At 44.0% G+C, this 57,671-nt stretch carries 59 protein-coding genes (2 of these 59 only partly in view); 27 read left to right on the top strand and 32 right to left on the bottom strand.

The features are described 5' to 3' along the window. On the top strand, positions 1-1,219 hold the 3' portion of the coding sequence (plsB, locus tag PYW33_RS02015; RefSeq protein WP_004645044.1) for a glycerol-3-phosphate 1-O-acyltransferase PlsB. 1,349 nt of this gene lie to the left of the window's left edge; the window shows 1,219 of its 2,568 coding nt (coding positions 1,350-2,568); its start codon lies beyond the left edge, outside the window; the stop codon is at positions 1,217-1,219. 113 nt (positions 1,220-1,332) lie between these two features. Here plsB and PYW33_RS02010 read toward each other — a convergent pair whose 3' ends face one another. Then, entirely contained in the window at positions 1,333-2,145 is an 813-nt protein-coding gene (locus PYW33_RS02010) for an NAD-dependent epimerase/dehydratase family protein (protein WP_004645043.1), read from the bottom strand. Between the two features lie 33 nt (positions 2,146-2,178). Between PYW33_RS02010 and recG the strand changes: the two genes are divergently transcribed. Beyond that, complete coding sequence (gene recG / locus PYW33_RS02005; protein ID WP_004645042.1) at positions 2,179-4,224, top strand: ATP-dependent DNA helicase RecG; 2,046 nt, start codon at positions 2,179-2,181, stop codon at positions 4,222-4,224. Beyond that, the gene (locus tag PYW33_RS02000) at positions 4,211-4,846 is read left to right on the top strand and encodes a ComF family protein (protein ID WP_004645041.1); all 636 of its coding nucleotides are present in this window, start codon (positions 4,211-4,213) and stop codon (positions 4,844-4,846) included. Before recG ends, PYW33_RS02000 begins: the two co-directional genes overlap by 14 nt. Positions 4,847-4,850: 4 nt before the next feature. Here the strand turns inward: PYW33_RS02000 and PYW33_RS01995 are convergent, their stop codons facing one another. Then, positions 4,851-5,252 carry an NUDIX hydrolase gene (locus PYW33_RS01995; protein WP_004645039.1) on the bottom strand — a complete coding sequence of 134 codons (402 nt, stop codon included), beginning with the start codon at positions 5,250-5,252 and terminating at the stop codon, positions 4,851-4,853. Between the two features lie 30 nt (positions 5,253-5,282). After that, positions 5,283-5,873 carry an LOG family protein gene (locus tag PYW33_RS01990; RefSeq protein WP_004645038.1) on the bottom strand — a complete coding sequence of 197 codons (591 nt, stop codon included), beginning with the start codon at positions 5,871-5,873 and terminating at the stop codon, positions 5,283-5,285. A 152-nt stretch (positions 5,874-6,025) separates the two neighbouring features. Between PYW33_RS01990 and PYW33_RS01985 the strand changes: the two genes are divergently transcribed. Next, complete coding sequence (locus PYW33_RS01985; RefSeq protein ID WP_004645037.1) at positions 6,026-7,039, top strand: CorA family divalent cation transporter; 1,014 nt, start codon at positions 6,026-6,028, stop codon at positions 7,037-7,039. 117 nt (positions 7,040-7,156) lie between these two features. Here the strand turns inward: PYW33_RS01985 and PYW33_RS01980 are convergent, their stop codons facing one another. From PYW33_RS01980 to dxs, 8 genes are all read right to left on the bottom strand, one after another. Beyond that, entirely contained in the window at positions 7,157-7,447 is a 291-nt protein-coding gene (locus PYW33_RS01980) for an STAS domain-containing protein (protein ID WP_004645036.1), read from the bottom strand. Between the two features lie 15 nt (positions 7,448-7,462). Next, entirely contained in the window at positions 7,463-8,095 is a 633-nt protein-coding gene (locus tag PYW33_RS01975) for an MlaC/ttg2D family ABC transporter substrate-binding protein (RefSeq protein ID WP_004645035.1), read from the bottom strand. An 18-nt stretch (positions 8,096-8,113) separates the two neighbouring features. Continuing rightward, a complete protein-coding gene (gene mlaD / locus PYW33_RS01970; protein WP_004645034.1) occupies positions 8,114-8,791 on the bottom strand; it encodes an outer membrane lipid asymmetry maintenance protein MlaD in 678 nt (225 codons plus the stop codon). Then, entirely contained in the window at positions 8,791-9,570 is a 780-nt protein-coding gene (gene mlaE, locus PYW33_RS01965) for a lipid asymmetry maintenance ABC transporter permease subunit MlaE (protein WP_004645033.1), read from the bottom strand. Before mlaE ends, mlaD begins: the two co-directional genes overlap by 1 nt. Next, complete coding sequence (locus PYW33_RS01960; protein WP_004645032.1) at positions 9,567-10,385, bottom strand: ABC transporter ATP-binding protein; 819 nt, start codon at positions 10,383-10,385, stop codon at positions 9,567-9,569. The genes mlaE and PYW33_RS01960 overlap by 4 nt, the downstream gene beginning before the upstream one ends. 405 nt (positions 10,386-10,790) lie before the next feature. Further along, positions 10,791-12,665, bottom strand: coding sequence for a DEAD/DEAH box helicase (locus tag PYW33_RS01955; RefSeq protein WP_004732315.1), 1,875 nt, complete (start codon positions 12,663-12,665; stop codon positions 10,791-10,793). Positions 12,666-13,214: 549 nt separating this feature from the next. Further along, positions 13,215-14,045, bottom strand: a complete 831-nt coding sequence (locus tag PYW33_RS01950) for an inositol monophosphatase family protein (RefSeq protein WP_016806782.1) — start codon at positions 14,043-14,045, stop codon at positions 13,215-13,217. A 114-nt stretch (positions 14,046-14,159) separates the two neighbouring features. Then, the gene (gene dxs, locus PYW33_RS01945; RefSeq protein WP_004645028.1) at positions 14,160-16,070 is read right to left on the bottom strand and encodes a 1-deoxy-D-xylulose-5-phosphate synthase; all 1,911 of its coding nucleotides are present in this window, start codon (positions 16,068-16,070) and stop codon (positions 14,160-14,162) included. A 309-nt stretch (positions 16,071-16,379) separates the two neighbouring features. Between dxs and ribA the strand changes: the two genes are divergently transcribed. After that, positions 16,380-16,982: a GTP cyclohydrolase II gene (ribA, locus tag PYW33_RS01940; RefSeq protein ID WP_004645027.1), complete on the top strand. Its 603-nt coding sequence runs from the start codon at positions 16,380-16,382 to the stop codon at positions 16,980-16,982. Positions 16,983-17,120: 138 nt separating this feature from the next. Here the strand turns inward: ribA and hemN are convergent, their stop codons facing one another. Then, on the bottom strand, positions 17,121-18,494 hold the full coding sequence (gene hemN / locus PYW33_RS01935) for an oxygen-independent coproporphyrinogen III oxidase (protein WP_004645026.1): 1,374 nt from the start codon (positions 18,492-18,494) through the stop codon (positions 17,121-17,123). Positions 18,495-18,732: 238 nt separating this feature from the next. On the opposite strand from hemN, the gene hemF reads away from it, so the two are divergent. The 5 genes from hemF to PYW33_RS01910 all read left to right on the top strand — a co-directional run bounded on the left by hemF (position 18,733) and on the right by PYW33_RS01910 (position 23,697). Further along, on the top strand, positions 18,733-19,689 hold the full coding sequence (hemF, locus tag PYW33_RS01930; RefSeq protein WP_004645025.1) for an oxygen-dependent coproporphyrinogen oxidase: 957 nt from the start codon (positions 18,733-18,735) through the stop codon (positions 19,687-19,689). Positions 19,690-19,823: 134 nt separating this feature from the next. Continuing rightward, positions 19,824-20,030, top strand: coding sequence for a hypothetical protein (locus tag PYW33_RS01925; RefSeq protein ID WP_004281539.1), 207 nt, complete (start codon positions 19,824-19,826; stop codon positions 20,028-20,030). Positions 20,031-20,129: 99 nt separating this feature from the next. Then, complete coding sequence (gene aroE, locus PYW33_RS01920) at positions 20,130-20,918, top strand: shikimate dehydrogenase (protein WP_004645024.1); 789 nt, start codon at positions 20,130-20,132, stop codon at positions 20,916-20,918. A gap of 398 nt (positions 20,919-21,316) precedes the next feature. Next, the gene (locus PYW33_RS01915) at positions 21,317-23,140 is read left to right on the top strand and encodes an acyl-CoA dehydrogenase C-terminal domain-containing protein (protein ID WP_004645022.1); all 1,824 of its coding nucleotides are present in this window, start codon (positions 21,317-21,319) and stop codon (positions 23,138-23,140) included. A gap of 347 nt (positions 23,141-23,487) precedes the next feature. Further along, positions 23,488-23,697 (top strand): cold-shock protein, encoded by a 210-nt coding sequence (locus tag PYW33_RS01910; protein ID WP_004281542.1) that lies wholly within the window; start codon positions 23,488-23,490, stop codon positions 23,695-23,697. A 222-nt stretch (positions 23,698-23,919) separates the two neighbouring features. Here PYW33_RS01910 and hemW read toward each other — a convergent pair whose 3' ends face one another. Beyond that, positions 23,920-25,074, bottom strand: coding sequence for a radical SAM family heme chaperone HemW (hemW, locus tag PYW33_RS01905; protein ID WP_004645021.1), 1,155 nt, complete (start codon positions 25,072-25,074; stop codon positions 23,920-23,922). A gap of 126 nt (positions 25,075-25,200) precedes the next feature. On the opposite strand from hemW, the gene PYW33_RS01900 reads away from it, so the two are divergent. Both PYW33_RS01900 and PYW33_RS01895 read left to right on the top strand, forming a co-directional pair. Then, positions 25,201-25,659 carry a DMT family transporter gene (locus PYW33_RS01900; protein ID WP_004645020.1) on the top strand — a complete coding sequence of 153 codons (459 nt, stop codon included), beginning with the start codon at positions 25,201-25,203 and terminating at the stop codon, positions 25,657-25,659. Positions 25,660-25,698: 39 nt separating this feature from the next. Further along, the gene (locus tag PYW33_RS01895) at positions 25,699-27,057 is read left to right on the top strand and encodes an MATE family efflux transporter (protein WP_004645019.1); all 1,359 of its coding nucleotides are present in this window, start codon (positions 25,699-25,701) and stop codon (positions 27,055-27,057) included. Between the two features lie 202 nt (positions 27,058-27,259). On the opposite strand, the gene PYW33_RS01890 is transcribed toward PYW33_RS01895, so the two are convergent. Continuing rightward, entirely contained in the window at positions 27,260-27,472 is a 213-nt protein-coding gene (locus PYW33_RS01890; protein ID WP_004645018.1) for a DUF1737 domain-containing protein, read from the bottom strand. 285 nt (positions 27,473-27,757) lie between these two features. Here PYW33_RS01890 and PYW33_RS01885 point away from each other — a divergent pair, with 285 nt between their 5' ends. Together PYW33_RS01885 and PYW33_RS01880 are read left to right on the top strand one after the other, a co-directional pair. Further along, entirely contained in the window at positions 27,758-29,056 is a 1,299-nt protein-coding gene (locus tag PYW33_RS01885; RefSeq protein ID WP_004645017.1) for an ABC1 kinase family protein, read from the top strand. 96 nt (positions 29,057-29,152) lie between these two features. Then, positions 29,153-29,404: a type B 50S ribosomal protein L31 gene (locus PYW33_RS01880; RefSeq protein ID WP_004645016.1), complete on the top strand. Its 252-nt coding sequence runs from the start codon at positions 29,153-29,155 to the stop codon at positions 29,402-29,404. An 89-nt stretch (positions 29,405-29,493) separates the two neighbouring features. On the opposite strand, the gene crcB is transcribed toward PYW33_RS01880, so the two are convergent. Beyond that, the gene (crcB, locus tag PYW33_RS01875; RefSeq protein WP_004645015.1) at positions 29,494-29,874 is read right to left on the bottom strand and encodes a fluoride efflux transporter CrcB; all 381 of its coding nucleotides are present in this window, start codon (positions 29,872-29,874) and stop codon (positions 29,494-29,496) included. A 174-nt stretch (positions 29,875-30,048) separates the two neighbouring features. Between crcB and PYW33_RS01870 the strand changes: the two genes are divergently transcribed. After that, complete coding sequence (locus tag PYW33_RS01870; protein WP_004645014.1) at positions 30,049-30,381, top strand: HopJ type III effector protein; 333 nt, start codon at positions 30,049-30,051, stop codon at positions 30,379-30,381. Positions 30,382-30,454: 73 nt separating this feature from the next. On the opposite strand, the gene PYW33_RS01865 is transcribed toward PYW33_RS01870, so the two are convergent. Next, positions 30,455-31,018, bottom strand: coding sequence for a hypothetical protein (locus PYW33_RS01865; RefSeq protein WP_004645013.1), 564 nt, complete (start codon positions 31,016-31,018; stop codon positions 30,455-30,457). Between the two features lie 191 nt (positions 31,019-31,209). Between PYW33_RS01865 and PYW33_RS01860 the strand changes: the two genes are divergently transcribed. Further along, positions 31,210-31,833, top strand: coding sequence for a class I SAM-dependent methyltransferase (locus PYW33_RS01860; protein WP_004645011.1), 624 nt, complete (start codon positions 31,210-31,212; stop codon positions 31,831-31,833). 24 nt (positions 31,834-31,857) lie between these two features. Here the strand turns inward: PYW33_RS01860 and PYW33_RS01855 are convergent, their stop codons facing one another. Then, positions 31,858-32,436 (bottom strand): hypothetical protein, encoded by a 579-nt coding sequence (locus PYW33_RS01855; protein ID WP_004645010.1) that lies wholly within the window; start codon positions 32,434-32,436, stop codon positions 31,858-31,860. Between the two features lie 26 nt (positions 32,437-32,462). Then, entirely contained in the window at positions 32,463-32,930 is a 468-nt protein-coding gene (locus tag PYW33_RS01850; RefSeq protein WP_004645008.1) for a Holliday junction resolvase-like protein, read from the bottom strand. A gap of 124 nt (positions 32,931-33,054) precedes the next feature. On the opposite strand from PYW33_RS01850, the gene PYW33_RS01845 reads away from it, so the two are divergent. From PYW33_RS01845 to PYW33_RS01825, 5 genes are all read left to right on the top strand, one after another. After that, positions 33,055-33,699, top strand: coding sequence for a ParA family protein (locus PYW33_RS01845; protein WP_004645007.1), 645 nt, complete (start codon positions 33,055-33,057; stop codon positions 33,697-33,699). Positions 33,700-33,827: 128 nt separating this feature from the next. After that, positions 33,828-34,958, top strand: coding sequence for an AI-2E family transporter (locus PYW33_RS01840; RefSeq protein WP_370940769.1), 1,131 nt, complete (start codon positions 33,828-33,830; stop codon positions 34,956-34,958). A 122-nt stretch (positions 34,959-35,080) separates the two neighbouring features. Continuing rightward, on the top strand, positions 35,081-35,623 hold the full coding sequence (sodC, locus tag PYW33_RS01835; RefSeq protein WP_004645005.1) for a superoxide dismutase family protein: 543 nt from the start codon (positions 35,081-35,083) through the stop codon (positions 35,621-35,623). A gap of 128 nt (positions 35,624-35,751) precedes the next feature. After that, on the top strand, positions 35,752-37,935 hold the full coding sequence (yccS, locus tag PYW33_RS01830; protein ID WP_004645003.1) for a YccS family putative transporter: 2,184 nt from the start codon (positions 35,752-35,754) through the stop codon (positions 37,933-37,935). A 120-nt stretch (positions 37,936-38,055) separates the two neighbouring features. After that, positions 38,056-38,352 (top strand): DUF3817 domain-containing protein, encoded by a 297-nt coding sequence (locus PYW33_RS01825; RefSeq protein ID WP_004645001.1) that lies wholly within the window; start codon positions 38,056-38,058, stop codon positions 38,350-38,352. 179 nt (positions 38,353-38,531) lie between these two features. Here PYW33_RS01825 and craA read toward each other — a convergent pair whose 3' ends face one another. The 4 genes from craA to PYW33_RS01805 form a co-directional block, all read right to left on the bottom strand. Further along, a complete protein-coding gene (gene craA, locus PYW33_RS01820) occupies positions 38,532-39,761 on the bottom strand; it encodes a chloramphenicol efflux MFS transporter CraA (RefSeq protein ID WP_004645000.1) in 1,230 nt (409 codons plus the stop codon). A gap of 192 nt (positions 39,762-39,953) precedes the next feature. Continuing rightward, the gene (locus tag PYW33_RS01815; RefSeq protein WP_004281576.1) at positions 39,954-40,331 is read right to left on the bottom strand and encodes a hypothetical protein; all 378 of its coding nucleotides are present in this window, start codon (positions 40,329-40,331) and stop codon (positions 39,954-39,956) included. 132 nt (positions 40,332-40,463) lie between these two features. Then, the gene (locus PYW33_RS01810; protein ID WP_004282307.1) at positions 40,464-41,768 is read right to left on the bottom strand and encodes an IS4 family transposase; all 1,305 of its coding nucleotides are present in this window, start codon (positions 41,766-41,768) and stop codon (positions 40,464-40,466) included. A 105-nt stretch (positions 41,769-41,873) separates the two neighbouring features. Further along, positions 41,874-43,283: an FAD-binding oxidoreductase gene (locus PYW33_RS01805; RefSeq protein ID WP_004644999.1), complete on the bottom strand. Its 1,410-nt coding sequence runs from the start codon at positions 43,281-43,283 to the stop codon at positions 41,874-41,876. A 355-nt stretch (positions 43,284-43,638) separates the two neighbouring features. Here PYW33_RS01805 and serA point away from each other — a divergent pair, with 355 nt between their 5' ends. From serA to PYW33_RS01790, 3 genes are all read left to right on the top strand, one after another. After that, positions 43,639-44,871: a phosphoglycerate dehydrogenase gene (gene serA / locus PYW33_RS01800; RefSeq protein WP_004644998.1), complete on the top strand. Its 1,233-nt coding sequence runs from the start codon at positions 43,639-43,641 to the stop codon at positions 44,869-44,871. A gap of 124 nt (positions 44,872-44,995) precedes the next feature. Continuing rightward, positions 44,996-45,877 (top strand): EamA family transporter, encoded by an 882-nt coding sequence (locus PYW33_RS01795; RefSeq protein WP_004644997.1) that lies wholly within the window; start codon positions 44,996-44,998, stop codon positions 45,875-45,877. Positions 45,878-46,117: 240 nt separating this feature from the next. Continuing rightward, positions 46,118-46,996 carry an EamA family transporter gene (locus tag PYW33_RS01790; protein WP_004644995.1) on the top strand — a complete coding sequence of 293 codons (879 nt, stop codon included), beginning with the start codon at positions 46,118-46,120 and terminating at the stop codon, positions 46,994-46,996. A gap of 411 nt (positions 46,997-47,407) precedes the next feature. Here PYW33_RS01790 and PYW33_RS01785 read toward each other — a convergent pair whose 3' ends face one another. The 3 genes from PYW33_RS01785 to truB form a co-directional block, all read right to left on the bottom strand. Then, positions 47,408-47,875, bottom strand: coding sequence for a hemerythrin domain-containing protein (locus PYW33_RS01785; protein WP_004644994.1), 468 nt, complete (start codon positions 47,873-47,875; stop codon positions 47,408-47,410). Between the two features lie 100 nt (positions 47,876-47,975). Continuing rightward, the gene (locus PYW33_RS01780) at positions 47,976-48,773 is read right to left on the bottom strand and encodes a sulfite exporter TauE/SafE family protein (RefSeq protein ID WP_004644993.1); all 798 of its coding nucleotides are present in this window, start codon (positions 48,771-48,773) and stop codon (positions 47,976-47,978) included. Between the two features lie 12 nt (positions 48,774-48,785). After that, entirely contained in the window at positions 48,786-49,691 is a 906-nt protein-coding gene (gene truB, locus PYW33_RS01775; RefSeq protein ID WP_004644992.1) for a tRNA pseudouridine(55) synthase TruB, read from the bottom strand. 181 nt (positions 49,692-49,872) lie between these two features. Between truB and PYW33_RS01770 the strand changes: the two genes are divergently transcribed. From PYW33_RS01770 to PYW33_RS01760, 3 genes are all read left to right on the top strand, one after another. Then, positions 49,873-50,901, top strand: a complete 1,029-nt coding sequence (locus PYW33_RS01770) for a lipase secretion chaperone (protein WP_004644991.1) — start codon at positions 49,873-49,875, stop codon at positions 50,899-50,901. 390 nt (positions 50,902-51,291) lie between these two features. Further along, a complete protein-coding gene (locus PYW33_RS01765; protein ID WP_004644990.1) occupies positions 51,292-52,302 on the top strand; it encodes an esterase/lipase family protein in 1,011 nt (336 codons plus the stop codon). Between the two features lie 268 nt (positions 52,303-52,570). After that, positions 52,571-53,539: an esterase/lipase family protein gene (locus PYW33_RS01760; RefSeq protein WP_004644988.1), complete on the top strand. Its 969-nt coding sequence runs from the start codon at positions 52,571-52,573 to the stop codon at positions 53,537-53,539. 512 nt (positions 53,540-54,051) lie between these two features. On the opposite strand, the gene rplS is transcribed toward PYW33_RS01760, so the two are convergent. The 7 genes from rplS to PYW33_RS01725 all read right to left on the bottom strand — a co-directional run. Beyond that, a complete protein-coding gene (gene rplS / locus PYW33_RS01755; RefSeq protein ID WP_004644987.1) occupies positions 54,052-54,426 on the bottom strand; it encodes a 50S ribosomal protein L19 in 375 nt (124 codons plus the stop codon). Positions 54,427-54,612: 186 nt separating this feature from the next. Then, positions 54,613-55,347, bottom strand: a complete 735-nt coding sequence (gene trmD / locus PYW33_RS01750; protein ID WP_004644986.1) for a tRNA (guanosine(37)-N1)-methyltransferase TrmD — start codon at positions 55,345-55,347, stop codon at positions 54,613-54,615. Between the two features lie 27 nt (positions 55,348-55,374). After that, positions 55,375-55,923: a ribosome maturation factor RimM gene (gene rimM, locus PYW33_RS01745; protein ID WP_004644985.1), complete on the bottom strand. Its 549-nt coding sequence runs from the start codon at positions 55,921-55,923 to the stop codon at positions 55,375-55,377. A 30-nt stretch (positions 55,924-55,953) separates the two neighbouring features. Beyond that, positions 55,954-56,211, bottom strand: coding sequence for a 30S ribosomal protein S16 (gene rpsP / locus PYW33_RS01740; RefSeq protein ID WP_004281198.1), 258 nt, complete (start codon positions 56,209-56,211; stop codon positions 55,954-55,956). Between the two features lie 201 nt (positions 56,212-56,412). Then, a complete protein-coding gene (locus PYW33_RS01735) occupies positions 56,413-56,838 on the bottom strand; it encodes a type IV pilin protein (RefSeq protein WP_004644984.1) in 426 nt (141 codons plus the stop codon). Continuing rightward, positions 56,838-57,530, bottom strand: a complete 693-nt coding sequence (locus tag PYW33_RS01730) for a type IV pilin protein (protein ID WP_004644983.1) — start codon at positions 57,528-57,530, stop codon at positions 56,838-56,840. Before PYW33_RS01730 ends, PYW33_RS01735 begins: the two co-directional genes overlap by 1 nt. A 10-nt stretch (positions 57,531-57,540) precedes the next feature. Next, on the bottom strand, positions 57,541-57,671 hold the 3' end of the coding sequence (locus PYW33_RS01725) for a pilus assembly protein (RefSeq protein WP_004644982.1). Its footprint extends 3,457 nt past the window's final position; only the last 131 of its 3,588 coding nucleotides appear in the window; the start codon falls outside the window, past its right edge; it ends in the stop codon at positions 57,541-57,543.

The raw sequence follows: 57,671 nt of genomic DNA, 5'->3' as shown, positions 1-57,671 counted from the left end.
CTATGTCGGTGAGATGAGTGGTAAGCCAAAAGAAGCCGAGTCTATTTTTGGTATTTTGAAAACCCTGCGCAAGATTGAACGTATTTTTGGCAAGGTGCACCTGAACTTTGGTAAACCGGTATTTCTGGATGATATCCTGAAACAGCATGGTGCAGAAAATATCAAGATCGAAAAGAACGATGATCCGGTTCCACAAGCGGTTTCTGACGCGGTGAATAGCTCTGCACAGGCTATTCTGGAAAATATTAACAGTGCAGTCGTGATCAATCCGGTATCGTTATTATCTTTAATCTTGCTGGCCACGCCAAAACATACGCTGGATGAAGAAATCTGTATCAAACAGCTGGATACCTATCGCACCTTGCTCACCGCCCTGCCTTATGATGAACGCATGCAGGTTACACCGCTGTCAGGCAAAGAAATAATTGCCTATGCAATGAAGCTGAAACTGATCAAACGGGTGAAGCATGTACTGGGAGATATTATTGCGATTGAGGATAATCAGGCGGTTCTGCTAACTTACTTCCGTAATAATATTGTGCATACTTTTATATTGCCATCCCTGATTGCAGCCCTGACTGAACATAACGGCACCATCCGCCGTCATGATGTGATCAATATCAGCAGCACCCTATATCCGTTCCTCAAAGCCGAACTGTTCTTAAAATGGCATGAAGACGAGATTCAGGATCAGGTGAATGCGCATATTGATAGCTTAATTGCCTCGAAACTGATTACACAAGATGGTGAAAACCTGATTGCACCTGCACCAAATACAGAAGCACATCATCAGCTTGAGGTTCTAGCTGCACCCGTGACTCAAAGTCTGGAACGCTACTATATGACTTTGGCACTGATTACCCAGCGCGGTTCAGGCAATATCTCGACCCGTCAGGTGGAAGAGCTGAGTTATCTGGTTGGGCAGCGCCTGTCTGTACTGTACGAATTCAACTCACCTGAGTTCTTCGACAAAGCCCTATTCCAAAGCTTTATTAAAGTCTTAACCCAAAAAGGTTATCTGTGTACCAATGAAGACAATGCCATTGTCTTTGATGAACAGCTGACCAATGTGGCGCAGTATGCAGATCTGGTACTGGATGAAGTGAAGTTGCAGATGCTGCATCACATCACCGACTTTACGGATGAAGAACTGAAAGAAGCTTTGGATGCAGTTGCGGCTGAACAAGCCAAGAAACGCGCGAAGCGGAAGAAGAAGTAAGGCTTTTTATTCCCTCTCCTTTCAGGAGAGGGTTAGGGAGAGGTAATTTAAAAAGCCCTTCTCCTGACCTCCCTTCGAGAAAGGGAAGAATATTCCTCTTTTACAAGGAGGAGCTAAGAATTATTTTTCCTCATCAACCCCAAATAATCCTCATAACAATCTGGATGCTCTAACTCAAATCCCATTTTCTGCATTCGGGTCGCATAAAGCTTCTTACCTGTCACCTGCTCACTTTCTACTTTAAGCAAAGGAAGCCCCATCTGCTTTTGGAACCATTGCAATATTTCATGCATTAATTTTGGATCGTTGTTTGTCACAATATAAGAATTTTCAGGATGTTCCACGTGAATCATCTGTGATAAGAAACGTGATAAATCTTCAATGTGAATCCGGTTGGACCAGTGCAGATTCGGATATCTCAACATCGAGGCGGCCATTTTTTGTAGGCGTTCTACCGATGCTCCATAAATCCCACTTGGACGAATGATGGTACATTTCTCAGGATAAGCAGTGAAATAAGCCTGCTCCATCTGCTGCAAGATTTTGCTCTGAGCATCATTCGGGTGAATTTCAGTTTCGTCATCTACGATTTCACCGGCATCTTGCCCATAGACCCGGGTGGATGACACCACCACAATCTGTTTCACCGGATGCTGTTTCAAGGCAGCCACAATAGGCTGAACAGAATCCAGATAGGTTTGCTGATAGCCTTCAACCGTACTTTGTTTTGGACTAAGTAATACATAGACCCAGTCAATCGGTGTAACTGCTGTTAAATCCAGTTTATGCACATCCTGAATCAGATGAGTTGCGAATGAATCTGTTTTGGGACTCTGGCTAATTGTGCTAATTTGATGACCTTGCTCAAATAGTTGTTTAGCCACACGTCGGGATGTTTTACCATAACCGGTAAATAAAATATGCATTGAGCACCGAATCACAAATCTGGTTGAGGGGACATGGCTGCAGTCCATCAGTTACAAGGCGTTGGCAATGCCGCCGCTTCATTACTCGAAAAACTAAATATCTTCAATACTGATGATTTGCTTTTTCATCTACCACGTGACTATGAAGACCGTAGCACGATCATTCCCATGAATCAATTGAGCGTGGGACGCAGTTATCTGCTGGAAGGGATCGTTAAAGGTGTAGATTTTCCACCCGGTAAACGCAAATCTATGGCTGTGCTGCTGGATGATGATTTTGGCAAGGTTACTTTACGTTTTTATCATATCTATAAAGGTATTACTGACCGCTGCAAACTGGGTAACCGTTTAAGAATTTTTGGTGAAGTGCGGGTCGGTGCGCGCGGTCTGGAAATGTATCATCCCGAACTGCAAGTCATTACTGAGGACACACCTTTACCTCAAACCCAGCTCACGGCGATTTACCCTGCGACTGAAGGCCTGACCCAACCCAAAATACGGGATTATATTCAGCAGGCCTTGGCTCAATACAGCGACCATCTGCCTGAACTACTGCCAGCAAAATTTAGCAATGGTTATGCACTGAAACAGGCACTGGAATATATCCATCACCCGCCAGTCAATGCCAATATGCTGCAACTAGCACAAGGCTCACATCCTGCACAGCAGCGCCTGATCTTTGAAGAACTGGTAGCGCATCAGATCAGTTTATTGACACGTCGGGCCTTTATTCAGCAAGTCGAAGCGCCTTCATTTGCGCCCAGTAAAACCTATGCCAAACAGCTCTTAGCCAGTCTGGCTTTTGAAATGACCGGTGCGCAAAAACGTGTATCCAGAGAAATCGTGCAGGATTTAAAAAGCAATAAACCGATGTTGCGTCTGGTGCAAGGCGATGTCGGCGCGGGTAAAACCCTGGTGGCTGGTGTCGCAGCTTGCCATGCACTGGAAGAAGGCTGGCAAGTGGCGTTGATGGCACCGACCGAGATTCTGGCCGAGCAGCATTATCTGAACTTTAAACGCTGGTTTGAGCCTTTGGGCTTAAATGTAGCCTGGCTTTCCGGCAAGCAGAAAGGTAAAGCTCGCGCCGCAGCGGAACAGGTGATTCGGGATGGCAGCGCCCATCTGGTGATCGGAACGCATGCCCTGTTTCAGGAAAATGTCGAGTTTGCCAAACTGGGTCTGGTGATTATTGATGAACAGCACCGCTTTGGTGTGGATCAGCGCCTTGCACTCAGAAATAAAGGGCTAGATGGTATGTCTCCGCATCAACTGGTGATGACTGCGACTCCGATTCCCCGCACACTGGCCATGTCTGCCTATGGTGATCTGGATACCTCGGTGATTGACGAGCTGCCGCCGGGCCGTACCCCGATTCAGACCGTGACCATTCCATTAGATCGACGCGAAGAAGTCTTGCAACGGATTGCCAGCAACTGTGCTGAAGGTAAGCAGGCATATTGGGTGTGTACACTGGTAGAACAGTCCGAAACCCTGGATGCTCAGGCCGCAGAAGCGACCTTTGCCGAAATTCGCGAGCGCTTTCCTGCGCTGAATATCGGACTGGTACATGGCAAGATGAAAGCCGATGAAAAACAGGCGGTAATGCAGCAGTTTAAAAATAATGAATTACAGCTCCTGATTGCCACCACCGTGATCGAAGTCGGGGTAGATGTACCCAATGCTTCCATCATGGTAATTGAAAATGCTGAACGTCTGGGCCTATCTCAATTGCATCAGTTACGGGGCCGGGTCGGTCGTGGCGCCAAAGCCAGTTTCTGTGCCCTACTGTATAAACATCCGCTGTCTCAAAATGGTCAGGAACGCTTAAGAATCATGCGCGAAACTAATGATGGTTTCATGATTGCCGAGAAAGACCTGGAATTGCGTGGCCCAGGTGAGTTGCTCGGGACCAAACAGACTGGCGACATGAATTTCCGTGTGGCCAAACTGGAACGGGATGATCACCTGCTCAATCAGGCACATTACGTGGCTCAGCAGATGCTCAAGGATTATCCAGATCAGGCTGAAGCATTATTGCAACGTTGGCTACCGGAAGCACCACGCTATGCCTATGTTTAAACTACTGGAACATGGAAAACTCTGGCTGACTCGCCTACAACCCTGCCAGCTGTGTCTAACCGATCATCAGGCCATTCATTCAGTCTGTGAAGATTGCTGGCGACAATTACCCTGGACACATCAAACCATTCAACGACAGGAAATGCAGTTCCAGATTGCCTGCAACTATGCCTACCCGATGGATCGTTTAATTCAACTGTTTAAATATGAACAGAAACTGCATTTGCAAAATTTACTGGCAGGTGCACTGTTAAGTTTAGACCTGCCTAAAGTCAGTGCAATAGTACCGATGCCGATCTCGAATGAGCGTCTGGCCGAGCGCGGTTATAATCAATCTTTGGTACTGGCCAAACATGTGGCAAAACAGCTGAATGTACCCATCTGGCAACCGATTACCCGACTAAAACAACATTCACAGAAAGGTCTAAGCCGACTGGAGCGGATTGAAGACATCCAGTCGCAATTCCAGATCAGCACCATTTCCAAGCTGCGGTATCGTCGGGTGCTGATTATTGATGATGTGGTGACAACCGGCAGTTCGATTCGGGCACTGAGCCAAACACTTGAACAACTGGGCTGTCAAAAAATTTATGCAGCCTGTCTGGCAGGCGCGCAAATCTGAAAATTTAAGCTTGGGCAAGTAACTGCGACTTCACCCAAGGAATCACAACTTCAGTGGTCAAGGGTGCGAGTCGTACCTCTTTTTCATCCAGATCTACCCATTTCATTTCGGCAATTTCCGCTTCAATTTTTGGTGCTTGATCCAGACTTACCCAATAGACATAACTCACCAGTTGATGATCTGGTTCATTCGCCGTCTGGGTTTCAAAACGCCCAATGAATTGCTGAATCTCTGCCTGTGTGCCAATTTCTTCCTGAATTTCACGCAACATCGTTGCTTCTGGTGCTTCATTTGGCTCCAGCTTGCCACCAACCTGCATAAAGCAAGACGTCCCTTTTTTGCGAACCACCAGCAGTTGCTGCGCTTCATTTAAAATAATGGCCGCAGCCACCGTAATCACGTTCATTTATTTTCTACAAATCATGCTGTGGACAGCTTATTTTACAAGATCGGTCTGATCGACCATACCCCATTTCGCTTCAGGCGGCTGATAACTTTCAAATTGGCGCAAAATCTCATCCAGATTATCACTCACAATTAGAGCATCGCTAAAGCGCGCTTTGGTAAAACCTTTCTCAGTCGTCATATGGATAAATTTGAGTAAATCATCATAGAAACCATCTACATTTAAAAAAGCACAAGGCTTTTTGTGAATTCCCAACTGTGCCCATGTCCATTGTTCAAAAATTTCTTCCAGCGTTCCTGCACCACCCGGAATGGCAATAAATCCCTGTGCCAGTTCTGACATACGGGTTTTACGCTCATGCATATTATCGACCACAAATAGCTCGGTAATATGCGGATGCGCCAGTTCACGATTGACCAGCTGTCTTGGAATTACGCCAATCACCTTGCCACCAGCAGCCAGAGCACTATCAGCAACAATGCCCATTAAACCGGAGCGACCACCGCCATAGACCAGCGTCTGATGCCTTGCTGCCAAGGTTTGGCCAACTTTTTCGGCAATCTGGGCATAGAGAGGATCGGAGCCCAGTGCTGAACCACAAAAAATTGCGATAGAATTCATCATTTCACTCTCCAATTGACGCTATATTGTACGAAATCGCTGCAAGCGAGTTTTTTCCAAAAATAACTGCTTAATATCAGTGTTTTTATTCAATTCCTTGTCTAAAATACACCCATTCCAATTCACATACTGCGCCAGGGAGAAAAGACAGCATGCTTGAAGCCTTTTACGCCACAGAGCGCGGTAGCTTAGAAGATATCACGATTAACGGTGATTTCGACCTGCATCCAGATTTAGTATGGCTTGATCTGATTGCACCTTCACAAGAAGAGCAGCAATGGATTCTAGATGCCTATGCGCAAAACTTGCCGACCTTAAAATCGCTGGAAGATATTTCCTCTAGTGCCCGATTTTACCGTGATGATGACGGTATTTTGCATATCAGTACCTATTTTTTAACCAAAAATAAAAACTATCAGGTCGAGAACGAAAACGAAGATGAATCCAGCATGCTGGCGACGGTACAAACCGTAGCATTCATTCTGCATAAGGACCGTCTGTTTACCTTGCGTGGCGAAAAGCTGGTGGCCTTTCGTGCCTTCCGTGCCCGTGCGCGCCGCAATGATTATGAAATCGATTATAAAGATCCGACCTGGATTCTATTGGGTCTGCTCGAAGCCAAACTGGATGAACTGGCCGATATTCTGGAAGATGTCCATAAAGATTTAGAGAAATATTCAACTGAAGTGTTGAATAACCGCCATCGTGAGCAAATTCTTGATCTGGATGACATGATTACCCGACTGGCTCAATTGGAAGATATGCTCGGTAAAGCGCAACTCTGTTTGATCGATTTGCGTCGTGTTCTGACTTTCCTGTCTCGTCCACGCGCCTTGGGCAGTCATATTTATGATGCGGATATCCGAGAACTCAGTGAAGATGTGCGCTCGCTGGTTGAACATGATGCCTTCCTGTTCCAGAAAGTGCGCTTCCTGCTCGATACCACGTCCGGATTCATTAACACGGAACAGAACGATACGATTCGTCGATTCTCGATCTTACCAAGTATGCTTGCGCCGCCGATGCTAATTGCCAGTATTTATGGCATGAATACCGAAGTTCTGCCTTTTGCACAAGGCACTATGAGCTTTATTATAGTCAGTATTATTTTAATCGGCTTTTTGATTGGGCCATTGATTTACTTTAGATGGAAGAAGTGGATTTAGAATCCCTCCTAACCTCCCTTTTCAAAAGGGAGGGATTTTCCCTTCTCCTGTCAGGAAAGGGAACCTCATACATTCAGTTCTATAAAAATAAAAAGCACCTTTCGGTGCTTTTTTTATTTACTGAATGATCTGTAAATCATCCTGTAAATGACAGGCCTGAATGATATTCATCATTTTAGCAGGGACAGCTTTAAACTGCAGTCCTTGCGCTTGAGGAGTCTGGCGCAACCAGCGCACCAATACCGCCAAAGCCAAAGTACTGCCACTTTCAAGCCCAGCCAGATTAACCACAAGCGGAAACTTGGTCTGCGACTGAACCACACGCAGACCATCTAAGTAATAGTCCTGCGCATTGGCATAGTCAATCTTGCCTGAAACCTGCAATTCCTGATCCTTGAATACAATCACGGCTCACCTATCTGATTATTTCTTGTCGATTGCAGCTTCTGCATCCGGTTTGAAGTTAGCAATAGCTTTATCTATGTTACCGCCATTACGTTTGACTGTCGCAGCAAACTGGTTACGGAATTGCAAACCTAGATCGATACCCGATACGTTGATGTTGCGGATTTTCCATTGTGAACCTTTGTCCACCAGCTGGAACGCCACCGGAATTTTCTCGCCTTTATTATTAAAGTCGATGGTTACAACAGGGTTTTTGCTATTGCTGGCCTTGTATGGGCGAACGCTATAGGTCTGATTGCTGAACTTGGAAAATGCAGAACCATAATTTTCAATCAGCGTTTCACGGAAATTCTTTTCAAACTGCGCGCGCTGTGCAGCAGTACTATACTGGTTCGTCGCATAAGTCCCCATCACAATACGCGTGAAAGACTGTGAATCAATGTATGGATCCAGATTCTGGCGGACAATCGCTTTTACCAGTGCTGGATTGTTCTGCAATTTTGCATTATCAGCTTTGAGGCGCTCAATCAAACCATCTGCTACTTTTTTAATAAAAACAGGTGGCGCTTCAGACGGTGCAGCAAACACTGTACCAGCAACCATTGTTGAAAGAATGCTTGCTGCAAGCGCTTGTTTTACTAAAGTCTTCACTGAAATCTCCTCAATCTATTATTCAACAAATGCAGGTTCTGCATCAGTCGATTCTGAAACTGTCGCCTGTTCTGGGGCAGTTTCTTGACTATCCGACGATTTACCGGCACCACCAGTAATAAACTTCGTCACTAAATCTTCAATTTCCATGGTGCCTTGGGTATTGGCAATCTGATCACCACGTTTCAAATAGTTCAGACCACCACCTGGAATAATTTTCAGGTATTTTTCACCCAATAACCCATTGGTCGCTACCATAATATAAGCATCTTCATCAATATTGGTGATGGATTTCATGTTAGCTAACAGTTGTTTTTCCATGTCTTTTTGTTGCGCAGGTGTCGCTGCTTCATAGTCCGAGCTGTAGCGTAACTCGTCCAGAGCTTCCTCCTGAACTTGCTTTAATTGTTCAGCATTAAACGAGGTCAATGAGCCATCTAAAGTCATATGTACGGTTGCCAGACGCGTTACAGGATCCAGGGTAATCTCATCGACCTGTCCCACTTTCACCCCGCTTAAAGCGACTTTGGCACGTGGCTTGATGCCATTCACATTTTCAAAAGTTGCCGTCATTTTATAGCTGTCGGAAATATTGCTGCCGACCAGACCACTGACACGCATCGCTAAAAAGAATAAGGCAATACCAAATAAAATAACAAAAACACCAACGGCCAGCTCACTAGTACGTGATTTCATTAAACACCTCCGAACATGACCGCAGTCAACACAAAATCAAAGCCTAAAACGCACAGTGAAGAATACACGACTGTACGCGTTGTAGAAGTTGCAATACCTTCCGATGTCGGGACACAGGCATAGCCTTGGTATACCGCAATCCAGGTACAAATTAATGCGAATACAAAACTTTTAATAATGGTGCCATTCAAGACATCTTTATAGAATTGCACGCTGCTTTCCATGCCGCTCCAATAAGCGCCTTCATCGGCACCCAGAAAATCCACCCCGACCATTTTACCGCCCATAATGCCAACTGCAGCAAAGATGACGGAAAGCATTGGCAAGCTAAAAATCCCTGCCCAAAGACGCGGCGAAATCACCCGTTTTAAGGGATCCACACCGATCATTTCCATACTGGACAATTGCTCAGTGGCTTTCATCAGGCCAATTTCAGCAGTCAAGGCTGAACCGGCACGTCCTGCAAACAGCAAAGCGGCGACCACAGGTGCCAGCTCACGCAGCAAGGTCAGCGCGACCGCTGTTCCTAGCATCGACTCACTACCAAAGGTCGACAAGATGCTAAACATCTGCAAACCAAGCACAGACCCAATAAACAGACCAGAAACCACAATAATCAGCAGGGACAATACCCCAACCCGATACATCTGATAAACAAACAGCTTTACTCCAAGCCAGGTCGGCATGGAAAATAAAATCTGCAACAGCATCAGGGTCGCGACCCCAATCCCCTGTACACGTTCAATAACGCGTCTACCTAATGCGGCAATTGCATTCATGAACGAACCTCATCACTTAAATAAGCTTGATGACTAAACTGATAATCCACTGGACCTTCTACCGAACCAGTCAGAAATTGCTGTACAAAAGCAGACGGATGCGCTTTTAGTTCTGCCGGTGTGCCCTCGCCCTGAATTTTGCCTTCTGCCACCACATAGATGTAGTCCGCAATCGATAAAGTTTCTGCGACATCATGCGAAACAATAATCGTGGTCAAGTCCAGTGCTTCACGTAATGAACGGATCAGACGAGTCAAAACGCCCATCACAATCGGATCCTGTCCGGCAAATGGTTCATCGTACATGATCAGCTCAGGATCCAGCGCAATCGCCCGGGCCAAAGCTACGCGTCGGTTCATACCACCGGATAGTTCAGACGGCATCATCTGTTCTGCACCACGTAAACCGACTGATTCCAGTTTCAATGCCACGATTTCCTTAATCAGATGTTCCGGCAATTTGGTATGTGCTCGAATCGGAAATGCGACATTTTCATACACGCTCATATCGGTAAACAAAGCACCGCTCTGAAACAACATACCCATCCGTGCACGTGCTGAAAAAAGTTCGGAACGTGACATCGTGGCAATATCTTTGCCGTCCAATAAAACCTGACCGTGCTCAGGAACCAGCTGCCCACCAATTAGTCTTAATAAGGTGGTTTTACCAGTACCAGATGGTCCCATAATGGCGGTAATCTGCCCACGACGAATATTTAAACTCACATCGTCATAAATCACGCGCTCACCCCGCTTGAAGCTCAGATTCTTGACTTCAATCAGAGATTGAGTATCTCGCGCTGTTTGATTTTTCATAGCTGAGTTTATTCCTGCATTTTTTCAGCATGCATACTATAAAGGAACGAAGTTCAAAATGTTAGCAGTTGAAAAGGTGGTTTAATATCATTAAAAAATGACAACAATAGATTATTTCGTATTTTTTATAATAAAAATATGTACTTAAGCTTGGGTGAAATACATTGATTAATTAAAAAGACTGTATAAATAATAGATAATATTACATAAAATCAAAGTCAATGCGATATATGGCATATACACCTCTATCAATTGAGATCGAAGAGCTAAGCTTTTCATATTAATAGTTATCATAACCCTGACAAAATATGATTTAGTAGACATTTTACGTTAAAAAGCAAAAAACTCAATGCATAAAAAAACCGGTATTTCTACCGGTTTTTTTATCTTCATCTAGCGACTGAATTAGTCGTTAAATTTACGACGTGGACGATCTTCACCACCGAACGAACGTTCACCACGTGGCTTGTCATCAAAGTTGCGACGTACTGGACGATCACCGAAATCACGCTTTGGACGGTCATCACCGAATGAACGCGCTGGACGATCACCGAAACCGCCTTCACGACGTGGAGCTGAACGATCACCAAAATCACGTTTTGGACGATCACCATAACCGCCTTCACGAGCTGGTTTATAATCTACACGGTTGCCACGGTTGTCATCATTAGAACGAGGACGGTCACCAAAACCACCTTCACGACGTGGAGCTGGACGATCACCGAAGTCACGCTTTGGACGGTCATCAAACGAACGTTGTGGACGATCACCGAAACCGCCTTCACGACGTGGAGCTGGACGATCACCGAAGTCACGCTTTGGACGGTCATCAAACGAACGTTGTGGACGATCACCGAAACCGCCTTCACGACGTGGAGCTGGACGATCACCAAAGTCACGACGTGGACGATCTTCGCCAAATGCTGGACGTTCGCCACGAGGTTTGTCATCGAAGCTACGACGTGGACGATCATCACCGCCTTCACGACGTTTGAAGTTGCTTTCGCCTTCAAAACGACGACCGCCACCGAAACCACCACGACCGCCATCACGACGACCGCCATCACGGCCACGACCGCGACCAGCGCCATCACGGCTACCACGTGCAGGAGGTGGAGATGGCTCAAGACCTTCAATTTCAGATACGTTTAGACGCGCATCAAGGAAGTCTTCCAAAGCACGGATTTTACCGCGTTCACGGTAAGTCGCCAAAGTAATTGCTTTACCAGTACGACCCGCACGACCTGTACGACCAATACGGTGTACATAGTCTTCGTTCTTCATTGGAAGACCGAAGTTGATGACGTGTGAAATTGTTGGTACGTCAAGACCACGCGCTGCAACGTCAGTTGCAACCAAAATCTTCGCACGACCTTCACGGATGCTACGTAAACGACGGTTACGAACAGTTTGTGGCATAGCACCGTGAAGTGCTACAACTGATAGACCTGCTTCAGCAAGTTCTTCAGCCAACATATCTGTGTCTTCTTGAGTTGACGCAAATACAACTGCTTGATCAACGTCTTCTTCGTTCAACCAGTGAGTAAGAAGTTTTTTCTTGTGCTCGAAACCGTCAGTCCAATGCAAAGTCTGAGTAATATCAGTATTTGTAGAGTGACCAGTTTCGATCGAAATACGCATTGGATCATTCATCATGCGTTCTGCAAGTGTAATGATACGTGGTGCAAAAGTCGCAGAGAACATAAGAGTTTGTTTGCGGTTTGCAGCCAACTCACCAATTGCTTCTAAGTCTTCAGAGAAACCTAGGTCAAGCATACGGTCAGCTTCATCGACGATCAACGCGTCAACTTTGTCAAGTTTGATTTGACGACGATTCACCAGGTCAAGTAAACGGCCTGGAGTTGCAACAACAACTTGCGCACCTTTTAACTGTTGAATTTGCTTACCGAAAGGCATACCGCCCATGATTGCAGCAATACGAACACCTTTCATGTGACGTACAAATGCGATTGCGTCTTGACATACCTGTTGTGCCAATTCACGCGTCGGTGAAATCACCAAAATATTCGGTTGAGTAACCGCTTTCATACGGTCTTTAAACGGTACTAATGTATCTTGGTTTGCCAACGCATTTAACGTAGGCAGCAAGAACGCAGCAGTTTTACCAGAACCTGTTTGGCTTGACACAAGAAGGTCTTTGCCTTCAAGCGCAGCAGGAATCGCTTGTTCTTGTACAGGAGTAGGAGTGGTAAAGCCTAAAGCGTCGAGAGCCTGAGTTAGAGATTCGTCGAGGGAAAAATCAGCAAAAGTTTTGCTCATAGAGAGTGTTCACCCTGAAGTGGGTGCTCCATTAAATAAATTACAATATGGACATCGGCAAAAAGCGGCACAGCAAATAGAGCTGAAAAAGTTAGGATTCAGCAGCGATCCGAATAACGACGATGTGGATATAACGCACGTATATGATTACGGCCGCAAACCTGAAGGAATCGCTTAAGCGATTGGGGCGCGAAGGATATGTCCTCTCTATGGACAGAACGCGCATACAATGATTAGAAGATAGTGTTCAGGTAAAGAACGGAAAATTAAGTGCGTGCAGAAATTATAGCAGAATATTCCACAATGTCATTAAGTTTTAAAACTAATTTTCTTTATTCATAAATAATGTATATTTTTCTTACACTTAAAGAAGTATAAAAGTTTAGTTATTGGTCTAAAAAGTCAATTTTCTGCAATTTACCGGACATTTCCGATATCTAGTCAGTGTAAAAAACCTAGACATTACCCGATTAAAAGAAGAGAAGTATATAAAAAAGGCATCCCGAAGGATGCCTTTTAGAATATTAAATCTGCTTCATCTAAACCCGATTATTTTGCTGCTTCACCCCAAGCAGGAACAACTGCTTGCATTAAAGGCTTAAGCATTTTCATTGAACAAGCCAAAACTTGACCATTTTCCATAGAGTCGCTACCACCACGTGCATCAACTACAGTACCGCCTGCTTCTTTCACGATCAATTCACCCGCTGCAATATCCCAAGGTTTCAAACCAAGTTCAAAATAAGCGTCGAAACGACCGGCAGCCACATAAGCCAAATCCAATGCTGCAGAACCTGAACGGCGATATTGCGCACCGGCTTCAGTAACATTTAACAAAGACTGGAAATGATTCTTGGCATAAGACACAACTTCGCCATCACGTTTGGCACGATAAGCGTGACCAACAGCCATAAAGGTATTTTCCAGGCTGTCTTTAACATTCACACGAATACGGCGCTGGTTCATCATGGCACCACGACCACGACTGGCAGAGAATAGCTCATCTTTCACCGGGTCATAAATCACCCCGTGTTGAGTAATGCCTTTGTGCTGAACTGCGATAGAGATACAGAAATGCGGGAAACCGTTAATGAAGTTTAAAGTACCATCTAGCGGATCGATCACCCAACACCAATCGGCGTCATGACCTTTACCTTCCTGATAGCCAAACTCTTCACCAAGGAAACTGTGATTTTTATAGCTTTTACGTAGGGTATCGATGGTCAACTGTTCCAGATAACGATCTACACGCGTTACCGGACCATCAATTCCTTTTTCTTCGACTTGTAGATCGAGTTTATGACGATTCTGATGCGCTTTTAAAAGCTCTTGACCAACTAACTGAGCCGCACGCGCAGCCATCACCACCATAGGTTCCATTGAACACCCACTACAAATTTGAAGACACTGATAAAGAATAATGCATAAAAGCCCCAATATCTTAGCAAATATCAGGGCTTTTTTGGGAAAAATGTGTCTAAAATTTTTAAGATATTATGACAAAACGCTTTGTCCTAAGCTGGACCAAGCTTGATTGATCGATTTTTCAATGCCTTGCGCATCCAAACCCGCTTGTTGCAACATCTGTGCATGAGTCGCTTGCGCCATAAATGTATCATCCAGACCCAGATGCAGCATCGGTTTTACAATCTGCGCTTCTGCCAGATATTCATTCACCGCACTGCCTGCTCCGCCCATGATGGCATGTTCTTCAACCGTCACAAACAGACTGGTACTTAAGGCCAGATCATCGAGCATTTGAGTATCGAGTGGCTTGACAAAACGCATGTTAACCACACGCACGCCAATCTCATGTTTCACGGCAAATGCGTCAGCAGCGTCGACTGCAGCCTGTACCCGGCTACCAAATGCCAGCACAGAAATATATTCATCATACTGCCCATTAAAGCTGGCCACGATTTCCGCCTGACCGATCGGAATCTCAACCATCTTTTTCTGAATCTCGACGCCTAGTCCATTGCCACGTGGATAACGTACGGCTGCAGGACCTGGATATAAATACGCAGTATGCAGCATTTGACGGCATTCATTTTCGTCTTTTGGCGCCATGATCACGATATTCGGGATAGTCCGCATATAGGCATAGTCATATGCACCGGCATGGGTCGGACCATCTTCACCGACCAGACCGGCACGATCAATACCAAAGGTAACATCTAGATTCTGCAAGGCTACATCGTGTACCAGCTGGTCATAACCGCGTTGCAAGAACGTCGAATAAATCGCCACGACCGGCTTTAAGCCTTCACAGGCCATACCAGCAGCCAAGGTAACTGCATGCTGTTCGGCAATCGCCACATCAAAGAAACGTTCCGGATATTCTTTGGCAAATTTGACCATGCCTGAACCTTCGCACATGGCGGGAGTAATCGCGAGTAAGCGTGTGTCTTGTGCCGCTTCATCGCAAAGCCATTGCCCAAATACATCCGAATATTTCGGCGCAGTATTGCTGGCAGCAACGGCATTGAGTTTGCTAATCGCGTGATACTTGATTTGATCCGATTCTGCCGGAGCAAAGCCCTTGCCTTTTTTAGTATAGACATGAATCAGGCGTGGGCCTTTACGCTTTTTCAGCGCATTAAAGACATGCACCAGCTGTTTGACATCATGACCATCGTACGGGCCAAAATAGTCAAAGCCGATGGCTTGGAATAAGTTATCTGCAGCATCGGTTGCTGCACTGTGCAAACGCGAGTTATACAACCATTCTGGATGTGGCTGTACATATGCCTCACCCTGCTCGGTAACATTAACGAACTCACCGCGCTCCCAAATGGCAGCCAGATGTTTGGCAAAACCACCGGTACTGCAAGAAATCGACATATCATTGTCGTTCAGCACCACCATCAGATCAGCACTGTGTGCCACGGCATCATTCAAAGCTTCAAAAGCCATACCTGCCGTCATGGCGCCATCGCCAATAATCGATACCACTTCACACGGCTTGTTCTGATAACGACGTGCCAGCGCCATACCTAGGCCAGCAGAAATCGCCGTCGAAGAATGCCCTACCCCAAAGGTATCAAATTCAGATTCTTCACGAGCCGGAAACGCAGCCAGACCATCTTTGGCACGAATCGTGGTGAGCTGTTCACGACGACCAGTCAACACTTTATGCGGATAGGCCTGATGACCTACATCCCAGATCAGGCGGTCATGCGGTGTATTAAAGCAATAATGTAAAGCCACGGTGAGTTCAATCACACCGAGATTGGCACCAAAATGTCCGCCACTTTGCCCGGCAGCATACAAAATGAATTGACGTAACTCATCCGCCACTTGTTCTAGCTGGCTTTGCTCGAGTGCACGCAGTTGCTCAGGATGATTGATCGCATCAAGCAACGGTGTTACAGGGCGTTGAGTTGGGATTTCTGTATACAGCATATTATGGCAAAGCCTTCTAAAGCCTGGCAAATCTAAAGCTAGGTCAATGGGGAGTACCCGATCATATAGCTGAATTGTAGCAGCTTCAATTCAGCTACGCTTCTAGCGATGCAATATTAAACAATGATCTCGTCGGGGTGAAAAAATTGCAGCCTACGATTATCCTGAATAATCTTACTATTTATCAACTATTATCGTTCGCTTTCTACAAAAAAGAAAATCTATTGCAGAATTTCGACTTTGCAATTCTACCAATGTTCAATCATTACGCTATACTTTAGCCAATTTCAGGATTTAACGGGTTCAGCTGTGCCAATCGAATTTGTCGCAACGTCAAGATTACCTACCGCTCACGGTGAATTTAAAATTACTGTATTTCAAGACCCTAAGACTGGCGAAGAACATGTCGCACTTTCCAAAGGACTTGAAGAAGTATCAGATGAGCCTGTAGTGGTGCGTGTGCATTCTGAATGTTTAACTGGTGATGCCTTTGCTTCACTCAAATGCGACTGTGGCCCGCAATTGCAAGCGACTTTAAAACTGATCAATGAATTAGGCCGCGGAGTCATTCTGTATTTGCGTCAGGAAGGTCGTGGCATTGGCCTGACCAATAAAATTCGCGCTTATGCCCTGCAAGATCAGGGACATGACACCGTAGATGCCAATTTAATGCTGAACCTGCCAGCAGATGCACGTCAGTATGATATGTGTAGCATCATGCTGGATCATTTACAGGTGAAAGCAGTACGTCTCGTGACCAATAATCCTTCTAAAATTGAAGCTTTAAAAGCCCAGGGGATTAATGTGATCGATCGTGTGCCTTTGACTGTGGGTTTAAACCCTTTTAATGAACAATATCTTAAGACCAAGCACGAACGCATGGCACATCTTTATAAAAAGGATGATTTTTAATATTTTTAACCCCCGTCCCACCTTATTTTAACTTAATCCCTCCAAACCTCCCTTTCTTGCGCTTCGACTTAAAGCCATACTTAAGTCTTGCTCAGGGAGGCTTTCCCTCTTTTTCTTAAAAATGGGGTTAGGGGAAGATTAAATCGTCATGGAAAAAATCCGGTTCTCTGGCATCCGTCGCTTTAAACGTAAATCAAAAGCCATACAAATATTGCGTACAAATGGTTTCCCTTTCTCTAGAATCGTGACTGACGAGTCTGAAAATTGAATCAAGCCATCCTGCGCCATTTCCTCAAGCTGTGCCAAAACCTCATCAATTTCAGGAAAAAGTATCTCGGAATTTTCCCATGAGGTACTAAAGCTGCACATCAAATTTAGAATATGTTGCCGAATGATCAGATCTTCATGATTTAATATATGTCCTCTAAATACCGGAATTTCATCCCGCGCCAGGCATTCATAATATTCTTCAATTGTTTTCACATTCTGCGCAAAGCTGTACCAGCTATCGCTGATCGAAGAAATCCCGAGTCCAATCATCACTTGGGTTTTAGAGGCGGTATATCCCATAAAATTGCGGTGCAATGTTCCAGCTTGAAAGGACTGGTACATCGCATCTTTTTCTAAAGCAAAGTGATCCATGCCAATTTCATGATAACCATGCGCGAGTAACTTCTTTTTACCTTCTTCATAGCATTCCCGTTTGATTGCATCTTTGGGCACATCGGCATCTTTAAAACCGCGCTGACCATTGCCTTTAATCCAGGGCACATGTGCATAGCTATATAAAGCCAGACGGTCCGGCAAGAGCGAATTGGTTTGTTCAATAGTATTTAAAACATCTTCCAGACTCTGAAATGGCAGACCAAAGACCAGATCATGGGAAATCGATTCATAGCCAATTTCTCGCGCCCATTCGGTTACCTGTTTAACATTTTCATAAGGCTGAATCCGGTGAATCGCCTTTTGCACGGTTTCATTATAATCCTGTACCCCATAACTGACTCGACGAAAGCCAAGGTCATATAAACCTTGCAAATGCTCACGCATGGTATTATTAGGATGGCCTTCAAAACTGAATTCATGTACAGGCGCTACATCTGCTTTGGCCAGAATGCCTTGAATTAGTTGAGCCAGATGTGCCATTGAAAAAAAGGTCGGCGTTCCTCCACCAAAATGAATCTCTTTAATGATGGGCTTTTCTTGTAATAACTCGCAATATAGATCCCATTCTTTCAGCAGTGCCTGAATATAAGGTTGTTCGACTTCATGGCGTTTGGTCACGCGCTTATGACACCCGCAGAAGGTACACAGGCTTTCGCAAAATGGCAGGTGGATATACAAGCTAATGCCTTCGCTTTGATTGGATTCATCAAAAGACTTTTTTAGCGTTTGCTTCCATTGTTCCAGCGAGAAATTCTGCTCTTCCCAATACGGAACAGTGGGATAACTGGTATAGCGTGGCCCGGGAACATTGTATTTTTGAATCAGGGAATTGACCTGTACCGACATGAGACTCACCTATTACCGTCGAGAAATGCTCAAGCCAATGAGCGCTTGTGAGTTATTGTGCTGAGCTTGAAAAAAGAATTCAACCTAGCCATTTAGTCGGATTTAATGATGCATTCTGCTTATGAATAGTGGAATGTAATGTCTGGGCTGATGAATTGCATCACCAAATTAGACCTTAATCTTTGACTGATTTTATGCTTTGATGTCGTTAGTTTTTTATTTCCCTACGAGGGCTCTGATGCAGCATCCTACATCTACGGATATTCAACGTGTTCGTGAATTTCTCCTCGACTTACAGGCACGGATTTGTGCAGCACTAGAACAGCAGGAACGTGCTGGCGGCGGTACGGCTGAATTTATCATCGATGACTGGGAGCGTCCGGAAGGTGGTGGCGGCCGTTCACGTGTTTTGCAAAATGGTACGGTGATTGAAAAAGGTGGGGTAATGTTCTCCCACATCAACATTTCCAAGCTACCTGCTTCTGCGACCGAACGCCATCCCAATATTGCCGGTGCCAAAGCGCAAGCGATGGGGGTATCACTGGTGATTCATCCGAAAAATCCAAATGTGCCCACCTCACATGCCAACGTGCGTTTATTTGTCGCAGAAAAAGAAGGCCAGGATCCGATTTGGTGGTTTGGTGGCGGTTTTGACCTGACCCCGTTTTATCCGAATGATGAAGATGTACTGTCTTGGCATCAAACGGCGCATGATCTATGTGCGCCATTCGGCGAAGAGGTTTATCCTGAACATAAACAATGGTGTGATGATTATTTTTATCTGAAACATCGTGATGAACAGCGTGGCGTTGGCGGCTTGTTTTTTGACGACCTGAATCAATGGGATTTTGAAACCTGTTTCCAGTATATGCAGGCTGTAGGCAATGGATATCTAGAAGCCATTCTGCCGATTTTCCAGCGCAATCAGGATAAGCCTTATACCGAAGCACAACGCGAGTTTCAGTTATACCGTCGCGGCCGTTATGTGGAATACAATCTGGTTTATGACCGCGGCACCCTGTTTGGCTTGCAGACTGGTGGCCGGATTGAATCGATTCTGGTCAGCCTGCCCCCGCTTACCGGATGGTCATATCGCCCTGAATGGGATGAGGGCTCACCGGAAAAACGTTTAACAGATTACTACCTGAAACCACATAACTGGTTAACAGAATTAAAATCCAACGCAATGAAATGATACAAACGGCCCTCAAATAGAGGGCTGTTTTAATAGATATATCCTCTATACTGCTGCATAGAAATACCTGATTTGATCGCGGCACCCTATCGCTACATCGATCATATTCCATTTGATGTCTAGTGAGAATAACAATGCATAATCTTCAATTAAATCTACCTGTGTTGGCCTTTTGGCTTTTTCTGGCTCTCGCCATCAGCGCGATGAGTACCGCAATTTTGAGTCACAACCTGATTCTGGATGGCGCCGCTATTCTGGTGAGTATCCTGACTGGGTTTGGGGTTGTTCTCAGTATGGCGCTGATGTTTGCGGAACATATTATGGATATTTGCAGTTCCTAAAACCCGGATCACTTAACAGCAATTTAAAATCGCGCAGGCTTTAGTCTCTGCGCTTTTTCACGTATATTGATGGCCATTTCCGCACATGGACATTGTGAAATGAGCAAACAATTTTCCGTGATTGGTAACCCGATTGAACAATCACGTTCTCCAGAATTGCATCACGCCTTTGCTGCTAAAACTGGTGTCGACCTGAGTTACACCAAGCGTCTGGCGCCACTGGATGGCTTCGTAGCCAACATTCAGGAATTCTTTAGCAATGGCGGTAGTGGTATGAATGTCACCGTACCCTTTAAAGAACAGGCTTTTGCCCACTGTCAGGTGCTGAGTGAACGGGCCAAAATTGCCAAAGCCGTGAATACGCTATGGATGGAAAATGGTGTGCTGCATGGCGACAATACCGATGGTCAGGGACTGGTTGAAGCAATTCGAGCACTAGATTGGCCACTGGAAAATACAGATATTTTAATTATTGGTGCAGGCGGTGCCACGCGTGGTGTAATCTATCCCCTAGCCCAGGCAGGTGCGAAAAAAATCGTGATCGCCAATCGTACCTTGGCACGGGCGGAACAACTGGTCGCTGATCTTCAGAATGCCGTACCGCAAGTCGAATTACAGGCGATTTCACTAGACACTTTAGCCGGTGAATTTGATTTGATGATTAATGCCACTTCTGCCAGTCTCAGCGGTGATGCCCTGGTTTTACCGGAAACGCTACAGTTTAAACGGGCCTATGAAATGGCCTATGGCAAATCTTCTTCCTTTCTGGATCAAGCCAAGGCACGCGGTGTACCGACATCTGAAGGTTTTGGCATGCTGGTCGGTCAAGCAATTGAATCTTTTTACATCTGGAATGGTATCAAACCGGATTTAAAAGAGTTTCTTTAAAACCCCTATCTCTCTAATGAGTTCAGTTCGGGTTGCAACTGCAACCCTTTACTTCCCTCCTACTACTTTTTATAAGCTGAAAAACCATGGATTGGTTTTAATGACATTTTAAAATGAGTTATTTTGCCACCTGAATCCGAGCACAATTCATACAAAAATATACTGGACAAATCACCTTTTAACTCATTAAATTCCATTGATATAACAAGTTTTTAATCTTCCTGTAATGTAAACACCTAATGATGAAATTCGATGATTTCATTCATTAGCCTTAAAAATCGATTCGCTTTTCTGACATTTTTATTCACTGAATTCATCAATGTTTTTTTATCCCGAATGTGAATAATCAAAGAATCGATACAGATAATCCAAAACTAATTTCAATCAGGATTAAACGCATGCCAGCATATAAAGCCCCTTTACACGACATTCGCTTCCTTATGAATGAAGTGCTTGACTACCCTGCGCACTACCAGAATTTGTCGAATGGTGAATATGCCGATGCCGACACGGTAGATATGATCTTAGAAGGCGCTGCAGATTTCTGTGAAAATGTACTGTCGCCGTTGAATCAAAGCGGTGATGAAGAAGGCTGTCATTTTGAAAATGGCGAAGTAAAAACACCGAAAGGCTTTAAAGAAGCTTACGACCAGTTCGTACAAGGTGGCTGGCAAGGTCTGTCTTATCCTGAAGAATTTGGTGGCCAAAACCTGCCAATGTCTTTAAACCTGATCAAATCGGAAATGATGGGGACTGCAAACTGGTCATTCCAGATGTATCCGGGTTTAAGTGTGGGTTGTATCAACACTATCATGCAATATGGTACCGATGAGCAGAAAAACACGTATCTGCCTCACTTAGTTGCAGGAACTTGGGCGGGCACCATGTGTCTGACTGAGCCGCAATGTGGTACTGACTTGGGTCAAGTTAAGACCAAAGCAGAGCCGAAAGAAGATGGCAGCTATGCCATTTCAGGCACCAAAATCTTTATTTCCGCAGGTGAGCACGACCTGACTGAAAATATCGTACATATCGTACTGGCACGCCTTCCAGATGCGCCGCAAGGTACCAAAGGGATTTCTTTGTTTATCGTACCGAAATTTATTGCTGCTGCAGATGGCGGGATCGGCGAGCGTAATCCAGTGAACTGCGGTTCGATTGAACACAAAATGGGGATTCGCGCTTCAGCAACGGCTGTACTGAATTTTGACAATGCGACTGGCTACCTGATTGGCGAACCGAATAAAGGCTTGCACGCTATGTTCACCTTTATGAACACGGCGCGTATTGGTACTGCGATTCAGGGTATTTGTCATGCTGAATTGTCATTCCAGGGTGCTTTACCGTATGCCAAAGAGCGTATGTCAATGCGCGCCCTGTCTGGCAAAAAAGATCCGGAAAAAGTAGCGGATGCGATCATTCACCATGCTGATGTCCGCCGTATGCTATTGACGCAAAAAGCCATTGCTGAAGGTGGCCGTGCCATGATTTATCATGCAGCAAAAATTGCCGACAACATGAATGATGCTTTGCTGCGTGGCGATACTACAGCATTTGAACAGCATGATGACCATCTTGGGTTCTATACTCCAATCCTGAAAGGCTTCCTGACCGAAATGGGTTATGAGGCATCAAATCACGGTATGCAAGTCTTCGGTGGACATGGCTATATCAAAGAATGGGGCATGGAACAGATCGTACGTGACTCACGTATCTCTACCCTGTATGAAGGCACAACAGGTGTTCAGGCACTGGATCTGATTGGCCGTAAAGTGCTGTTGACATCAAAAGGTAAAGTTATTCGTGATTACACTGCTGAAATCCTGAAATTCTGCGGTCAGCATGCACGTAATAAATATATGCGCCGCTTTGCCTGGGATTTAACCAAGCTCTGTGCACAGTGGAATGCACTAACTGTGCGTATCATGCTGGCTGCACGTAAGGACCGCGACATCGTTTCTTCTGCATCAGTCGATTTCCTGATGTTCTCCGGTTATGTGATGATGGCGTACTTCTGGGCACAACAAGCCGCAGTCGCTTCAGCCAAACTGGCATCTGGCGAAGGTGCTGAAGTACCAGAGTTCTATAAAGCGAAAATCAAAACCGCTGATTTTTATTTCGAACGTATCCTGCCACGCACCCAAGGTCATGCTGAAGCAATGGTGAATCCATCTAAAACCATGACGGCACTCGCGCCAGAACACTTTAGCTTCGATTACTAAGCTGTAAACTGACTTGAAAAGAGCGCTTCGGCGCTCTTTTTATTGACACAGATGCTCTTGTTTAACTTTAAAAACCCTTTTGGATAGAAAATATACAAATTTAATTTTATATTTTTCAACATCCTAATAAATTAGCCAAATAAAACGCTTGTATATCTCAAAATAAGCGGTATGATAATCCCAACTAGAAAAATTCTTGTTTTGGTTAGTCTTCTTTTAAGTATCGCAGTTTTAGTCATAAACCTTCGTATTACAGATCAAAAAGCTCCATCCTTTTTATTTTTCAAAGTTACAGTTAGTCATCTGAAATTTTGGCTATAAATTCATACGATTCAATAGGTTATATTATGTCTAATACAGTTAACGGTACAGTAAAATGGTTCAACGAAACTAAAGGTTTCGGTTTCATTCAACAAGAATCAGGTCCAGACGTTTTTGCTCACTTCAGCGAAATCACTGGTTCAGGTTTCAAAACTTTAGTTGAAGGCCAAAAGGTTTCTTTCAGCGTAGCTCAAGGTCAAAAAGGCCCTACAGCTGTAAATATCGTTGCTCTATAATTTAGAAGCAAGATATTGAAAAAAAGCACTCTAAGAGTGCTTTTTTTGTGCCTGAGATTTTTAAAGTTTGCTGTTTTCTTTTCAAAGATTACATCGAAGATCTGAAAACAGATAACCTCTAGGCTATAAAAAATTCCTGACCTAGGGAAATCTGCACAATAAAAAAACCCTCATATAGATTTACGAGAGTTTTTCCAAAAATGAGCAGCGAATTAAAATCAATTAAAGAAATTCTTCTAATACCGAATTTAAAAAGATATGCCCTTGCTCGGTACATGAAAGCCGGTCTTGATCATCGACCATTAATTTTCTGTCACGTAAAGAGCTGAGTAACTCATGTAAAGTATCCAGATTCAAACCGGTACGTTCGGCATAGAGTTTGGCTTCCACGCCCTGATTTAAACGTAACGCATTCATCATAAATTCAAAAGGCAAGTCGGCATCTTCAATGCGCTTAAACTGCACATGTTCGGCAGGTATTTTGGCTAAGTAGTCCTTAGGTAAACGAGTTTTCTGGAACCGATACACGCCATCCGGTTGAGTGACTTTGCCATGTGCTCCGGCACCAATTGCCAGATAATCACCAAACTGCCAGTAATTCAGATTATGCGCTGAAGGCAATTCTTTACGCCAAGCCGAAACTTCATAGTTGATAAAACCCTGAGCTTTTAAGTAGAGCTCACCCTGCTCCTGAATATCTTCCAATATTTCATCGACAGGCAACATCGGTTGAGTCCGGAAAAATACCGTATTTGGTTCAATCGTCAGCTGATACCAGGAAATATGCGTAGCGCCCTGTTCTACCGCCAGTTTTAAATCATGTAAAGCCTGATCCAAGGTCTGTTCAGGCAAACCATGCATCAAGTCAACATTAATCCGCTGAAAACCGGCTTCACGTGCCAGCCCAATCGCAGAAATCGCATCTTCATTGCTGTGAATCCGTCCCAAACGCTTGAGATGAGCGGTATTAAAACTCTGCACCCCAATCGACAGACGGTTAATTCCGGCCTGCAAATAACCGGCAAACGGATCATGTTCGACCGTACCGGGATTGGCTTCCAGCGTAATCTCACAGCCTTCGGCAAAGGGAATAACGGCTTTGAGCTGATCAAATAACCATTGATAGCCTGGGGCAGAAATCAGTGACGGCGTCCCCCCACCAATAAAGACACTGTGAATCTGCCGGCCTTGGGCAAAATCGACCTGAGTTTTAAAGTCTTCCACCAGTGCTCGTAAATATTCCTGTTCCAATTCCAGTGATAGCTGACCATCCGGAACCGCATGCGAATTGAAGTCACAATAAGGACATTTGCGCACACACCAAGGCATATGAATATATAAGGACAAAGGGACAGCAGCAGGATTCAATTCAGCCAAAGAACTACTCAAAAACGATTACAAGATATAGCGGAATTTTAACATGACTCGGCGGCAACACTGCTAAAATTAAATTTGATCGTGTGATATACCTAAAAATTTAAATAGAATTAGTCAGTTAAAATTATGAAAATATCTTCTCAACTTATTATTTTACTTCCTTTAGTTTTTGCAATCGGTGTTTTATTGACACTCCAGACCGCAATTAACACACAACTAAAAGAATATTTATATTCTCCTATTCAAGCTGCATTTTTTTCCTTTTTGATTGGTACAATAGTGCTCGCCGTAATCGTACTTTTTCAGTCCAATCCCAAACCCGGTTTACAGGAACTGATGAGTGTTCCCTGGTATTTATGGCTCGGGGGAATCGTGGGTGTATATGCGATTAGTATGAGCATTTATGCAGCGCCCAAACTTGGCTTTCTGGTTCTTAGCAGTCTCATTATTTTTGGTCAGATGATGATGTCGATGCTGGTCGATCATCTGGGATTATTGGGTAATGAAAAAATGCCGATTAATTGGCAACGTCTTTTAGGCGGCGTGGTAATTTTTATTGGTGTGCTTCTCACTTTACAACGCTAAACCTTCTATTTAAGCACATGATCACGATGAGTAATTTTTGTGTCGAATGTTTCACCAGTCACAACCTTTGGTTTTGAATTAAAAAAACTTTTTCATCTGATGCTGCCTATTCTGGTGACCCAATTTTCTCAGGCTGGTCTGGGCCTGATTGATACCATTATGGCCGGTCACCTGTCTGCTACCGATCTTGCCGCGATTGCCGTCGGAGTAGGACTCTGGATTCCGGTGATGCTGCTGTTTAGTGGCATTATGATTGCCACGACGCCTTTGGTTGCCGAAGCTAACGGCGCACGCACACCTGAAAAAATTGCCACCATTGCACGTCAATCACTTTGGGTCGCCTTGATCCTTGGAGTAATTGCCGGCCTGATTTTGCAACTCCTGCCCGCCACTTTGCCACTCTTGGGTGTACCGGAAAGCTTACAGCCTAAAGCCAGTTTATTTCTGCATGCCATTGGTTTTGGTATGCCTGCGGTAACCATGTATGCAGCCTTACGCGGCTACTCAGAAGCGATTGGAAATCCGCGTCCGGTTACCGTCATTAGTTTATTGGCCCTGGTTTTGCTGGTTCCGCTGAACTATATCTTTATGTATGGTATTGGCCCTGTTCCGGCCCTAGGCAGTGCAGGCTGTGGGTTTGCCACAGCGATTTTGCAGTGGTTAATGCTCATGACTCTGGCATTGTATATCTTTAAAAACAGAGCCTATCAACGTACCCAGCCTTTTACTCACTGGGAAAAAATCAACCCGGAATGGGTGAAGCGTATTCTGCAACTGGGTTTTCCGATTGGATTGGCGATCTTCTTTGAGGTCAGTATTTTCAGTACAGCGGCAATTGTGCTGAGTCCTTTGGGAGAGACCATTGTCGCTGCCCATCAGATTGCTATTTCTGTCACTTCACAACTGTTCATGATTCCCATGTCACTGGCAATTGCCCTGACCATTCGGGTCGGCACCTACTATGGTGAACAGAACTGGCAAGCCATGCGTAAAGTACAATATCTCGGCCTGATTACTGCCACTATTCTGGCGATCCTGACCATGATTCTGCTTTGGGTTTTCCGCAATGAAATCGTGGCACTCTACACCTCAGATATGATCGTGACCCAAATTGCGGTCTATCTGATTCTGTTTGCCATTGCCTATCAACTGATGGATGCCTGGCAGATCAGTGCAGCAGGTTGTCTGCGCGGCATGCAGGATACCAAGGGGCCGATGTGGATTACCATGCTGGCTTACTGGGTCATCGCCTTCCCGGTCGGGGTATATCTGTCCCGCTTTACAGAGATGGGTGCAGCTGGTGTTTGGGTTGGCCTGATTGTAGGTCTAAGTGTTGCCTGTGTTTTATTGCTGGCACGACTCTATGGCAATAACAGACGTTTAAGCTTAAAGGTGTAAAAACTTAGTGACTTTCAAGCAATCTTAAATATTGAGTAGGTGGCATGGATGTCACCGTTGAGCTGTAATACAGGGAAGTATCATCAGATCAACGAAACGGTTTTTTACTTTTGCCATGACAAAAGTAAGAACTGCCTACGCGACAGCATAAAAATAAAAAGATGAGGCTATGACACTTATAATTCTTATTTTAATGTAGAAATTAAGAATCAGCTTCTAAAGCATCCTTCAATCTTTCTGGAAGTTTCGATTCATCCGCCACATCTTTAATCACTACCTGCCCCACAATCACATCCGTACCATTAAAAGTCATGGTGGGTGAACCATATAACTCATAACCTTCATTTAAGGCACGGGTCACCCGCGCACAAAAATGTACATCATCCTTACCGGTAAAATATCGATAGACTTTCATTGAATTTTCTTCATTACTACACTCTGTTTATTCTAAGCTTTTAGCCATAAAACAACATTCAGAATTAATACTCAGCCTTATCTAAAACGATGATGGATTCCGGCATATTTTTTAGTTTAGCCAAGGAGATAAAGATAAATCTTTTATCAAATCAAAGATGATGCATTAAACATGGAGAAGCTGAAGGAAATCACAACACAACCTCTACAATTAAATCTAGGCAATTGAAACTTTGTCACCTATGATCAAATACATCCATTCATAGTTGGTTTCAAGGAATCTCGCATGGCAAAAACGGCTAGCACACCCGGTCGTCGCTTTATGAAACTTGCCGGAATGACCGCAAGTATTGCAGGTAAAACCCTCTCCAATTCCATTAAAAATTTAACTGCCGATGACGAGCAGAAAAATACTGCGCGCAGTAAATTATTTCAGGATATTGGTGTGCAGATTGCGGATACCTTGGGGGAAATGAAAGGCGCAGTCATGAAAGTTGGCCAGATTGCCTCGCAATATAAAGATGTTTTCCCGCCCGAAGTCGCCAAAGCCATTGCTAAGTTACAGCGTCAGGCGCCACCGATGCCGTTTAAAGAAATTAAGGCACAAGTGGAAAAAGAATTGGGTAAACCTCTGCAGCAGCTTTTCCAGCAGTTTGATGAGCAGCCATTTGCCGCGGCCTCGATTGGTCAGGTGCATAAAGCCAGCCTGCCGGATGGCCAGCAAGTTGTGGTCAAGGTGCAATATCCTGGTGTGGATGAAGCCTGCGAAAGCGACCTGAAACAGGTGCGTCTGGCACTGCGTATGATGGGCGTATTAAAGATTGATCGTAAACTTCAAGATCAATTATTTAAAGAAATTCAGCACAGTCTGGACAATGAGCTGAACTATGAAATCGAAGCGCAGAATCTGGAAATCGCTCGTGCCTTCCATGAATCTCTGGACAATAAAATTGTGATTCCGAAAGTGTTTCATGAGTACTCATCCCGGCATATTTTGACCTTAAGCCAGGAACTTGGTGAAAGTATCGAAACTGCCAGCACCTGGCCACTCGAAACCCGAAATGCTTTGGGACGTCGTCTGTTTCGTGCCATTGGCCAGGAAATTTTTTATCTGAAACGCTTTCACTGTGATCCACATCCGGGCAACTTTGCTTTCCGTGAAGATGGCTCTGTGATTGTTTATGATTATGGTGGCGTTAAAACACTGTCGACTGAAGTGATTGGACATTTCAGAGAACTGATCCATGCTGCACGCGAGAAGAATATTCCCGTGATCGAGCAACAGCTGGATGCGCTGCATTCCTTGACTGAAACTGGAAAATTCCCGAAAGAATTATATGAACAATGGCTGGAAGTACTCATGCGTCCTCTGGTCACTCACTATGATTTCGCCGAAAACTCAGCGCATCATGATGGGATGGAGCTACTGAAACCTTCGTTGAAATATTGGGATGTATTTAAGCCCTCTCCTGATACCTTGATGGTGAACCGGACAATTTCAGGACAATACTGGAACCTGATTCATCTCAAAGTACATGATGATTTAAGTGATGTATTTGAAGAACTGGTACCGAGTCGAAGCTAAGTTGAGACGATAGGCTTACACGCTGTAACCCTAGATTACTTGAAATATCAAATGTTACATTATAACATTTAATCAAGAATCATGAGGAAGTTAGATATGCGTTCAGATATCCATCCCGAGTATCGTGAAGTGTTATTCCATGATACCAATGCCGATGCCTATTTCGTGATTGGCAGCACAATGAACTCGAATCAAACCAAAGAATATCAAGGTAAAACTTATCCTTACGTGACATTAGATATTTCGAGTGCATCACATCCTTTCTATACAGGTGAGCAGCGTCAGACCAGCAATGAAGGACGTGTGGCAAGCTTTAACAAACGTTTTGGCCGCTTTAAACGTGGTTAAAATCGAAAACCTTCGATTATCTTAAGATTTAAATCGTGGTTTATGTCAGGAAATGACCTCCAATTTCCTGACTTTTTTATGCGCTGATTTTAACTCTGTGCCAACAGGAGTGAAGTTAAATAAAAGCCCAGCGCCAGAACAATAATGCCGACAATTAAGCTGGATAATGCATATAACAGCGCTAGGCCCATAGCACCTTGCTTGAATAACAAAAAGCTTTCCAGACCGAAACTGGAAAATGTGGTAAAGCCACCGAGAATCCCCACCATTAAAAACAGACGAGCTTCTTGTTGGAGTGCTGGATATTTTTGGCTACAGGCAAAAAAAATCCCGGCACATAAACAGCCTAAAATATTGATCCACCAGGTGGGCCAGGGAAATTGCATTTGTGGTTTAAACAGCCAAAGTCCTGCTGCATAACGCAGACTGGCACCGATTGCCCCACCCATTGCCACCCAAAGCCAGCCCATATTTTTTCCTGTTCTATTTATTGATCAAGTTTATTTTATCCAAAGTTTCGTATTGAGCATGGATAAATTTCACTGTTATCTTGAACTGAAAATCAATGAAATACCATGGAACTTCGCAAGAAAATTGCTATATTTATCGCATCGAATTTTCATGAATGACACAGGAAAAACAGCATGGCGCAGGATTTATTGGCCCAGTTGGCGGCAGGCGAAGCAAAATTTGCAGATGTGATTGCTTATATCGAATCCCGTTATACGCATACACCGACTGCATTTAAAAATGGCCAGCAGAATAATGCGGCTACAGAAAATCAGGGCAGCGCCAAAGTCTTTTCTTTTGCACAATTGAATGGTCTGGATCAGGCACAAACGTTAAGCCTGTTTGCTGAACATTATACTTGTGTACTGGCGACGCCAGAGGCGACTGATCATCAGAATATCCGCCAGTTTATGCTCAATGGCTGGGATGGAATTGCCTTTGAAGGTCAGGCTTTAACTGCGAAGTAAGTCCTAAGCAGATAAAAAAACCGCTCAAAGGAGCGGTTTTTTATACAACTTAGAAGCGTGCATGAAGTCTGTTTTAGCTCTTACCGACTTTTTCAATCCACTTAATAGAACTGACGCGGAAAACCTCACAAGCACCATCACCCGTATCGGTCGGAGTTAAAGACGATGTCCAGACCAGATCTTTATCACGCACTTCAACCAGTTCCCCTTGCATACGCACCAGATCACCACGTTTCACTTTTTTAATTGCCTTGGCAATTTCAGGATTGGCAGGAATGATGTGCATATTGGACACCATCTGCTTGGCTTGTTCTACCGGCACTGGCACCCGATCCATTTTCCAGTTCAGATAACGATCAAATTGATTGACCGTGATATGTCGGGCAATTTCAGGTTCAGCAAACAGCCCCCAGCTGACGGCATAATCAATTGGAGAGAATTTGGCTTGCGGGTCAGAACTATAAACCTTGGAACCCAGAATACGAAAATCACCTTTAAAAGGCTGTAAGACCGAAATTGACTGGCCTTTAACGACGGGAGGCAAACCTTTGGCAATATTGTGGTCGACCGAGCTATAGCCCGAAATAGGCAGCAACAGGCTGGCCAGCAAAGCATAATTTTTAAAGTATTTGAACATAATTTTTAATCTAATCCTAATCAAGTTGATCAAACGTTTTAAGGATATCTTCCTTGATCTTACGGATTTTTTAATGAATAAACAGTTGAACTTGGTAACAAACTGCACGTATTTAGTCAGCTCGAGATATGCCCGTCATTTTATTTTTCAGTTAAGCTAGAACGTATTTCCATCATATTAAAATAACTCAAATGCTGTATAAACTTTATCAACAACATATCTTTCCGCATCTGCTGAATCAGGTGATGCAAACACCATCCCTGATGGACTTGCGTCGTGAACTACTTTTGGACATTTCCGGGGAAGTGCTGGAAATTGGTTTTGGTACCGGCCTGAATCTGCCTTTTTATCAATCGGTTGATAAGGTCTATGCACTAGAACCAAATCCGGCGATCTTCAAACTGGCAGAAGCGCGAATTCAACAGGCAGGGTTTCAGGTCGAGCATATTCAGGCCAGCGCAGAAACTTTGCCTTTTGCTGAAAATAATTTGGAAAATATTGTGTCTACCTGGACGCTTTGTAGTATTGCAGAGCTGGAACAGAGCATGCAGGAAATTTACCGTGTGCTACAACCGGGTGGGACTTTACATGTGGTCGAACATGTTCTGAATCGACAAAATTTAAATATTCAGCGTCTGCAACATTTACTCACTCCCATTCAAAAGAAAGTCGCAGATGGCTGTCATCTGAATCGGGATATTGAAACCGCCTTACTGGAAACCGGTTTTGAAATAGAAACCTTGAATTACATTGATGCCGAAGGTATTCCGAAGATTGGCCAACGCATGTTGTTAGCACGGGTTCGTAAACCATAGAGCGAATTCACTACTATTTTGTATTTAGTGCTGCTGGACGTGGGTTACTCGCAACAACTGACAATGAGCACGATATTCAGAGCCTGTCCCAACCCGGAACTCTTGTCCAGTCGTACCTGAATGAACTGTTACCAGATCACCAGTGAGCGTGATTTTCTGTCCCGATTTTAGCCGGCGAATCTGATCGGCAATTTTTTCAGTGGCAGCAATCAGACTAAAATGCTGCACATGCGTATTGACGAAGTCATGCTCCGCTTTGCTAATTTGTCCTTCAATCTGATAGCAGCGCTTTGCTTCATCAAACTCCAGTTTTGCCTGCATGGCGGGCAGCGGTTGAGTCAGCAACAGCACATCAATATTACTCAGATAGGCCAGATCATTAAAATGCCCCACCACAGGGCTGGCCTGATGCAGCACCCGACGATCAGGTTTCACAAAGCGGTGATCATGCATAATATAAGTCGCTGAAATGCGCTTGACTGGTTTTACCTGAAAGTTTTTGAGTACGCCTTTTTCTTGCAGATGCGGAATGGCACGAAAAAACTCATTCCAGACCCAGAGTCCAAGCATAAACAGCAGCGCAGTGATTAGTAATTTTTGCATAATTTTTATTCTTCACTGGATTTTGGTCAATCCTGAAAATCAATCCGAATGGTTTCAAAACGTACCCGCCCTTCCTGAACCGCTCGGGCAATGGCTTGCTGGCCTTTGGTCAGGCGTGCTCCGCCACTTTTAATGTCAATCAAAACCACTTCAATATCTTCAGCGTCGCCTTCGCCATCACGAAAATCGGTATAGCCATCAAAGACCACATAATCGACTGGATCGCCCAGAAACTTGGCATCACTCGGCAAATATTGAAATTCTGGCATGATCGGTGCGAGCTGTTCCGCCATTTTGCCTTTGAGAACTGCACGGCTGGTGTTCACGCTGCGTTTTTGCGCGGCAATGAGGGACTGCTGATGCTCCAGTTCCAGTTCGGCAATATACTGCTCATATTCGGCCTTGATCCGTCCATTACGCGTCTGACTTAAAATAATAGTGGTCAATACCACCCCGATACATGCGCCAATCAGCATGGCCATCCATATGGACATTCAATCTTCCTAATTTGCCTGATTTTTATAGCATCGCATTCGACTGAAGTTGAGGACTTCGGCCATTTGCATACTTAAAAAGAATGATATGCTAGGCCGGAACAGAATAAAATCACCTTGAGTCATGAAAACAATTTTAGTTGCGAATCAGAAAGGCGGTTGTGGTAAAACCATGACAGCTATTAGTTTGGCGTCAGCACTCGCACAAAAGGGTTATAAGGTGGCATTGGCCGATGCCGACAACCAGAAATCAACATTGCAATGGCTTAAGCATCGTCCGGCACAGGCAGCACAGATCCAAAGTCTGGACTGGCGCAATAGCAAATCTATTGGTGATGCGCCGAAGCAGATCGAATACCTGATTATTGATGCACCGGGTGCCTTGACCGACGATCATGCCGAACAGCTGATCAGTGAAGCACATGCGATTATCATCCCGATCCAGCCTTCTTTTTTTGATATCGATTCGACCCGCCGTTTTCTCAAACATTTGCAGGACATTAAACGCATCCGTAAGGGCAAGGTTGAAATTTTACTTTTGGCCAACCGAACCAAACCGAATGCCGCCAGCAATCAAGACATACAGCAGTTTTTTGACAAGATCGACCAGCAGCCAGTGGCCTGGATTTCGGAACGTGCCCCTTATAGCCGACTGGCTATGGAAGGCCTGTCAGTCTTTGATAAACCTCAGAAAATCTACCGGGAACTGCAGACTCAATGGCAACCGGTACTAAATGCCATTATTGATGATCCGAGTCAGTGGTTTTGAGTCAATCGTCTGAATCGTGGTATAGCTTTGGGAAAATAATCTTGCTACTTGGCTAGCTATCATTTTCGATCGCTTTTTTTTCAGTTAATATGCCTGAACACGACCTAAAAAATGAGTCATTAAATTCAGTGCAACAGTACGCGCCTACATTACAAAAAGTCTTATTATTTGGATTGTTCTTTATCCTGATTTTTTTGAGTTTTCATATACTCAAGTATTTCATCATTCCTGTAGTTTGGGCTGCCATTATTGCCTATATGACTTGGCCCTTGTATCAGTCGGTGTTACGCCTGTGCGGTAATCGACCGACATTGAGCGCAACCGTAATGATCTTGGCCGTGATTCTGGTCTTTGGTCTGCCGTTTATTTTCGCCATTTTCATGCTGCAGCACGAAGGTCGTAACCTGTATTTTGAATTGCAGCGGCAGGTTTTTTCCGGTCACCTGAATGTCCCTGATTTTATTCGTGGGCTTCCAATTGTCGGCAAGGAAATTACCCGAACCTTAAATGAAATCAATACGGATCCGCAAAGTATTGCACTGTCGGTATCGACCTGGATTCAAGGTCATCTGAATTACGGCAAAGTGGTGTTGAATGAAGTCAGCAAAAATATCTTTAAATTATGTTTTGCGGTGCTTTCGCTGTTTTTCTTTTACCGTGATGGTCAGACCATTTTAAATCAAGTGCGTAAAGCCTTTGAAATGGTGGTTGGTCCACGTGTACATCATTATTTTTCTACCATCTCTGCAACTACACGTGCCGTGGTCTATGGGGTTGGTTTGACTGCGATTGCACAGTCCTTATTGGCAGGCTTGAGCTATTTTGTCGCAGGTGTGCCGAATCCGATGGTTTTAACCATTGTGACCTTTATTTTTGCCTTGATTCCCTTTGGCCCACCCCTCGCCTATAGTGCGGTGGCGCTATGGCTGTTTTCACAAGGACAAACCATTGAAGCCATTGGGGTCATGGTCTGGGGTGTCTGTATTGTCAGCACCGCCGACAACGTCATTCGTCCATTGGTGATTTCTGGCGCAACCCAGATTCCTTTCCTGCTGATCATGTTTGGAGTCTTGGGTGGTATTGCCAGTTTTGGTCTGGTCGGGGTATTTATTGGCCCGGTGATTCTGGCTGTATTGCTTGCAATCTGGCGTGAATGGTTACATGAAAGTAATCTGAATGAACCTTTAATGATGCCTAAAGCCACCATGGCACATGAGATTGATCCAGAAACCAAGGACACACCGCCCGAAGCCCCTTAAAGCATAAATAGAATCGACTTAAACAAAACAAAACATTTAAGTACTGATTCTATATAGAGCTTCTGATTTTGCTCTGTTTAAATGAACCCACAAAACAGAATAAAGATCAGGATGCCAAAATCATGTCTTCATTGTTTAAAATTACGACACTTTGCGCGTTAAGCGCCGCACTTTTTACTGGTTGCGCCTCAACCTCTCCATCAAATGAAGTGGTCAGAGCAGTGACTGTGAATACTGTAACTGCTCAAGGTGTGGGCCAAGAGATTGGGACCGTCTTACTCAGTGACAGCCCAGCCGGTCTGGTCATTCGTACCAACCTGAAACAACTTCCTTCGGGTGAGCGCGGTTTCCATATTCATGAAAATGGTTCATGCGCGCCTGCCATGAAAGACGGCAAGATGGGCGCAGCACTGGCTGCAGGTAGCCATTACAATCCAAATCAGGCACCGCATCACGGTACGCCAGCAACCGGTCACTTAGGTGATTTACCCGCATTGAAAGTCAATACAGATGGAACTGCACGTGTCACCCTGCTTGCACCACGCCTGAAACTGGCTGATATTCAGGGTCGTGCGATTATGGTCCATGCCGGTGGCGACAATTATTCCGACAACCCATTACCATTGGGTGGCGGCGGTGAACGTATTGCCTGTGGTGTGATCTAAATACCCTCATGCCAATGACTGAATAGAAAAAACGGGCACTATGCTCGTTTTTTTATGGATTTTTCTTTTATTTTGGCGTCTAAATTGCATTCAGAACTTTGCATTTTTACTTCCCGGATCCTGTCCTTGTGAATGCTGCCCAACCTGCGACTGTTACTCTTGTTAAAATTATAAAACCTGTCCTGCTGCCCTTTCAGTCCAGTGCGCTGATGACTTATTGCCTGCAGATCCTGCTGGTGTTTTTAGGTACCACTTTCGGTCTGAAATTTCTGGGTTATGACTTCTTGATCGTTCCAGTAACTTTAGGGGCAATTGCCACGGCACTGACTGATTTTGATGACCGGCTAAGCCTGCGTTTGCGCAACCTGTTACTGGTCATCATTCTGTTTTTTAGTGTCAGCAGCATTCTGGAATTTCTTGCTCCACATAAATTCTGGTTTGCACTGTGGCTATCCCTGTCGAGTGCGCTGTTTATTCTAATGGGTGCCTTAGGCCAACGTTATGCCATGATTTCATTTGGCACCATTTTACTGTCAATCTATACCATGTTCGGCCTGGGCGAATATCAGCACTGGTATGAACAGCCGCTTTATTTTGTCATTGGGGCGCTATGGTACGGCCTGACGTCTATTCTATTTTTTCTGCTGCGTCCTACTTTGCAGGTTCAGGAAAATCTCGCACAAAGCTTGCAGCACATGTCGGATTTACTGCTGAGTAAAGCCAAACTGTTTGATCCAGACCAGCATCCAAATGTTGAAACCCTGCTCTATGAGTTGTCACTTAAAAATACTTTAGTCATTCAGAGTTTTAACCGTAGCAAAGATTCGCTATTGACCCGACTCAAAGCTTCGCGTGCCAATCGTAATACCATTTACTGGCTGAATCTGTATTTTTTGATGCAGGATATTCATGAACAGGCCACCGCGAATTATCTGCATTATGAACAGATCGAACAGCATTTTAGCCGCACTGACCTGATTTTCCGGATTCAGAAAAATATCCGTCTGCAAGCCCTTGCCTGTCAGCATTTGGCAGAATGTGTACTGCGCAATGAGAAATTTTATCTGTCTACAGATGATGAACTGGCATTAAAACATTTACAGGAGTCGATGCAGGACTGGATTGCTCAACACCCACAAAATATTGAAGTTAAAAATTTACAGCTTATTCTGGCCAATCTGCTCAGTGTACATGAGCAGTTACAACACCTGCATGATCAACAGGCGCTGTATAAGCCACGCTATCAGCAGCATTTTGATGACCTGAGTCTGTTTGATGATGATATTCGCGATAGCACAGATCTCTGGCTGAAACTCAAACCGCACTTAAGTCCACAATCGGCACTCTTTCGGCATGCGGTGCGGATTGCGATTGTGTTTTTAGTTGGCTATGCCATTTCATTATTACCTTTTGCGAAAAATGGCTACTGGATTTTACTGACCAGCCTGTTTGTCTGTCAGATCAGTTATTTTGCCACCAAAAGCCGGCTCAAATTGCGGACTCTGGGAACATTATTGGGGGTCATGCTAGGTGTTCCCATTCTGTATTTTGTGCCAAGTGTCGAAGGTCAGTTACTCCTGACAGTAATTTTTGGTGTCGGTTTCTTCTATCTACGTTCCAAAAAATATGCCATGGCCACCCTCATGGCGACCTTGATGGTACTCCTGATTTTTAACCTGAAAGGTGCCGGTTATGCGATCATTTTGCCACGTATTATTGATACCCTGTTGGGCTGTCTGATTGCCTGGATGGCAGTAAGCTGGATCTGGCCTGACTGGAATTTTCGCAATATTTCCAGCAATATTAAAAAATCATCGCTTGCTACACTGGACTATTTTGCTGCAGTGGTCGAGCAATATCAAAACGGTAAAGATAACAGTATTGCTTACAGGACTGCACGGCGTCTGGCCCACAATGCACAGATTGATTTATCCAGCATGATTTCAAGCCTGAGTACCGAACCGAATCCAGATCCGCAACTAGTCAAAAGTGCCTTTCGCTATCTGGTTTATAGCCATAGCCAGCTCAGCTATATTGCAGCATTGGGGAGTCACCGTGAGCAGGTTACTGATGCACAAATTCTGGTTTTAATGCGCTGGTGTCAGCAAACCTTAACTGGGGTATTGCTGCAACAACAGTCTTTAGCTACCTACGACATCGATCATAAACTGGCAGAAATTCAACGCTTAAGTACCCAGGAAAACCAGTCAGCACATCTGCTTTTGGTGCTGAAACAGATCAGTTTATTGCTGGAAACCTTAGCGGAATTACTAAAATTACGTCATGAATTACTAGGTGCCGAGATTAAATAACCAACTGCCTTACTTGGTTATAACTTATTAAAAATATTGAATATATTTTTATTATTAAGATTCAATATTCAGGTGATATTCGGTACACTCAAAACCAATTCGGTTAAATCAATATGTATTATGAACATCAAAACTTTGCGTCTGGTCGGTTTGCTTGAAGGGATTTCATTCCTGCTGCTGTTATTTATCGCGATGCCAGTGAAATATATGATGGATAATCCGATTCTGGTCAAATATGTCGGTATGGGTCATGGGGTACTGTTTGTGCTGTTTCTGGTGGTGTTATTCGCAGTATGTGAAAAACAGAAATGGTCTCTCAGCATGTTTGTGATGGGTTTAATCGCTTCGATTCTGCCTTTCGGTCCATTCCTGTTTGATATGAAATTGAAGAAGCTGGAACAGCCCGCTGAAGCTTAATTGTAGAATCCTAATATAATTAGATCAGTCAAAAGAAAATTTTCTCTCCCTTTGGGAGAGAGTTAGAGAGAGGGAACTTATTAAATACTTAACCTCACCCTAGCCCTCTCCTAAAAGGAGAGGGAAATTCAATACTGAACATATGATTTCAATAATTTATAAGTTCCCTCGATAAGGAATCAAAACTCCCCACGCTCCTGTCTTTCCAGCATTAACTGTTTGAGCTGCATGCGCGGCAAAGTAAACCAGAGTGCAATCAGAATCAAAGAGGCAGCACAGTAGGCCCAGATATCGTAGGCTTCATACGCCATCCTTACTGCTTCAATCACCACAAAAAAGCTGAGCATCAGGATAATAGAAACCGTCGCAGCCACCGTGCCTTTGGACACTTCAGAAGACATTAATGCAAAACGATACAGCACCGAAAAACTCACACCCTCACCCAGACTGATACAAGTGGTGCCGATAATCAGACAATGAATAAAATATTCTGGAATCAATAAGCCCATCATCAATAAACCGGTACCCAGCAACATCAGTGGCAGACCCAATAATACGGTTTTGCCCAGCGGTATTTTATCGATAATTTTTAGCAGAATCAGATTACCTGCAATCAGGCCGCCCAAGACCGGAAACTGCGCCAGACCATATTGCACGCTACTGAATCCAAATTGCTCGACCAGAATCACGGGTGACAGGGCAATCCATAACATCAAGGGCAGACTCACCAAAGGCAAGGCTACAGTCATAATCACAAAGCGCTTATTTTTTACAACCTGTTTAAAGTCATCCAGAATATAGCTGACCGGCTGTCTGGGAATACTGACGTTCAGATTTGGCATTTTGGCTTTTAGGCCGAACCAGCTCAGAAATGACAGAAATGCAATGCCGATAAAACCCCAATGCCAAGAGATATGATCAATCATAAAGGCACCCAGCACTGGTCCTAGCAAGGGTGCCAGCAAAGACACATTGGCCATCAGTGCCATGACTTTGATGGCATCACGTTCTTCAAAGCTTTCCTGAATGGCGGCATAACCTACGGCGGTAATGAAGGACAGGCCAAAGCCCTGTAAAAAGCGCAGGAATAGGAAACTTTCGATATTGGGTGTTAATAAAATAGCCAGACAGCTAATCGTGAAAAATGCTACACCGCCAAGCAATACCGTTTTACGCCCGAGACGATCGGACAATGGCCCCAGGATCGCTGCGACAAATGCCCCGCCCAACAGGAAAAAGGACATGGAGGATGGTGCCCATGAACTACTCACGCCAAAATCACGGGTAATCGCCAGCATGGCGGGTTGAATCAGGTCATTACAGATATAGACTGAGAATTCAAACAGGACCAGTGCCAGCGGGAACATGAGTGTGGCACGGGTCAGTTTTTGGGTTTGGATGTTTTGCATGGGAGTTTTTATTGTCAGTCTGCCAGATGAAACAGAATGAGCTTTATCTAAAATAGAAAGAAATAATTTTAGCAGATGAGATATTCAAACGCTCTGAATAAATATAACTGATCGTAGAGATAATCTTCCAAATAAAAAAGCGCATCCTCTAGATACGCTTTTAACCAAAATCTGTCTAAAGATCAAACACTATTATGGACAGACTGCTTTCTGGAAAGTCTTGGTATTTGAACCTCGTGCACAACGATACAACTTCTCGGTATTTTCCAGCATCCAGCTGTTATCTTCCCGTTTAAAATAATAAATGGTCTGTACTGAACGTACCGAATCATCCATTAACCCAGTTTCAGTGACTTTGACCTGTCCAATCGTGGGCGACTCTACCTTGTCAAAGAACTGGCGCAACTCAACTGTTGCCAGTTCCTTACGCAAGTCCGGTCTTAATTGTAAAACCTGTTCCAAAGGCGTATCCGAAGATGACTGTACCTTTGCAATGACCTGTTGAGCAGTTGCACAGCCTGAACCCAATATACCAAAAGCGAGAGTTGCGACTGCCAATATCCGGAACATATTATTTAACCCTTTATCGTCATTCTTATTCCAACCTATCATGCCGAGCTTCTTAGTACAAAACCATTTAGACTCTGTAACTGTCTTTACACAGCAATAAAAAAGCGCACCTTTCGATGTAATGCCAGTCAGTTAAGAAATTGACTGGCATTTTCTTGGATATTTTTGTGCTTTAATTTTCACTACTCGCGGACATTGCCTTTGCCTTTTTTCAGGTAATACAAATATTTTAGATTGTTCAAATAATTGCGCTAAATGTTTGGGTAGGTTTCCTGCTGATTCTAAAGGTGTGTGCCTTAAGATATTGATAATACTCATAGATGCAATATGGAAACTGATCCTTAAAGGACTCACCTTTGCATGTTCAGCGATAAACCTCATCTGTCTTCTTAAGATATTATATGCAATAAATACCCCCCACAATTCTTGATAGACCAAATCAGGTTGTTTGCTTCTTAAAATCCTTGCATCCTGTAAATCACTTTTAATTTCCCGATAACACATTTCTATTTCCCAACGCTGGATATAAAGCATTGCAAGGTCTTTGAATGGATAAACTTTAGAATCTGTTAATGATGTAATGTAACGTCTTATTTTTCCTGCATATTCAACTTCAATTAAACGTGCTTCCCAATAGTCACCCAATGACGGATTTATCTTTTTTGCTCTTGCTGAAACAGGCATTTTGATCTGAAAGTCATGGGCCGCATTATGATGAATCACTTCATAACGCAGGTTGTCCTTTGCTCGCATCAACCAATGACTCTCTTCTGCCTGAGATTGCCAGCTCACTAAAAAATCAGCAGAGAAGTAAGCACGATCAAATAGGGTAATACTGCGAACTGGTGCTTTTAATTGACTGGCTAAGGTTAATTCACCTTGATCCATACTACCCATTTGGGCATCAATCATTTCATGGGTATTGGTATTCACCAGGCAAGTCGCTCTAACTTGTGGGTAAGGTGCAGCTGCTGTTTTGCCTTTGGATGAACCAAAGTGCTTAAAGTTTTCTTCTGTATGAGGCATAGACCAAACCACACCATCTACAGCACAAACGCATAGACCGTGAAAGTTGCTATATTGTTGTTGTGAGTCTTTAAACCATGCCTGACTTAATGTCGAAAATAAAGCACTCATGGGTTCTAAGCCTAAGCGTTGTCTTGCTTGTACGGATGCACTCGGTACACAGTATTCTGCCGTACCGAAAACAAGTTGCAATTGTTGAACCACATACCAAATCGGTTGATTTCGAAATAGAGCAAGTCCGATTACCAGCCAAACAACATGTTCAGCAGGCAGTTTTCTTTTTCGAATTGATGCTTTACCTGTTTGGTCTAAGCAATCTTCAATCCAGTTTAAATCAATCAATTCACTGAATTGTGAAAGTGAAGGTAGGGTTTGTTTTAATGTTAAATCTAGATTCTGAGATAAATTCATAAAAAAAGAGCGTATTTACATACGCTCTTTTTACAGCATTTTAACTTTTTTTGCTTAACTGACTGGCATTACACCTTTCGATGCGCTTTTTTCAATTCCGACCGATTAAAGATCGAAAAGTTTACCCGGATTCATGATGCCATTTGGATCAAACACTTTTTTCAGAGCTTTCATATATTCAATTTCTTCCGCCGAACGCGAATATTCAAGATATGGCTTCTTGGTCATGCCCACACCATGTTCCGCAGAAATTGAACCGTCATATTTTTTCACGGTATCAAAGACATACTTGTTCACCACCTGACATTTGGCAAAGAATTCATCTTTAGACAAATCAGCAGGTTTTAAGATATTTAAGTGCAAGTTACCGTCACCGATATGACCGAACCAGCAGATTTCAAAGTCTGGGTAATTCGTCGATACAATCGCATCAATTTCTTTAATGAATGCAGGAACGTGCGTGATCAGAACGGAAATGTCATTTTTGTATGGAATAAATGGCGCGATAGATTCAGAAATATCTTCACGTAAACGCCATAAACTTTCTACCTGATCCAGGCTTTGGCTCATTACGCCGTCCAGTACCCAACCTTGTTCCATGCAATGCTCGAAGATTTCCATCGCCTTGTCCATAATCGGCTCAAACGGCGCTTCAAACTCAAGCAATACATAGAATGGGCATTCAGTTTCAAATGGACGTTGCACGTGACCATGGGCCAAGACTTTCTGCATCGCCAGTTCACCAAAGAACTCAAATGCAGTCAGGTCAATTTTCGCCTGGAAGGCATGCAATAACGGCATGATCGCATCAAAGTCAGGTACACCCAGTACCATCACTTGCAGGTCTTGCGGTTGACGTTCAAGCTTGATTTCCGCTTCCGTCACCAGACCCAGCGTGCCTTCACCACCAATAAATAAATGTTGTAGCGCATAACCGGTTGCATTCTTGATCATACCTTTGTTCAGACGCAATACATCGCCCTTACCCGTCACAACGGTCAGGCCAAGTACCCAGTTACGGGTCATGCCGTATTTAATCACTTTGATGCCGCCAGCATTGGTGCCGATGTTACCGCCAATTTGCGATGAACCTGCCGAAGCAAAGTCAACTGGGTAATACATGCCCTGCTCTTCAGCATAGTTCTGTAACTGTTCAGTCACCACACCTGCCTGTACGCGCACCATACGATCTGCCGGGAAAAACTCCAGAATCTGGTTCATCTTGTCCATGCTGACCACGATCTCGCCATTGGCTGCGACTGCACCTGCAGAAAGACCGGTACGACCACCCGATGGAGTCACTGCAACATTAAATTGGTTCGCCAGTTTTACGATGTCTTGAACTTGCTCAGTTGACGACGGAAAAACGACGACTGACGGGTTTGGATCAAAGTGCTTCGTATGATCGCGACCCCAATTCTGGAGGCTGTCCGTATCGGTTTTAATACGGTTTTCACCCACAATTGCAGTCAATTGGGTCAATAACTCAGGGGTTAAAGCGACTGGAGCATTCATCGTTTGCAGACCTAGCATGATTTAAACAAGAGAGACTTCGCTGGTTCATTTGCACATTTTTTATGCATAAAAACATGGATACAAATCAGGCGAAACATGGTTATTAAAGCACCGGATCACGCTGCTTTAATAACCATGGCGCAATATTATAAGCTATTTTTTGGTGTTTCCCGCGAAAAATGACAATTTTGATAATATACCTTTGAAAATGCAGATTTAAATCAAACACCATGATCATTATTATCAATATATCTTGCCAGAATAGCTGATGTGAGCGTCATTAAGGAAATGTATAACCGCCCCATTCCTGTGCTATCATACCGCGACTAAATTTGGCCTTTGTAGCGGAGCCGTAATGAGCCAACATCTTTCTCTACCTAAAGATAAAATCCGTTTTCTATTACTAGAAGGCGTTCACCAGAACGCAATCGATACATTGAATGCAGCTGGATATACCAACATTGACTATCGCAAAACAGCGCTTGAGGGTGAAGCACTGAAAGAAGCGATTAAAGATGCACACTTTGTCGGTATTCGTTCCCGTACTCAATTGACTGAAGAGGTATTTGAAGCCGCGAACAAACTGATTGCAGTAGGCTGCTTCTGTATCGGTACCAATCAGGTCAATCTTGATGCTGCAATGCGTCGCGGTATTCCGGTATTTAATGCACCATATTCAAATACACGTTCAGTTGCTGAACTGGTATTGGCAGAAACTATTCTTCTTCTGCGCCGTGTACCTGAAAAATCAACAGATACACATGCAGGTGGCTGGAATAAATCGGCTGTCGGTTCATTCGAAACACGTGGTAAAACTTTAGGTATCGTAGGTTACGGTTCGATCGGTTCACAACTTTCTGTACTGGCTGAAAGTCTGGGTATGAAAGTAATCTATTTCGATACAGTGACTAAATTACCTTTAGGTAATGCACGTCAAGTCGGCTCTATGGGCGAATTACTTGCCAATGCAGACGTGGTTACTCTACACGTTCCGGATCTGCCATCTACCCGTAATTTCTTTGGCAAAGAACAGTTTGCGCAAATGAAAGAAGGTTCAATCTTCCTGAATGCGGCACGTGGTACATGTGTCGTAATTGAAGATCTGGCAGATGCGATCAAGTCTGGTCACATTGCTGGTGCTGCGGTTGACGTATTCCCGAAAGAGCCTAAAGCAAACGGTGAAGAATTTGTTTCTCCACTGCGTAACCTGCCAAACGTAATTCTGACTCCACACGTAGGCGGTTCTACGATGGAAGCGCAAGCGAACATCGGTCTGGAAGTAGCTGAGAAATTCGTGGCTTATTCTGACAAGGGTATGACGCTTTCTGCGGTGAACTTCCCAGAAATCGCATTGCCGTTGACTGAAGGCAAACACCGTTTACTGCACATCCACCAAAATATTCCGGGCGTGTTGTCTAAAATCAACAACCTGTTTGCTGAACAAGGCATCAACATCTCTGGCCAGTCACTGATGACTAAAGGCGATGTCGGTTACCTGGTGATGGATGTCGATGCTGCTGCATCTCATGAAGCACTCGATATGCTTTCGAATGTTGAAGGTACAATCCGCGCACGCGTATTGTTCTAATTCAATATTGTAGAAAAACCACAGCTCTCGGGCTGTGGTTTTTTGTTTTTAAGGTTTGTATTTTTAAACCTTTTTCAGCTTATGCTGCTCTTCCGCTATTCGAGCAATCGAAACCTATTTAGTCATGCTGAATTTTAAAATTGCACCTATTGTGCAAGCGCCACTAATTCTGTTGATCGCCATGATCAGTATGCAAAGTAGTGGTTCCTTTGCCAAATATCTGTTCGGTCAGTTTCCGATCCTGACTGTTTCCGCAATGCGTCTGCTTTTGGGCGCTGTGATTTTGGCACTAATTTTTAAAATTTGGCAAATTCATTTCAGACAAATCAAATGGCCGGCCATTATCAGTTATGGCCTTGCTCTGGCCGGCATGAACCTCTTGTTTTACCTATCGATTGATCGCCTACCGCTGGGAATTGCCGTCTCTTTTGAATTCATTGGCCCCTTAAGTGTTGCCCTGTTTTATGCACGGCAAAAATTCGACTTTGTCTGGGTCGGACTGGCGATTCTGGGCTTGGTTCTGCTATTTCCTTTTGATCAGGCTGCCCAGCCGCTTGACCCGATCGGGATTGCATTCGCCTTGGGTGCCGGTGCTTGCTGGGCCTTATATATCGTTGCCGGCCAAAGACCTTCAGGCGTTTCTGGCAATCATACTGTATGCTTGGGCATGTTTGTCGGCATGCTGGTGCTGATGCCGATTGCGCTCTTGGCAGGCATGCCGGCACATACTTTTGAACCGATGAGTTTGTTGTATTTTGTGGCTTTGGCTGTGTTGGCCAGTGCCCTGCCTTTCACTCTGGAAATGATCGCACTGCGTAATTTAAGCGCACTCAGTTTCGGCACTTTGATGAGTCTGGAACCCGCCATTGCCGCACTCTCGGGGCTGGTCTTTCTAGGTGAAACCTTGTTGTGGACACAATGGCTGGCATTGGCCACGATTATCAGTGCTTCAGTGGGTTGTACGGTGACCAGTCAAAGAAGAAAAAATACAGTTGAGCACTTTTAAATTTAAAATTCGTTATAAGAAATACTACTCACTTTGAATTTAAAAAAATATTAGCTGGAAAAGCCTACTCAAAGTCGATAAATTCAGTCTAATACTCTTCTAAGATCAAAATTTTCTCTTTTTAAAAGTAACTTTAAATTTAAAATTATTTCCACCCCTACTCATTAAAAATTAACCGTTTTGCTATAATCCCGCTTTCTTCCATGTCCTGATTACACCTTTCTGGTGTAAGTAACTCCCATGCCAAACGCCCAACTCCTTGCTGTGTTGTACATGGTTTTATCCATGATGTCGTACCAGATCAGTGCATCCTTCGCCAAGCAACTTTTTCTGGTCCTTGACCCTATCACAGTGACCATTTTAAGACTCTGTTTTGCAGCGATCATTGTCGGCGTGATGTTTCGTTCCTGGAAAATCATTCAGCGTTTGCCTTTTTTGAAATGGCGGGATTTACTCTGCTATAGCGCCGCTTTAGGGGTCATGAATATTTTATTCTATTTGTCTCTAGGAAGATTACCGCAGGGAATTGCAGTCGGTCTGGAGTTTATTGGTCCTTTAGGTCTGGCCCTGCTCTCGATCAAACATCGTAGTGATTATATTTGGGTATTGATGGCCATTTTAGGCATTGCGTTAATGGTGCCATGGGGACAGGCCAATAGTAGTAATTTCGACCTTCTGGGCGCCGCCTGTGCTTTAGGTGCGGGTTTATGTTGGGCACTGTATATTTTCTTCGGGCAACGCGTAGTTCAGCAGAATATCGGCATGCATGCGCTGACCATTGCCATCAGTATGTCGGCTTTGTGTCTGCTACCTATCGGTCTCTACAACAACACGCCCGCATTGATTGATACGCAACATTGGGGCAAGGCAATTAGCATTGCTGTACTGGCAACAGCCATTCCTTATGCTCTGGATTTAAAGGCACTTCAGCATTTGAATAAAACCAGCTATGGTACCCTGTCCAGCCTGTCTCCGGCTTTGGCTGCACTGGCCGGTTTTGTACTATTAGGCGAAAAAATTACGCTTCTTCAGACCGTGGCACTGATCTGTATCATGCTGGCATCAGTCGGCGTGACTGTACGTGCCGCCCGTCAAGGATCGGGAGAAAAGAATACCTAAAAGGCTTATTGGAATTTGAACAACTAAATATATCTCATCATTAATCTCTTCACTTTATCCATTTGATATAACTAAAAAAAATAGATGAATGGATAAAAATCTCATATCTCCAGATAAAAAGATGATCAGATGCCCTAGTTGCAATAAAGAGATTTTTGATACGCGAGTGTGGCAAGGATGCCACATGTTACCCATCACGACAGGACGTCGTGTATGGGTAACAAAAGACTTTTGCCTACTTTGGGTCTTTCCAAAGTATGGAGATTGCCTACACAAAAGCATTTAAATTTTTAAGAAATGAGGCTGTACAATCATCTTCTTAAGCTAAACATGCATAACGATTAACTCAAACATCTAATTTGAGTTATAAGTTATGGAAAAGTAGCTAATCAAATGTCATCTTTTCGATGTTTAGTTTTGTACCAGCATATCTTTTTTCATTTCTTTATAACGCTGGTATTCATTCTTGTACTGCACTGCTAAAGCGGTCTTCTGCTCTTCACCCAGAATTTTACCGGCCTGCTGGAAGAAACCATGTTCCTCTTCTTTTAAGTGATGATGCACTTTTTCGGAAAGTTTTTTAGCAATGGCAATCCAGCCTGGATTACTCAATTCAGTTGCAGTTAATTCCTCGATCATTTCATCCATTTCATGATGTTCCGCCAAGGCATGGCGGGTAATATTCAGGCCCGAATCGGTCATCATCAAGGGAATATAAAAATAACGGTCTTCCGCAGCTTCATGGGCAAATAATTCATTTTTGAGTTGCTTGAACAGCTCGCGGCGTTCTGGTGTATCCCCGGAAGTCTGTAATAATTTTTCTGCAAGATCACGCTGAATCTCATGACTCTCTCTTAATGCTTCAAAAATAGTCGTCATTCCGATATTTCTCCGATTGTTTTATTTTTCATATCATTGATTCTAGAAGATTTTCAGAACAGGTTCAGACGCAGTTTATACAGTGATTTGTTAAGAAATTTTAATATCGAGAATGATTTACATCGGGTTTAGATCTAAAAAACATCTGGTATGCCATCCGGCAAATCAGCAGACTGACCAGAATCAGGAATAAAATCCGGATAAAGCCACTGCCATATTTAAATGCCAAGCGCACCCCGACCAAGGAACCACAAATATTGGCTACCGCCATCATTGCCCCAACCATAAACAGCACATTACCACTGGGAATAAAAAAGCTTAAGGCGGCCAGGTTGGTGGTGAAATTGGCAATTTTCGATAAAGCCGATGCATGCAGGAAGTCGACGCTTAAATAGCGAATAAAAAAGAAAATAAAGAAACTGCCGGTGCCCGGACCAAAGATACCATCATAAAAGCCTATCGCCAGACTGCCCAAAGCGGCCAGAATCAGCATTTTCCGATTCAGTTTTTGTTCGGTATGCACCTGGCCAAACTGTTTTTTCATTAAGGTATAGATTGCGATCACGATCAACATGACCAGCACAAAAGGCTTAAGGATCTCGACTGGAATTAGCGTAACGCTGGCTGCACCCATAAAAGAACTGACAAAACTGCACAGTGCAATCACGCCCAAGAGCAGCCACGGCAGTTTTACCTGACGCAGATAGGAAAATGCCGCAGAAGCGGTGCCACAAATGGACGCGAGTTTATTGGTGCCAAAGACCGTAGCAGGCTGTAAATGCGGTAAACTCCCCATAATTGCCGGGATCTGGATCAGACCACCACCACCCACGGCAGCATCAATCGCCCCTGCAAAAAATGCAAAGACAACCAGACTGATGATGATCTCTATTTCCATATCTTGACTCGATTAGAGGTTCAGGACGCGTTTGGGTACCAGACGTTTTTTGTCGGTAATTTCTGCCAGCCCCAGACATTTCTCGCCATCAAAAACCAGCACCTGTTCAGCTGCTTCATGTTCGATATTGCTTTCCATGCCGCGGCTAAAATATTCTGCGCGACCTTCGGGTACCTGCACTTTTGGAAAATGATCAACCGGTGCATAGGCCGGCAACAACAGTGCATCACGCTCTGCTTCGCTCAGGCTTTCCAGATATTCAATGGTATAACTCGGGATCAAATCAAAATGACCGGTTTTGATGCGGTGCAGATAAGTCAGATGGCCATAAGTTCCCAGTGCTTTGGCAATATCTTCACCCAATACCCGGATATAAGTGCCTTTAGAACAGGTAATATCCAGCGTAATACTGTTTTCGGTAAAGGATAAAAGCTCAATCGCTAAAATTGTAATCGGACGTGCTTCACGCTCAATCTCGATACCTTTGCGCGCCAGTTCGTATAAAGGACGGCCTTCTTTTTTCAAGGCAGAATACATCGGCGGCACTTGCTGGATATCACCCACAAATTGCGCCAGTGTTTTTTGAATCAAAGACTCGGATAATTCAGGAACCGCTTTTTCCAGAAGCACCTCGCCTTCCACATCTCCCGTGGTGGTGCTATGCCCCAAAAATACGGTCGTCTGATAACGCTTGACCGAATCTAATAAATAATGCGAAAACTTGGTCGCCTCCCCCAAACACACGGGCAATAAACCGGATGCCAGCGGATCCAGCGCACCGGTATGGCCGGCTTTTTGTGCCCGATACAACCAGCGGACTCTTTGCAATGCAGCATTGGAACTGATGCCCAAAGGCTTATTAAGCAGGAAGACACCACTAAGATGACGACGCTGAATTTTAGGAGATGATGCTTTCATGGCAAAAAATCAGACATTTTATAAATTGGCGCCATGGTAAAACCCTGCGAGAGGATTTACAACTTTTCTATAGTATCTGATGATTTTTATGGCATATTGAGCCGGTTTGAACAACTCAACGCTTTTAAAAAGCTTAAACCTCTAAAAATAATGAAATAACGAGAAAATAGGTGCATAGGATATGCAGAAATATAAAATATGGATCATTCTGGCGTTGCTGGTGCTGTGCATTCTCACGCTGATCTTATGGCTGTCCCCAAAAGAAAATACTCAAACAGATACCGGGACAAAAACGCCTTTAACTGAAACTCAGGCAGAGCAAACCGTACGCTTGGTCAATGGCCCTGCCAATGCTTCCTTCCCCAGTGCCAGCCAACAAGATACCGAAATTAATTGTCAAATGCAGTTAGATGTCAGCAATCGTCTGATCGTGAATGAACAGACCCGCAACTGTTTTGAATATTTTATTACCCAATTTGGTGAAAAAAATCTGCAGCAGATCCAGCAGGATTTTAAAGCCTATATTCGCCAGAATCATAAAGAACCGGGACTCTCGCAAATTCTGGATTTATGGGATCGTTATATCCAGTACCGTCAGGGTTTGGGCCAGCTCGCTGCACCGGCTGGGTTGAATCAGGAAGATCCTGCCTATTACCGCAGTATCTATAACACTACCCAGAATTTGCGCCAGCAGTACTTTTCCAAGTATGAAATTGAGGGCTTGTTTGGCACAGAAGATGCCTATCATGAATATACCCTGGACCGGATGAGCGTATTGGCAGACAAAAGCTTGACTGAGACTGAAAAAGCTCAAAAGCTCAAAGCACTGTTTCAGCAACTCCCGCAGGACTGGCAGGAAAATCTGGAACAACTGAATAAACTGGAAGATCTGCGCAAACTCACCGCTGATATTAAAGCCCGGGGCGGTTCCCGTGATGAAATCCGGCAGATGCGGATAAATCTGGTCGGTCCTGAAGCCACACAACGACTGGAACAACTGGATGTACAACGCAGCGACTGGAAAAACCGGGTGACGGGCTATTTAGATGAACGGGATCAGATTACCCAATCCAGCATGTCCGATACTGCCAAACAGCAAGCCATTGCCCAGCTGCGTAGCAAGCATTTCAATACACCGCAAGAACAGCTGCGGGTAGAAACCTTTGAACAGGTGCATGATCAAGGAGGTAAGCTACCCTTTGCTGACTAAGCCTAAAAGCCATCACCTGTTGATGGCTTTTTTATCGCCACAATTTAGATAATTTTCTACTTTATCTTAACGTGACATCCCTATTGTTGTTTCAAAATATTTCCATTTACATAAGTTAACTTAAGAAAATCACAAATATTTCAAGGACTTTTTATTTAAATACATTTGTATATAAACCATATATTTACACTTAAAAATCCTTTTACTCGACATGTCCCCAAATGACATGGTTTTAGATAGCTGAAATGAAAAAATACTGCTGCTTACAAAGAAAAATGGCTCAGCCACTCAAAGCCAAGACTGTATTTTAAAACGTCTGATTGTATGGCCTATAGCACTCTAGAAAAGCAATGATTGCTTTAATAATGATAAAATTAAAAAGGGACGGTTATGCGTACTTTCAACAAGACAATACAGTTACTGACTGTGACTTTAGCAGCGGCTTTGGGCTTAAGCTTTGCTGCACACACCCAGGCAGCGGCAAGTGCCACACAAGTCATCGAAAAGACCAAGTCCGATTATGCCAAAACCAAATATCCGATCTTGATGGTACATGGCTGGCTAGGCTGGTCACGCATTGGTACCGATAGCATCGGACTGGATTACTGGTATCAGATTCTGCCGGATATGGCACGTAACGGCTCCACCGTCTTTGCTGCACAACTGTCTCCGGCAAATACAACGGCACATCGCGGTGAACAACTGATTCATCAGATTGAAGATGTTTTGGCCATTACCGGTAAGAAAAAATTGAATCTGATTGGTCATTCCCATGGTGGGCCGACGGTACTCTATGTTGCAGCAACCCAACCGCAGTATATCGCTTCGATTACCGGCGTTGCAGGCACCTACCACGGTTCCAAAGTGGCAGATGATATTCAGAATAATAGCCTGACCCGTACCGCCTTCAATATTTTAGGTGATTATATTATCGGACCATTGATCGCACTGGGTCAGCTTAAGCCTGAACTGGAAATTGATTTTGATGCTTCCATGAAATCCCTGACCCAGATCGGTTCAAATACCTTTAATGCCACAGTGGCACAGCAGGTGGTGAAAGATGGTGTATTAGCTCCTACAGAAGACTGCAATAAAAATTTAAAACAGAGAGACAGCAAAGGCATTCATTATTATTCATGGACGGGTGTGGCCCAAGCCACCAATGCCCTGGATATTGATACGATCCTAATGCAGCTCGGCCCCTTATCGTATGGCAGTAAAGACAATGATGGCATGGTGTCACGCTGTAGCGCGTTCATGGGCAAGGTCATTAATGACCAATACAAACTCAATCATACTGACCTAGCCAATATGATGTTTGGTCTGAAAGGTATGTTTGCACCCGATCCGGTCGCCCTCTACCGCCAGCATGCCAACCGACTCAAATTAGAGGGTTTATAACCCCAGAGCGCCTATATTTCAGCTGAAATATAGGCTTTTTTCTAAGTACTTATTTGATCTATCAGTGATCCGGAAGTTGCAATGAAAACTCCAAGTTACTCCCTTGAATTTTTTGCTACGGTTTGCCCTATGGGCTGACCTTTATTTTTGGTCATGTCTCATCATTTTAATTACAGAAGCGTAGAAAAGTGAATCCTTGCTGCATCGGGGACTTTGCAAAACCAGATGAGGATCATCCGGTTAAAACAACAAAACTGAGGAAAATATCATGAAATTCGGAGCATTAATCACGGGTCTGCTGCTGGCATCTACAGGCCTCAGCACTCAGGCCTCCACCCAAGCCAGTCAGGTCACAGCTAAAGCCAGTTCACAATATGCCAAGACCCAATACCCGATTGTATTTGCTCATGGTATGGCAGGCTTTATCCGGGTCGGTACCGACCAGTTTGGACTGGATTACTGGTATCAGATTTTACCGGATCTGGCACGGAATGGCGGCAATGTCTGGGCCACACGGGTATCACCATTTAACTCATCGGAAATTCGTGGTGAACAGCTTTTACAGCAAGTAAAAGAAATTCGGGCGATTACCGGGGCATCCAAGGTTAATCTGATTGGTCATTCACATGGCGGCCCGACCATTCGTTATGTGGCAGGCGTGGAACCTAGCATGGTTGCTTCCCTGACTTCAGTCGGTGCACCGCATAAAGGCTCGCCAGTGGCAGACCTGATTCTTCAGGCAGAAGGCACGCCAATACAAGGTCCTTTGGTAGGTGGCATCAACCTGGTGTCAAAAGCTATTACTTGGGCGCAAGGTCTGGATCCAAACAGTTTTCCGCATGATTCACTCGCAGGTGGTAGCAGCCTGACTATGGCACGATCTGCTAAATTCAATCAGAAATATCCACTGGGTATGCCGACCACGGCCTGTGGTGAAGGCATTTATCAGCAAAAAGGGATTTATAGCTATTCATTCACAGGTGTAGGTCAAGTCACCAACCCGCTCGATCCTGACTCAGCCCTCAAAGTTACAGCTCTACTCATTGACGGCGGCAAGGACAATGATGGTCTGGTTTCCCGCTGTAGTGCCAGATTCGGTAAAACCATTCGGGATAACTACAACTGGAACCATCTGGATGAAGTCAATATGGTTCTTGGACTGAAAAATATCTTTGCACCTGATCCGGTCGATGTGTATCGTCAACATGCTAACCGCTTAAAATTACAAGGTTTATAAAGCTATACGAGCCTCTATTCATCTAGAGGCTTTTCTCCCTTATTTTTCCTAAATTTTTTCTAAAAATTTAATTGTTAATCATGATCAAACTGCATATAAAATATTCATCAAATATAAAAAGAACTGTGAAATAAAATAAATGCAGAGATGTTCTATAGAAATCAAAAACAAATTTAAAAGAGCCTGTCCCTGCTGCAAACAAAAAGTCATTGATCCTTTTCAATTTAAAAAATATGAGCTTTATTCTTGTCATCGACATATTGTCGTAAATGCATGGATCAGTATTTTACTTATTATCACTCAATGCTTTATTTGCGTTCAACTTTTTAATGCAGGATTCCAGTCTTGGGGATATTTTGTATTATTGCTGATGTTTATTCATAAAATTTTCTTGGATATTTTGGATGCAATGATCTTGCCTTTGCAGGAATATTTCACATAAATCTGAAAAAAAATCAGGCATAAAAAAATGCGCCCAAAGGCGCATTTTTTTACTCGTATAAAACTTAAAATTAAGCTTTAACTTTACGAGCTGGTAATTTTTCACGGATACGTGCAGCTTTACCAGACAATTCGCGTAGGTAGTAAAGTTTAGCGCGACGAACGTCACCACGACGTTTCACTTCAACTTTAGCAACGATTGGAGAGTGAGTTTGGAATACACGCTCAACACCAACACCGCTAGAAATTTTACGTACTGTGAACGCAGAGTTCAAACCACGGTTTTTCTTAGCAATTACAACACCTTCAAAAGCCTGAAGACGCTCACGGTCGCCCTCTTTAACTTTTACAGAAACAATTACTGTATCCCCTGGTGCAAATGCAGGGATGTCTTGTTTCAATTGTGCATTTTCAATTACTTGAACTAAAGGATGCTTACCGCTCATGGGGTATCTCCAATAATGCGAGTCAGAAGAGGTCTGATCATCGCGGGGGCTAGAGGCTAAAGCGCATAGACCCGATTATCTTTCCCTTTAAAGTTGACCATCTCAACTTTAAAGAGCCTATTAAAGAATACTTAAACTCAATTTAAGTACCGTTTTCGAAGACAGCACCAATTTCTCAGCAATGTCTTACAAATCTTTCAGCCATTTTTTTTGCTGCTTGGTCAATTCTACTTGTTCGACCAGTTCAGGTCGACGTTCAAGTGTTCGCTGATAACGCTGCAAAAACCGCCATTTTTCAATGTTTGCATGATGACCTGATTTAAGTACCTCAGGCACATCCAAACCTTCAAACTGGTCAGGCTTGGTATATTGTGGGCAGTCTAACAGACCATCCACAAAGGAGTCTTGCACATGGGATTGTTCATCAGACATCGCCCCCGGAAGCCTCCGGATAATACTGTCTAATAAAACCATCGCTGGCAGTTCACCACCCGACAAAACATAATCACCAATTGACCATTCCTGATCAACATATTGCTGGATCAAACGTTCATCGACCCCCTCATAACGCCCACACAGTACAATCAATCCGTCATATTGAACGAAGTCTTGTACTGCAGTTTCGTTTAAGGTTTTTCCTTGCGGTGACATATACACCACAGGAACCTGAACTGCGCCTGCTTCATTTGCAAGCTCTTTGGCACGGTGGATTGCTTGTGCCAAAGGCTCCGCCATCATCACCATACCCGGACCACCACCGAATGGACGTTCATCCACCCGTTTGTAGTTGCCCGTCGCAAAATCGCGAGGATTAATGCAATGAATTTGCATCAAATCACGTTTTGCTGCGCGCCCGCTAATACCGTAGGCTGTAATCGCTTCAAACATTTCAGGAAAAAGCGTAATGACTGCAAAAAACATCGCAGACTCCCTTATTTCCAAAAAGTGTTAGTAGTCTACGCCCCAATTGACGTAAATACGACCAGCTTCAAGATCAACGCGTTGTACCACATCTTTATGCCATGGAATCATGCGCTCTTCGCCATCGATACTGTCGGCAGTTGCGCGAACCACCATCACATCATTGGCACCTGTTTCAAACAGTTCAAAAATTTGACCGAGATTCACTTCTTGATCCTCATCATTCAGACCTAACACTGTTAGACCCTTTAAATCAGACCAATAATATTCATCTACACCCGCTTGAGGCAGTTGAGCTTTTGAAATCCAGATATTTGCGCCAACCAATTCATCCGCGCCAGTGCGATCACTCACACCTTTCAGCGAAACAACCAAGCCTTTGCCATGTGGTTTCCAACGTTTTACATCGACAATTTGCCAACCTGCTTTGGTCTCAATGTACCAAGGCAGATAGTCAAATATGTTGCTCATAGGTTCTGTATTGGAATAGACCCAGAGCCACCCATTTAATCCATATGCTGAACGCAACTGTCCAATCTGAATACGATCTTCGGGAACATTCTGTGTTGGTGTCATGGGCAAGCTACTACCTAATTTATATAAAAATTATGCAGCAACTGCAGCTTTTTTAGCTTGAGCAGCTAAAGAAGCAACACGATCAGAAGGTTGAGCACCTTGAGAAACCCAGTGAGCAAAACGGTCAGCATCTAAACGAAGCTTTTCTGCTTTACCTTGAGCTGTCGGGTTGAAGAAACCGATACGTTCGATGAAACGACCGTCACGTGCATTACGGCTATCAGTCACAATGATTTGATAGAACGGACGTTTTTTAGCACCACCGCGTGCAAGACGAATAACAACCATGATAGAACCTTATAGTTTTTACGGATTATCCTTGTACCGACCATCGATACACCTCAAACCCCTTTCATAGAGGGCAGTATTTTACGTTAATTTTATGCTGAAAGAAAGAATAATTTAGATTTATCCACAGTTTTGAATTTGGATTTTTTACAAAAAAGAGCATCTAGGAATGCTCTTTTAAGAGACTTCATCAAACGAGAATTAACGACTTTCCCAATTTGAAGAAGTAGAAACACTGCATGTCGTTCCTTTCTCCCAACATTTTTGTCCTTGGCTATTTAGCACCACTGCTCCATTACCATCTTGAACTGTATTCGGGGTTGGGACTGCCGTAAGCGTCCAAGTTTGATCGAGTGGCGCAAGGGTGATGGTATATACACTTCCTGAAGCAGGATAGGCTTTACTCACTGTGCCATTGTCCAATCTTGCGTTGGTATAATTATGATTGATGACATAATAACTCTGTAACCGTTGGGCTATTTGCATCATTTCACTTTGCACATCTGCCCGATTGGTACGGATTTTGTACTGTGTGTAAGATGGATAAGCAATTGCTGCCAAGATGCCAATAATTGCGACAACAATCATTAATTCAATTAAAGTAAATGCTAAAGAGTATTTTTTCATTACCATGACTCGCTATAACTGCCGCAATTTGCATAACCTGTCACTACATCTTTGACTTTTGTCATACAACGTATACCTGTATTGCTTAAAAGCAGATCGTAATTACGTGGCTGTTTTGGCTCACCATCACTATCCTTAGCCCGCTCTAGCGACATTACCCAGCTCAAACCGTTCACACTCGCCGAATCTGCTGTTTCTTGACCATCAGGTCCTTTAACAATCGTTAAGGGCTTATGTCCTGTTCCTCCATTCGCCAATGTCAACGTATATTTCGCAGTGGAACTCGTTGAGCCTAGTGGCAACAACAATTGACCCGTCGTTTTATTATAATAACTGGCAGTTGTAGGATTTCCATCAGCATCCGTCTCTGTATATACATACAAATAACTAGCATCAAAACCTTTATAACCAAAATTCCTTGATTTAAACCGTTCAAGCTCTGCAGCAATACGCAAGGCTTCTTGTCTCGCGATTGCCAAATCTCGTCTTTCCATGTATTGCGTATAATTAGGATAAGCGATGGCAGCAAGAACTGCCATAATCACGATAACAATCATCAGTTCAATAAGTGTAAATCCAGCATTGCGGTTGAGGCGGGCGAATCCCTGCTTGCAAGTTTTTAACTCACAAGCAGAGTTCGCAACTATATTCGACCTGTGCAAAAAAACCACCCTAGCGAAGTATTTTTTCATGCTTTACCCCTTAACGAGTTTCATACCAACGTAACTGTCTAAGTTTCGCTGTGGTGGTAAACTCCTGACATTCAGGTAAATTTGGGCTAGTGGTACAATTGAGCGTGTTAGGGCGGTTTACAATCAACCCAGTATTATTGG

Source organism: Acinetobacter lwoffii, assembly GCF_029024105.1.
GTDB classification, from domain to species: domain Bacteria; phylum Pseudomonadota; class Gammaproteobacteria; order Pseudomonadales; family Moraxellaceae; genus Acinetobacter; species Acinetobacter lwoffii.
The sequence above is the reverse complement of the archived record's forward strand: the minus strand, read 5'-3'. Positions and strand labels throughout refer to the sequence as shown.

What these genes read in the sequence shown, in the direction of transcription:
- PYW33_RS02010 (WP_004645043.1), bottom strand. Translation starts at nt 2,145, where the DNA reads ATGCATATTTTATTTACCGGTTATGGTAAAACATCCCGACGTGTGGCT.
- recG (WP_004645042.1), top strand. Translation starts at nt 2,179, where the DNA reads ATGGCTGCAGTCCATCAGTTACAAGGCGTTGGCAATGCCGCCGCTTCA.
- PYW33_RS02000 (WP_004645041.1), top strand. Translation starts at nt 4,211, where the DNA reads ATGCCTATGTTTAAACTACTGGAACATGGAAAACTCTGGCTGACTCGC.
- PYW33_RS01995 (WP_004645039.1), bottom strand. Translation starts at nt 5,252, where the DNA reads ATGAACGTGATTACGGTGGCTGCGGCCATTATTTTAAATGAAGCGCAG.
- PYW33_RS01990 (WP_004645038.1), bottom strand. Translation starts at nt 5,873, where the DNA reads ATGAATTCTATCGCAATTTTTTGTGGTTCAGCACTGGGCTCCGATCCT.
- PYW33_RS01985 (WP_004645037.1), top strand. Translation starts at nt 6,026, where the DNA reads ATGCTTGAAGCCTTTTACGCCACAGAGCGCGGTAGCTTAGAAGATATC.
- mlaD (WP_004645034.1), bottom strand. Translation starts at nt 8,791, where the DNA reads ATGAAATCACGTACTAGTGAGCTGGCCGTTGGTGTTTTTGTTATTTTA.
- mlaE (WP_004645033.1), bottom strand. Translation starts at nt 9,570, where the DNA reads ATGAATGCAATTGCCGCATTAGGTAGACGCGTTATTGAACGTGTACAG.
- PYW33_RS01960 (WP_004645032.1), bottom strand. Translation starts at nt 10,385, where the DNA reads ATGAAAAATCAAACAGCGCGAGATACTCAATCTCTGATTGAAGTCAAG.
- PYW33_RS01955 (WP_004732315.1), bottom strand. Translation starts at nt 12,665, where the DNA reads ATGAGCAAAACTTTTGCTGATTTTTCCCTCGACGAATCTCTAACTCAG.
- PYW33_RS01950 (WP_016806782.1), bottom strand. Translation starts at nt 14,045, where the DNA reads ATGGAACCTATGGTGGTGATGGCTGCGCGTGCGGCTCAGTTAGTTGGT.
- dxs (WP_004645028.1), bottom strand. Translation starts at nt 16,070, where the DNA reads ATGCTGTATACAGAAATCCCAACTCAACGCCCTGTAACACCGTTGCTT.
- hemN (WP_004645026.1), bottom strand. Translation starts at nt 18,494, where the DNA reads ATGTCGGTACAGGTCAATTCCCTGATTCAAAAATACAATGTTCCCGGG.
- hemF (WP_004645025.1), top strand. Translation starts at nt 18,733, where the DNA reads ATGCAGCATCCTACATCTACGGATATTCAACGTGTTCGTGAATTTCTC.
- PYW33_RS01925 (WP_004281539.1), top strand. Translation starts at nt 19,824, where the DNA reads ATGCATAATCTTCAATTAAATCTACCTGTGTTGGCCTTTTGGCTTTTT.
- aroE (WP_004645024.1), top strand. Translation starts at nt 20,130, where the DNA reads ATGAGCAAACAATTTTCCGTGATTGGTAACCCGATTGAACAATCACGT.
- PYW33_RS01915 (WP_004645022.1), top strand. Translation starts at nt 21,317, where the DNA reads ATGCCAGCATATAAAGCCCCTTTACACGACATTCGCTTCCTTATGAAT.
- PYW33_RS01910 (WP_004281542.1), top strand. Translation starts at nt 23,488, where the DNA reads ATGTCTAATACAGTTAACGGTACAGTAAAATGGTTCAACGAAACTAAA.
- PYW33_RS01900 (WP_004645020.1), top strand. Translation starts at nt 25,201, where the DNA reads ATGAAAATATCTTCTCAACTTATTATTTTACTTCCTTTAGTTTTTGCA.
- PYW33_RS01890 (WP_004645018.1), bottom strand. Translation starts at nt 27,472, where the DNA reads ATGAAAGTCTATCGATATTTTACCGGTAAGGATGATGTACATTTTTGT.
- PYW33_RS01885 (WP_004645017.1), top strand. Translation starts at nt 27,758, where the DNA reads ATGGCAAAAACGGCTAGCACACCCGGTCGTCGCTTTATGAAACTTGCC.
- PYW33_RS01880 (WP_004645016.1), top strand. Translation starts at nt 29,153, where the DNA reads ATGCGTTCAGATATCCATCCCGAGTATCGTGAAGTGTTATTCCATGAT.
- crcB (WP_004645015.1), bottom strand. Translation starts at nt 29,874, where the DNA reads ATGGGCTGGCTTTGGGTGGCAATGGGTGGGGCAATCGGTGCCAGTCTG.
- PYW33_RS01870 (WP_004645014.1), top strand. Translation starts at nt 30,049, where the DNA reads ATGGCGCAGGATTTATTGGCCCAGTTGGCGGCAGGCGAAGCAAAATTT.
- PYW33_RS01865 (WP_004645013.1), bottom strand. Translation starts at nt 31,018, where the DNA reads ATGTTCAAATACTTTAAAAATTATGCTTTGCTGGCCAGCCTGTTGCTG.
- PYW33_RS01860 (WP_004645011.1), top strand. Translation starts at nt 31,210, where the DNA reads ATGCTGTATAAACTTTATCAACAACATATCTTTCCGCATCTGCTGAAT.
- PYW33_RS01855 (WP_004645010.1), bottom strand. Translation starts at nt 32,436, where the DNA reads ATGCAAAAATTACTAATCACTGCGCTGCTGTTTATGCTTGGACTCTGG.
- PYW33_RS01850 (WP_004645008.1), bottom strand. Translation starts at nt 32,930, where the DNA reads ATGTCCATATGGATGGCCATGCTGATTGGCGCATGTATCGGGGTGGTA.
- PYW33_RS01845 (WP_004645007.1), top strand. Translation starts at nt 33,055, where the DNA reads ATGAAAACAATTTTAGTTGCGAATCAGAAAGGCGGTTGTGGTAAAACC.
- sodC (WP_004645005.1), top strand. Translation starts at nt 35,081, where the DNA reads ATGTCTTCATTGTTTAAAATTACGACACTTTGCGCGTTAAGCGCCGCA.
- PYW33_RS01825 (WP_004645001.1), top strand. Translation starts at nt 38,056, where the DNA reads ATGAACATCAAAACTTTGCGTCTGGTCGGTTTGCTTGAAGGGATTTCA.
- craA (WP_004645000.1), bottom strand. Translation starts at nt 39,761, where the DNA reads ATGCAAAACATCCAAACCCAAAAACTGACCCGTGCCACACTCATGTTC.
- PYW33_RS01815 (WP_004281576.1), bottom strand. Translation starts at nt 40,331, where the DNA reads ATGTTCCGGATATTGGCAGTCGCAACTCTCGCTTTTGGTATATTGGGT.
- PYW33_RS01810 (WP_004282307.1), bottom strand. Translation starts at nt 41,768, where the DNA reads ATGAATTTATCTCAGAATCTAGATTTAACATTAAAACAAACCCTACCT.
- PYW33_RS01805 (WP_004644999.1), bottom strand. Translation starts at nt 43,283, where the DNA reads ATGAATGCTCCAGTCGCTTTAACCCCTGAGTTATTGACCCAATTGACT.
- serA (WP_004644998.1), top strand. Translation starts at nt 43,639, where the DNA reads ATGAGCCAACATCTTTCTCTACCTAAAGATAAAATCCGTTTTCTATTA.
- PYW33_RS01795 (WP_004644997.1), top strand. Translation starts at nt 44,996, where the DNA reads ATGCTGAATTTTAAAATTGCACCTATTGTGCAAGCGCCACTAATTCTG.
- PYW33_RS01790 (WP_004644995.1), top strand. Translation starts at nt 46,118, where the DNA reads ATGCCAAACGCCCAACTCCTTGCTGTGTTGTACATGGTTTTATCCATG.
- PYW33_RS01785 (WP_004644994.1), bottom strand. Translation starts at nt 47,875, where the DNA reads ATGACGACTATTTTTGAAGCATTAAGAGAGAGTCATGAGATTCAGCGT.
- PYW33_RS01780 (WP_004644993.1), bottom strand. Translation starts at nt 48,773, where the DNA reads ATGGAAATAGAGATCATCATCAGTCTGGTTGTCTTTGCATTTTTTGCA.
- truB (WP_004644992.1), bottom strand. Translation starts at nt 49,691, where the DNA reads ATGAAAGCATCATCTCCTAAAATTCAGCGTCGTCATCTTAGTGGTGTC.
- PYW33_RS01770 (WP_004644991.1), top strand. Translation starts at nt 49,873, where the DNA reads ATGCAGAAATATAAAATATGGATCATTCTGGCGTTGCTGGTGCTGTGC.
- PYW33_RS01765 (WP_004644990.1), top strand. Translation starts at nt 51,292, where the DNA reads ATGCGTACTTTCAACAAGACAATACAGTTACTGACTGTGACTTTAGCA.
- PYW33_RS01760 (WP_004644988.1), top strand. Translation starts at nt 52,571, where the DNA reads ATGAAATTCGGAGCATTAATCACGGGTCTGCTGCTGGCATCTACAGGC.
- rplS (WP_004644987.1), bottom strand. Translation starts at nt 54,426, where the DNA reads ATGAGCGGTAAGCATCCTTTAGTTCAAGTAATTGAAAATGCACAATTG.
- trmD (WP_004644986.1), bottom strand. Translation starts at nt 55,347, where the DNA reads ATGTTTTTTGCAGTCATTACGCTTTTTCCTGAAATGTTTGAAGCGATT.
- rimM (WP_004644985.1), bottom strand. Translation starts at nt 55,923, where the DNA reads ATGACACCAACACAGAATGTTCCCGAAGATCGTATTCAGATTGGACAG.
- rpsP (WP_004281198.1), bottom strand. Translation starts at nt 56,211, where the DNA reads ATGGTTGTTATTCGTCTTGCACGCGGTGGTGCTAAAAAACGTCCGTTC.
- PYW33_RS01735 (WP_004644984.1), bottom strand. Translation starts at nt 56,838, where the DNA reads ATGAAAAAATACTCTTTAGCATTTACTTTAATTGAATTAATGATTGTT.
- PYW33_RS01730 (WP_004644983.1), bottom strand. Translation starts at nt 57,530, where the DNA reads ATGAAAAAATACTTCGCTAGGGTGGTTTTTTTGCACAGGTCGAATATA.